This window comes from Mycolicibacterium sphagni (genome assembly GCF_002250655.1).
Classification (GTDB): domain Bacteria; phylum Actinomycetota; class Actinomycetes; order Mycobacteriales; family Mycobacteriaceae; genus Mycobacterium; species Mycobacterium sphagni.
Window position 1 is genome coordinate 1 of sequence record NZ_NOZR01000035.1, and the last position, 57,671, is coordinate 57,671.

51 protein-coding genes (1 of these 51 running past the window's edge) are annotated in these 57,671 nt (G+C 66.9%); 35 read left to right on the forward strand and 16 right to left on the reverse strand.

From position 1 onward, the window contains the following. A partial coding sequence (locus CG716_RS27125) for a LysM peptidoglycan-binding domain-containing protein (RefSeq protein WP_133067032.1) occupies nucleotides 1-175 on the forward strand: 175 nt, incomplete at its 5' end. Between the two features lie 368 nt (nucleotides 176-543). Beyond that, the gene (locus tag CG716_RS31185; RefSeq protein ID WP_094484244.1) at nucleotides 544-3,564 is read left to right on the forward strand and encodes a hypothetical protein; all 3,021 of its coding nucleotides are present in this window, start codon (nucleotides 544-546) and stop codon (nucleotides 3,562-3,564) included. An 88-nt stretch (nucleotides 3,565-3,652) separates the two neighbouring features. Here the strand turns inward: CG716_RS31185 and CG716_RS31395 are convergent, their stop codons facing one another. Both CG716_RS31395 and CG716_RS31400 read right to left on the reverse strand, forming a co-directional pair. After that, the gene (locus CG716_RS31395) at nucleotides 3,653-3,847 is read right to left on the reverse strand and encodes a hypothetical protein (protein ID WP_420093232.1); all 195 of its coding nucleotides are present in this window, start codon (nucleotides 3,845-3,847) and stop codon (nucleotides 3,653-3,655) included. Nucleotides 3,848-3,850: 3 nt separating this feature from the next. Further along, nucleotides 3,851-4,126 (reverse strand): alpha/beta fold hydrolase, encoded by a 276-nt coding sequence (locus tag CG716_RS31400; protein ID WP_420093233.1) that lies wholly within the window; start codon nucleotides 4,124-4,126, stop codon nucleotides 3,851-3,853. A gap of 309 nt (nucleotides 4,127-4,435) precedes the next feature. On the opposite strand from CG716_RS31400, the gene CG716_RS27140 reads away from it, so the two are divergent. Both CG716_RS27140 and CG716_RS27145 read left to right on the forward strand, forming a co-directional pair. Then, nucleotides 4,436-4,882, forward strand: a complete 447-nt coding sequence (locus CG716_RS27140) for a universal stress protein (protein WP_094484245.1) — start codon at nucleotides 4,436-4,438, stop codon at nucleotides 4,880-4,882. 30 nt (nucleotides 4,883-4,912) lie between these two features. After that, the gene (locus tag CG716_RS27145) at nucleotides 4,913-5,923 is read left to right on the forward strand and encodes a magnesium transporter CorA family protein (protein ID WP_094484246.1); all 1,011 of its coding nucleotides are present in this window, start codon (nucleotides 4,913-4,915) and stop codon (nucleotides 5,921-5,923) included. A 129-nt stretch (nucleotides 5,924-6,052) separates the two neighbouring features. Here CG716_RS27145 and CG716_RS27150 read toward each other — a convergent pair whose 3' ends face one another. Beyond that, nucleotides 6,053-6,499: a MarR family winged helix-turn-helix transcriptional regulator gene (locus tag CG716_RS27150; protein ID WP_094484247.1), complete on the reverse strand. Its 447-nt coding sequence runs from the start codon at nucleotides 6,497-6,499 to the stop codon at nucleotides 6,053-6,055. A gap of 266 nt (nucleotides 6,500-6,765) precedes the next feature. Here CG716_RS27150 and CG716_RS27155 point away from each other — a divergent pair, with 266 nt between their 5' ends. From CG716_RS27155 to CG716_RS27170, 4 genes are all read left to right on the forward strand, one after another. Next, nucleotides 6,766-7,182 carry an MmpS family transport accessory protein gene (locus CG716_RS27155; protein ID WP_094484283.1) on the forward strand — a complete coding sequence of 139 codons (417 nt, stop codon included), beginning with the start codon at nucleotides 6,766-6,768 and terminating at the stop codon, nucleotides 7,180-7,182. A 35-nt stretch (nucleotides 7,183-7,217) separates the two neighbouring features. Next, on the forward strand, nucleotides 7,218-10,025 hold the full coding sequence (locus tag CG716_RS27160; RefSeq protein WP_165774323.1) for an MMPL/RND family transporter: 2,808 nt from the start codon (nucleotides 7,218-7,220) through the stop codon (nucleotides 10,023-10,025). Next, the gene (locus CG716_RS27165) at nucleotides 10,022-10,522 is read left to right on the forward strand and encodes a hypothetical protein (RefSeq protein ID WP_234818063.1); all 501 of its coding nucleotides are present in this window, start codon (nucleotides 10,022-10,024) and stop codon (nucleotides 10,520-10,522) included. The genes CG716_RS27160 and CG716_RS27165 overlap by 4 nt, the downstream gene beginning before the upstream one ends. Nucleotides 10,523-10,716: 194 nt before the next feature. Next, complete coding sequence (locus CG716_RS27170) at nucleotides 10,717-11,385, forward strand: hypothetical protein (protein ID WP_094484249.1); 669 nt, start codon at nucleotides 10,717-10,719, stop codon at nucleotides 11,383-11,385. 15 nt (nucleotides 11,386-11,400) lie between these two features. Here CG716_RS27170 and CG716_RS27175 read toward each other — a convergent pair whose 3' ends face one another. Continuing rightward, entirely contained in the window at nucleotides 11,401-12,078 is a 678-nt protein-coding gene (locus tag CG716_RS27175; RefSeq protein ID WP_094484285.1) for an MBL fold metallo-hydrolase, read from the reverse strand. A gap of 118 nt (nucleotides 12,079-12,196) precedes the next feature. On the opposite strand from CG716_RS27175, the gene uvrA reads away from it, so the two are divergent. Continuing rightward, nucleotides 12,197-15,100, forward strand: coding sequence for an excinuclease ABC subunit UvrA (uvrA, locus tag CG716_RS27180; RefSeq protein ID WP_094484286.1), 2,904 nt, complete (start codon nucleotides 12,197-12,199; stop codon nucleotides 15,098-15,100). On the opposite strand, the gene CG716_RS27185 is transcribed toward uvrA, so the two are convergent. The 5 genes from CG716_RS27185 to CG716_RS27205 form a co-directional block, all read right to left on the reverse strand. Next, nucleotides 15,097-15,828 (reverse strand): SDR family oxidoreductase, encoded by a 732-nt coding sequence (locus CG716_RS27185; RefSeq protein ID WP_094484250.1) that lies wholly within the window; start codon nucleotides 15,826-15,828, stop codon nucleotides 15,097-15,099. The two genes, uvrA and CG716_RS27185, sit on opposite strands and share 4 nt — an antisense overlap. Next, on the reverse strand, nucleotides 15,825-16,037 hold the full coding sequence (locus CG716_RS27190) for a hypothetical protein (RefSeq protein WP_094484251.1): 213 nt from the start codon (nucleotides 16,035-16,037) through the stop codon (nucleotides 15,825-15,827). Before CG716_RS27190 ends, CG716_RS27185 begins: the two co-directional genes overlap by 4 nt. A 5-nt stretch (nucleotides 16,038-16,042) precedes the next feature. Further along, entirely contained in the window at nucleotides 16,043-17,413 is a 1,371-nt protein-coding gene (locus CG716_RS27195; protein ID WP_165774326.1) for an alpha/beta hydrolase, read from the reverse strand. Between the two features lie 87 nt (nucleotides 17,414-17,500). Then, nucleotides 17,501-20,791: a bifunctional lysylphosphatidylglycerol synthetase/lysine--tRNA ligase LysX gene (gene lysX / locus CG716_RS27200; protein ID WP_094484253.1), complete on the reverse strand. Its 3,291-nt coding sequence runs from the start codon at nucleotides 20,789-20,791 to the stop codon at nucleotides 17,501-17,503. Between the two features lie 45 nt (nucleotides 20,792-20,836). Beyond that, on the reverse strand, nucleotides 20,837-21,199 hold the full coding sequence (locus tag CG716_RS27205; RefSeq protein ID WP_094484254.1) for a DUF1844 domain-containing protein: 363 nt from the start codon (nucleotides 21,197-21,199) through the stop codon (nucleotides 20,837-20,839). A gap of 300 nt (nucleotides 21,200-21,499) precedes the next feature. Between CG716_RS27205 and infC the strand changes: the two genes are divergently transcribed. Genes infC through CG716_RS27245 form a run of 8 tightly spaced genes read left to right on the forward strand, consistent with a single transcriptional unit; the run spans nucleotide 21,500 to nucleotide 29,009 of the window. After that, complete coding sequence (gene infC / locus CG716_RS27210; RefSeq protein WP_094484255.1) at nucleotides 21,500-22,102, forward strand: translation initiation factor IF-3; 603 nt, start codon at nucleotides 21,500-21,502, stop codon at nucleotides 22,100-22,102. Between the two features lie 13 nt (nucleotides 22,103-22,115). After that, nucleotides 22,116-22,310, forward strand: coding sequence for a 50S ribosomal protein L35 (gene rpmI, locus CG716_RS27215; protein ID WP_005149094.1), 195 nt, complete (start codon nucleotides 22,116-22,118; stop codon nucleotides 22,308-22,310). A gap of 48 nt (nucleotides 22,311-22,358) precedes the next feature. Then, nucleotides 22,359-22,748, forward strand: coding sequence for a 50S ribosomal protein L20 (gene rplT, locus CG716_RS27220; RefSeq protein ID WP_005149096.1), 390 nt, complete (start codon nucleotides 22,359-22,361; stop codon nucleotides 22,746-22,748). A 29-nt stretch (nucleotides 22,749-22,777) separates the two neighbouring features. Next, entirely contained in the window at nucleotides 22,778-23,524 is a 747-nt protein-coding gene (locus tag CG716_RS27225) for a TrmH family RNA methyltransferase (protein WP_094484256.1), read from the forward strand. Between the two features lie 30 nt (nucleotides 23,525-23,554). Further along, nucleotides 23,555-25,156 (forward strand): GMC family oxidoreductase, encoded by a 1,602-nt coding sequence (locus CG716_RS27230; RefSeq protein WP_094484257.1) that lies wholly within the window; start codon nucleotides 23,555-23,557, stop codon nucleotides 25,154-25,156. Nucleotides 25,157-25,195: 39 nt separating this feature from the next. Next, the gene (locus CG716_RS27235) at nucleotides 25,196-27,484 is read left to right on the forward strand and encodes a xanthine dehydrogenase family protein molybdopterin-binding subunit (protein ID WP_234818064.1); all 2,289 of its coding nucleotides are present in this window, start codon (nucleotides 25,196-25,198) and stop codon (nucleotides 27,482-27,484) included. Further along, nucleotides 27,484-28,023 (forward strand): (2Fe-2S)-binding protein, encoded by a 540-nt coding sequence (locus tag CG716_RS27240; protein ID WP_094484258.1) that lies wholly within the window; start codon nucleotides 27,484-27,486, stop codon nucleotides 28,021-28,023. The genes CG716_RS27235 and CG716_RS27240 overlap by 1 nt, the downstream gene beginning before the upstream one ends. Further along, nucleotides 28,020-29,009: an FAD binding domain-containing protein gene (locus CG716_RS27245; RefSeq protein ID WP_094484259.1), complete on the forward strand. Its 990-nt coding sequence runs from the start codon at nucleotides 28,020-28,022 to the stop codon at nucleotides 29,007-29,009. Before CG716_RS27240 ends, CG716_RS27245 begins: the two co-directional genes overlap by 4 nt. On the opposite strand, the gene CG716_RS27250 is transcribed toward CG716_RS27245, so the two are convergent. Continuing rightward, nucleotides 28,999-30,246: an acyl-CoA dehydrogenase family protein gene (locus CG716_RS27250; RefSeq protein ID WP_094484260.1), complete on the reverse strand. Its 1,248-nt coding sequence runs from the start codon at nucleotides 30,244-30,246 to the stop codon at nucleotides 28,999-29,001. The two genes, CG716_RS27245 and CG716_RS27250, sit on opposite strands and share 11 nt — an antisense overlap. Nucleotides 30,247-30,258: 12 nt before the next feature. After that, nucleotides 30,259-31,287, reverse strand: coding sequence for an oxygenase MpaB family protein (locus CG716_RS27255; RefSeq protein WP_094484261.1), 1,029 nt, complete (start codon nucleotides 31,285-31,287; stop codon nucleotides 30,259-30,261). 133 nt (nucleotides 31,288-31,420) lie between these two features. On the opposite strand from CG716_RS27255, the gene CG716_RS27260 reads away from it, so the two are divergent. Both CG716_RS27260 and CG716_RS27265 read left to right on the forward strand, forming a co-directional pair. Further along, nucleotides 31,421-32,311, forward strand: a complete 891-nt coding sequence (locus CG716_RS27260) for an adenylate/guanylate cyclase domain-containing protein (protein ID WP_094484262.1) — start codon at nucleotides 31,421-31,423, stop codon at nucleotides 32,309-32,311. 29 nt (nucleotides 32,312-32,340) lie between these two features. Then, nucleotides 32,341-33,120 (forward strand): rhomboid-like protein, encoded by a 780-nt coding sequence (locus CG716_RS27265; protein ID WP_094484263.1) that lies wholly within the window; start codon nucleotides 32,341-32,343, stop codon nucleotides 33,118-33,120. A 1-nt stretch (nucleotide 33,121) separates the two neighbouring features. Here CG716_RS27265 and CG716_RS27270 read toward each other — a convergent pair whose 3' ends face one another. Beyond that, nucleotides 33,122-34,702: an FMN-binding glutamate synthase family protein gene (locus tag CG716_RS27270; protein WP_094484264.1), complete on the reverse strand. Its 1,581-nt coding sequence runs from the start codon at nucleotides 34,700-34,702 to the stop codon at nucleotides 33,122-33,124. Between the two features lie 145 nt (nucleotides 34,703-34,847). Here CG716_RS27270 and pheS point away from each other — a divergent pair, with 145 nt between their 5' ends. From pheS to CG716_RS27325, 11 genes are all read left to right on the forward strand, one after another. After that, the gene (gene pheS / locus CG716_RS27275; protein WP_094484265.1) at nucleotides 34,848-35,891 is read left to right on the forward strand and encodes a phenylalanine--tRNA ligase subunit alpha; all 1,044 of its coding nucleotides are present in this window, start codon (nucleotides 34,848-34,850) and stop codon (nucleotides 35,889-35,891) included. Further along, a complete protein-coding gene (gene pheT, locus CG716_RS27280) occupies nucleotides 35,891-38,386 on the forward strand; it encodes a phenylalanine--tRNA ligase subunit beta (protein WP_094484266.1) in 2,496 nt (831 codons plus the stop codon). The genes pheS and pheT overlap by 1 nt, the downstream gene beginning before the upstream one ends. Nucleotides 38,387-38,498: 112 nt before the next feature. Further along, complete coding sequence (gene argC, locus CG716_RS27285) at nucleotides 38,499-39,533, forward strand: N-acetyl-gamma-glutamyl-phosphate reductase (protein ID WP_094484267.1); 1,035 nt, start codon at nucleotides 38,499-38,501, stop codon at nucleotides 39,531-39,533. After that, on the forward strand, nucleotides 39,530-40,753 hold the full coding sequence (gene argJ / locus CG716_RS27290) for a bifunctional glutamate N-acetyltransferase/amino-acid acetyltransferase ArgJ (RefSeq protein WP_234818065.1): 1,224 nt from the start codon (nucleotides 39,530-39,532) through the stop codon (nucleotides 40,751-40,753). Before argC ends, argJ begins: the two co-directional genes overlap by 4 nt. After that, nucleotides 40,750-41,622 (forward strand): acetylglutamate kinase, encoded by an 873-nt coding sequence (argB, locus tag CG716_RS27295; protein ID WP_094484268.1) that lies wholly within the window; start codon nucleotides 40,750-40,752, stop codon nucleotides 41,620-41,622. Before argJ ends, argB begins: the two co-directional genes overlap by 4 nt. Next, on the forward strand, nucleotides 41,619-42,785 hold the full coding sequence (locus CG716_RS27300) for an acetylornithine transaminase (protein WP_094484269.1): 1,167 nt from the start codon (nucleotides 41,619-41,621) through the stop codon (nucleotides 42,783-42,785). The genes argB and CG716_RS27300 overlap by 4 nt, the downstream gene beginning before the upstream one ends. Further along, on the forward strand, nucleotides 42,782-43,711 hold the full coding sequence (gene argF, locus CG716_RS27305; RefSeq protein WP_094484270.1) for an ornithine carbamoyltransferase: 930 nt from the start codon (nucleotides 42,782-42,784) through the stop codon (nucleotides 43,709-43,711). Before CG716_RS27300 ends, argF begins: the two co-directional genes overlap by 4 nt. Before the next feature lie 16 nt (nucleotides 43,712-43,727). Continuing rightward, on the forward strand, nucleotides 43,728-44,213 hold the full coding sequence (locus tag CG716_RS27310; protein ID WP_094484271.1) for an arginine repressor: 486 nt from the start codon (nucleotides 43,728-43,730) through the stop codon (nucleotides 44,211-44,213). A gap of 24 nt (nucleotides 44,214-44,237) precedes the next feature. After that, nucleotides 44,238-45,446: an argininosuccinate synthase gene (locus CG716_RS27315; protein ID WP_094484272.1), complete on the forward strand. Its 1,209-nt coding sequence runs from the start codon at nucleotides 44,238-44,240 to the stop codon at nucleotides 45,444-45,446. Further along, nucleotides 45,443-46,852, forward strand: a complete 1,410-nt coding sequence (gene argH, locus CG716_RS27320; protein ID WP_094484273.1) for an argininosuccinate lyase — start codon at nucleotides 45,443-45,445, stop codon at nucleotides 46,850-46,852. Before CG716_RS27315 ends, argH begins: the two co-directional genes overlap by 4 nt. Beyond that, on the forward strand, nucleotides 46,849-48,087 hold the full coding sequence (locus CG716_RS27325; protein WP_165774324.1) for an MFS transporter: 1,239 nt from the start codon (nucleotides 46,849-46,851) through the stop codon (nucleotides 48,085-48,087). The genes argH and CG716_RS27325 overlap by 4 nt, the downstream gene beginning before the upstream one ends. Here the strand turns inward: CG716_RS27325 and CG716_RS27330 are convergent. Further along, nucleotides 48,084-49,859, reverse strand: coding sequence for an ABC-F family ATP-binding cassette domain-containing protein (locus CG716_RS27330; protein WP_094484275.1), 1,776 nt, complete (start codon nucleotides 49,857-49,859; stop codon nucleotides 48,084-48,086). The two genes, CG716_RS27325 and CG716_RS27330, sit on opposite strands and share 4 nt — an antisense overlap. 116 nt (nucleotides 49,860-49,975) lie before the next feature. On the opposite strand from CG716_RS27330, the gene CG716_RS27335 reads away from it, so the two are divergent. From CG716_RS27335 to CG716_RS27345, 3 genes are all read left to right on the forward strand, one after another. Next, nucleotides 49,976-52,957 (forward strand): acyl-CoA synthetase, encoded by a 2,982-nt coding sequence (locus CG716_RS27335; protein WP_094484276.1) that lies wholly within the window; start codon nucleotides 49,976-49,978, stop codon nucleotides 52,955-52,957. A gap of 71 nt (nucleotides 52,958-53,028) precedes the next feature. After that, on the forward strand, nucleotides 53,029-53,562 hold the full coding sequence (locus CG716_RS27340) for a hypothetical protein (RefSeq protein ID WP_094484277.1): 534 nt from the start codon (nucleotides 53,029-53,031) through the stop codon (nucleotides 53,560-53,562). Nucleotides 53,563-53,564: 2 nt separating this feature from the next. Further along, entirely contained in the window at nucleotides 53,565-53,762 is a 198-nt protein-coding gene (locus CG716_RS27345) for a Trm112 family protein (protein WP_094484278.1), read from the forward strand. Here the strand turns inward: CG716_RS27345 and CG716_RS27350 are convergent. From CG716_RS27350 to CG716_RS27360, 3 genes are read right to left on the reverse strand one after another with little or no spacing between them, the layout of a single operon-like run. Further along, nucleotides 53,759-54,370 (reverse strand): TetR/AcrR family transcriptional regulator, encoded by a 612-nt coding sequence (locus CG716_RS27350; protein ID WP_094484279.1) that lies wholly within the window; start codon nucleotides 54,368-54,370, stop codon nucleotides 53,759-53,761. The genes CG716_RS27345 and CG716_RS27350 overlap by 4 nt on opposite strands. Beyond that, nucleotides 54,367-55,182 carry an ABC transporter permease gene (locus CG716_RS27355; RefSeq protein WP_165774325.1) on the reverse strand — a complete coding sequence of 272 codons (816 nt, stop codon included), beginning with the start codon at nucleotides 55,180-55,182 and terminating at the stop codon, nucleotides 54,367-54,369. Before CG716_RS27355 ends, CG716_RS27350 begins: the two co-directional genes overlap by 4 nt. Beyond that, nucleotides 55,119-55,880, reverse strand: a complete 762-nt coding sequence (locus CG716_RS27360) for an ABC transporter ATP-binding protein (protein WP_094484280.1) — start codon at nucleotides 55,878-55,880, stop codon at nucleotides 55,119-55,121. Before CG716_RS27360 ends, CG716_RS27355 begins: the two co-directional genes overlap by 64 nt. Before the next feature lie 60 nt (nucleotides 55,881-55,940). Here CG716_RS27360 and CG716_RS27365 point away from each other — a divergent pair, with 60 nt between their 5' ends. After that, complete coding sequence (locus CG716_RS27365) at nucleotides 55,941-56,552, forward strand: DNA-3-methyladenine glycosylase (RefSeq protein WP_094484281.1); 612 nt, start codon at nucleotides 55,941-55,943, stop codon at nucleotides 56,550-56,552. Nucleotides 56,553-56,579: 27 nt separating this feature from the next. After that, on the forward strand, nucleotides 56,580-57,671 hold the 5' portion of the coding sequence (tyrS, locus tag CG716_RS27370) for a tyrosine--tRNA ligase (RefSeq protein WP_094484282.1). It continues 180 nt past the right edge of the window; 1,092 of the gene's 1,272 nt are visible here — the first part of the coding sequence; it begins with the start codon at nucleotides 56,580-56,582; the stop codon falls past the right edge of the window.

The window sequence follows — 57,671 nt, forward strand, 5'->3', positions numbered from 1 at the left end:
GGTGTCGCCGCCCCCGCCTGAGGCACGGACCTACACCGTCGTGGCCGGCGACACCCTGTCAGCGATCGCGGAACGCTTCTATGGCGACGGAAACAGGTACCAGCAGATCGCCGACGCAAGTGGAATCGCCAATCCGGACTTGATCCAGCCGGGACAGGTGCTGACGATTCCGTAGCCTCGCTGACGTGTGCCCGAGCTGCGGTATGGCCGGGCACACGGTGGGAAGTCATTTTCTCGGCGCACGGTGCCGCCGGGTCTGATTCCTGCCTGCGTTTGGGCACCCCGGAGAGCCTGTGGCAACCTCGTCACCCGCTCGTAGATCGGGTTGTGACGCGCTGCCCGGCACTTCGCACTTCAACGCATATTTGCGAGTGGAAATTGTCACTGGTGTAACTGCTTCAACACCGCTTCGCAACAGTTCGGTAACCCCCAGAATGGTTCGACTGCTCCCTTACTTACACGTCTGTAGTTTGCCCTTCAGGCCTCTCACAGAAACGGGGAAAAATGTCGCGGACCACGTCTCGCGTGGCGGCAATTACCGCCATGGCGACTGCGGGGTTTTTCTGGACCGCTCCGCTGTTCAGTCCCCGTGCGGCTGCCGACTATGGCACCCCGGGCATTCCGTGCATGGGCATCACGCATCAGCTCCTCACCACGCCGCCCGACCTGTCCCAGGGCATCCCCGGAACGTCGAACTCGCTTTTCACCAACAACCCGCCCACCGTGGGTGGCCCGGTGCCGCCCGCGACGGTTCCCGGAACCGTTCGCATCCCGCCTGCAAGTGCTCCCGGATCGCCTGGAATGCCAGGTACCGGCGGTACGCACGTCCCGCCGGCGTCGGTTCCCGGCACTCCCGGCACGACCACCGCCCGGAGCATTCCGACTCCGCCTGCTGCAGTTCCCGGCGTTCCCGGTGGTGGCGGTGGTGGCGGCCTGCCGACGCCGCCCGCCGCAGTTCCTGGTGCTCCCGGTGGTGGCGGTGGTGGCGGCCTGCCGACGCCGCCCGCCGGTGTTCCCGGTACGCCGCCCGGTGGCGGTGGCGGTGGCATTCCGACCCCGCCCGGTGGCGTGCCCAGCGCTCCCGTCGACGATGCCGCAGGCGTGCCCGCCGCACCCGTCGGCGCCCCGGTGATCGACGCCGCCGGCGCGCCGCCCGCCGCCGCCGGCGATGCGGGCGCTGCCGTTGCTCCGGGCGCAGCCGGTCTGCCTGGCGGTGCAGGTGCAGGTGCAGGTGCCGGCTCGGGCGGAGGCGCCGGTGCGGGTGTTCCCGCTGCTCCGCTGGCCGACGCGGCTGCCGGCTTGCCCGCCGCTGGCGATGCGGGTGCACCGATCGCGGACGCGAGCGGCCTGGTCCCGCCGCCTGGGGCCGCCATTCCCGCGGCCCCGCTGGCTGACGCTTCCGGTGGCGTTCCCGCTCCGCCGGCCGTCGTTCCTGCCGCGCCGATCCCCGGTGGCGGTGCAGTTCCTCCCGGCCCGCCCGCTGCGGTGCCCCCGCTGCCCGGCGGTGGTGGCGGTGGTGGTCTGCCGACGCCGCCGGCTGGTGTGCCCGGTGGCCCCGGTGGCGGTGGTGGTGGTGGTCTGCCGACGCCGCCGGCTGGTGTGCCCGGTGGCCCCGGTGGCGGTGGTGGTGGTGGTCTGCCGACTCCGCCCGCCGCCGTACCCGGCGGAAACACCAACGAGTCCGTCGTGACCCCGCCCGCTCCTGGGGCTTCAGTTCCCGGTGGCGAAGTGCCCGGCGGTGGCGGCACTCCGCCGGCCCCGCCCGCCGCAGTTCCCGGTGGCGACGTGAACACCTCGGTGTCGACGCCGCCCGCGGCGGTTCCCGGCGGACCGGGTGGCGGCAACAACCTGTCGCTCAACACGCCAGGGATCCCGCCTGCCGCGACGCCGGGCAACGTGCTCAACGATTCGTCGGGAACTCTTCCCCCTCCCGGCGCATCGATTCCGGGCGTCCCGACGCCCGGCGGGATGATCAACGTCCCGGGCACACCCGGCGTCACCCTGCCGGGCGTTCCCGGCGCGGCCTCCATCCCGGGCGTCTCCACGCCGCCGGCTGCGGTGCCGGGCACCCCGGGAGCTCCGGTGAACGTCAACGTGCCGGGCACCCCGGCCGCGTTTCCCGGCACCCCTGGCACCCCCGGTGCGGCGACCCCGCCGACTCCCGACACGGTGATCCCCGGCACGCCGGGAACCCCAGGCGTCGAGAACCTTTCGACCCCGCCCGCAGCCGTTCCCGGTGCGCCGGGTGAGGGTGGCGGCGGCGGTGTCCCCACGCCGCCGGCCGCCGTCCCCGGCACCCCTGGCGGCAATGTCGTCGAGACCGGCTCGACGCCGCCCGCTGGCGTTCCGGGTGCCCCCGGTGAGGGTGGCGGTGGTGGTCTGCCGACGCCTCCGGGTGCGGTTCCGGGTGCGCCGGGTGAGGGTGGCGGTGGTGGTCTGCCGACGCCTCCAGGCGCAGTCCCCGGCGTACCGGTCGGTGAGGGCGGCGGTCTCCCCGGTGCCGGCGGTGTTCCAGCCGCGCCCATCGCCGACAACGCGGGCGGTGTGCCCGCAGCCCCGATCAGCGACAACGCCGGTGCGGTCCCGGCGGCTCCGATCACCGACAATGCTGGTGCCGCAGGCCCTGCGGCCGCGGCGCTGTCCGACAGTGCCGGTGTCGCGGGTGGGGCATCGGCCGGCGCTCCCGCCGCAGCTGCTGCCGGCGCTGTTGGCGCACCTGTTGCTGACGCCTCCGGTGTGCTGGCACCGTCGGCCGGCGTTCCTGCCGAAGCGATCGCCGCCGCCGCTGCGGGTCTGCCCGCAGACGCCGGCGCTGCAGTCCCCGCGGCCGCTGTCGGCGGTGGTGGCACGGGCATTCCGACGCCTCCGGGTGCGGTTCCCGGTGGTCCCGGTGGTGGTGGCGGTGGTGGTCTGCCGACGCCTCCGGGTGCGGTTCCCGGTGGTCCCGGTGGTGGCGGTGGCGGTGGTCTGCCGACGCCTCCGGGTGCGGTTCCCGGTGGTCCGGGTGGTGGTGGCGGTGGTGGTCTGCCGACGCCTCCGGGTGCGGTTCCCGGAGCCCCGTTCACCAACAACGTGGTGACCCCGGGCACGCCGCCCGCCGCGGTTCCAGGCGGCCCGGGTGGCGGTGGTGGCAGTGGAATTCCGACTCCTCCCGCGGCAACCCCTGGCACGGTCGGCAACAACCAGCTCGCGACGCCGCCTACCCCGCCACGGGTACTGCCCGGTGGGCCCGGTGGCTACGTGGGGCCGACGCCCGGCGGACTGGGGACGCTGATTCCGTCGGCGCCGCTGTCCGATTCCGCCGGCACCCTGCCAACCCCGCCTGCGGGGCTGCTGCCGGCGCTCTCGCAAGGTGTGGCCACGCTGCTCTCGCCGCCGCAGATCACGATCCCCGGCATCCCGGGCTTCGGAATCCCGTTGCCGTCGACGATCTCGGCGCCGCGTGACCTGCTGTGCACGGGCACCGGGTGGTCGGCACACGCGTCGGGTTCGGAGTCGGGAGCACCCGCCGGTGCCCTCCTCGGAACGGATCTGCCGCCGGCGAGCCGGTGGTTCGGCAACTAGACCGGACTACCTCGCCACGTTGGCGAAGATGTCGGGGTAGTACAGGCGGGCCAGGAAGTGCCCGCCGGGCCGCTCGTGCAGCGTCGCATCAGGAATGCGACGGGCGAGCAAGCGCGGCCAGCGCCATGGCACTGAAGCAGGGCTTCACCAGCCACGGCACTCGCTGCGACAGCCGGGTGAAGGCACCAGGCTCGGTCAGCGGCAGCGCTCCAGCGATGATCGCTACCCGGGTCACCCGGCGGGGGAGCGCCCAGGCGAGCGCGGCGGCGTACTGACCGCCCATCGATCATTCCATCGCCGAAAACTGCTCGACCCCAAGATTATTCAATATCTCCGAGATGTCACCGGCCCAGTCCAGGATGGTGCGTCCCGGCTGCGGATCGGATTCACCGATTCCCGGTCGGTCCGGTGAGATCAACCGGACACCGGCTTCGCGTGCCGCGGTATCGGCAGCTGCCACATCGAGTCGACATGCCAGTCCGCCATGGGCGTTGACGATGACGGTGCTGTCGGGCGCGCCGTACTGCGCGTACCCCACCGCTCGGCCGTCGCCCAGCCGCATGGTGAGATTCTCGCGGCCAAGGGCAGATCGCTTGCTGCCCAAACCTGGCTAATTCATGGGGTTTTGAATTCAGGTGATTGGTCATCATTGATGTGTGGCGGGGCTGACAATCGCGAATCCGATGCGATGTGGATTTGTAATTGCCGAAGCTGTCAGAAGGCTCACGCCGTGGCTGGGCGCGCTGTTTTCCCCGCTAGAGTGGCTTCGCGCGGCGGTCAGGAATTGCCGCGTGGCGTGAATCGCACCCTTGCATGGTGTTGAGGCGTTAGTGTTCCAAGCGGCGTTGAAATTGGAGACTGGAGGGTACGAATGGGCGGTTACAAGACCGTGGTCGTCGGCACGGACGGCTCGGATTCATCGCTGCGTGCAGTCGACCGGGCGGGCTACCTCGCCTCCGAGCCCGGTTCCAAGGTCATCGTGGCGACCGCCTACTTCCCGGCTTCAGAGGACACCCGCGCGGCCGATCTCCTGAAGGATGAGGGCTACAAGATGGCGGGCAATGCCCCCATCTACGCGATCCTGCGTGAGGCCCGCGACCGCGCCAAGGCTGCCGGTGCCGCCGAGGTCGAAGAGCGCGCGGTCGTCGGAGCTCCGGTCGACGCCCTGGTCGAACTGGCCGAAGAGGTCGGCGCCGATCTGCTGATCGTCGGCAACGTCGGCCTGAGCACGATCGCCGGCCGCCTGCTGGGTTCGGTGCCTGCCAACGTGGCTCGCCGGTCCAAGACCGACGTGCTGATCGTGCACACCACCGGCTAGTCGCCTACGGGCTGGGCGCACACTGGACTGATGTCCCACTGCCGAACCCGTTTGTGGGTCAATGGCGAACTGAAGGCCGAGGACTTTCCCCTCCAAGAGGTCTCGGACCACCTCGCCGAGGACGGGTCCTTGGTTTGGGTCGACATGTGCAACCCGGATCACGATGTGCTGTGCCAGCTGGCCGACGAACTCGGCTTTGATCAGCACGCCATCGAAGACACCGTTGCCCATGCCGAGCGCACCAAGGCCACGCGGTACGCGTCGCACACATTCCTAACCGTGTACGCCACCGCGCTGGCCCCACCGCTGGCCAATGATCTCGAGTCGCGGCTCCTGCTGGCGCGGGTGTCGATCTTCGTGTTGCCCGCCGGAGTTGTCACCGTGCGGCACGAAATCGACCCGCAGCGACCGGTTTTCGACATCGATGAGGTGGTTCGCCGGTGGGACGATAATGCCGACCTGCTGAAGATGGGTCCGCCGGCTCTGTTGCACGGACTTCTCGACGTGATCGTCGACGGTCAGTTCGACACCATCCAGCAACTCGACGACGCGATCGAAGCTCTCGAGGACGGGCTCTTCGACGACCGCGCGGTGTCCCGCACGATCCAGCGTTCGACCTATCGCCTGCGTAAGGAGCTTGTGGAGCTGCGCAGGGTCGTGTTGCCCATGCGCGAGGTGATCAACACCATCATGCGCCGCCGTGCCGAGCGCGCCGACTCCGTCGAGCTCGACGGCTGGTACTCCGACCTGTACGACCATGTCATCCGGGCGGCGGAATGGACCGAGTCGTTGCGCGACATGATCACCACGGTGTTCGAGACGAACCTGTCGCTGCAGGACGCCCGACTGAACACGATCATGAAGAAGCTCACCGGCTGGGCGGCCATCATCGCGGTGCCGACCGCGGTCACCGGTTGGTATGGCCAGAACGTGCCGTATCCGGGATTTCAGAGCGTGGTCGGGTTGGTGTCCAGCGCGTTGATCATCGTGCTGGTGTCAGGACTGCTCTACGTCGTGTTCAAACGCAAAGGCTGGCTGTGAGTTTCAGGCGTATGGCTCCGCAGCCCGGACAGTCAACGCCCAGAGGGGCTTTCGTCGGGCAGATAGGAACAAAAGCCGCCGGGTGCGCCGCGCATGCCACCCAGGGTTTGCCAACCGGCTGGTTGACAGCTAGCCCGCCGTTTCACGCATCTGGCTGAGGACTCGGACAACCACCTTCGCCGCCAGCCACAGTGCGACTTGATCGTCCTCGGACACCGTAGGCATCCACTCCGCGATGCGCCGGGTCCGCGCAGACGCGCGTGCAGCCCAGTTTCGTTGGCCCGCTTCCCCAAGCATGACGAGCGATGCCCGACCGTCGTCGGGATCGCTCCACCTCTCCAGTAGTCCTTGACGCTCCAAGCGCTGAACCAACTGCGTCATGCCCGACTGGCTGGCGCTCTCGGCAGCGGCCAGTGCTGTCAAGCGCATCGGACCCTCGCGATGCAAGCGATTGAGCACCAACAGTGCGCTCGCACTGAGCTCGTCGCGGTCGATCAGATATCGCCACATGGTGTCCGTGGCGAGCGAGATCATCTCGGATATCGACTCGACACCGTCCGTGGCAGCTGATTCCATGCCCGCTTTATATCACTGAAGTAATACAAAGGGAATAAACGAGAGCGCCGCAGTGTTCACAACGAACCGGTGTGAAAGCTGCGCTGATTACCGAAAGGGCTGACAGCAACCGCGCAGGAACCATAGAGGCGATGCACTGGTGCACCCGGTTGTGGTTGAACAATCTATTCTGCATGGGATATAAATCCCCAAGGTCTGAGTACCGGGTTCCGGAAGGCGATCGAATGGGACAAGCTGTGGAGGGCCGGCGTTGGACGGGACGGGCGATCCTGGCCAGAGCCTGGCTACCCCTCGTGGTAGTCGTAGCACTCAGCGTCGGTGCGCTGTGCATGTACAAGGTTCACCAGTCGACGGCTCCAGGCCCAGTGCTGGCGGTCAACCCGCCGCAGGCGCCCGAGGAGTTCACGCCCAAGCGGCTCACCTACGAGTTGTTCGGGGATGTCGGCAGCGGCGGCATGTTGGACTACATCGATATCGACGGCCATCCCCACAAGGTCGATCTCACCGAACTTCCGTGGTCGCATACCGAAACCACAACGCTCACTGTGGTCTCGGGCAGCATCTCGGTGCAGGTGCACGGCGGACACGTCGGTTGCCGGATGTTGGTCAATGACGTTGTGCGGGATGAACAATCGGCGACTCGGGACGATGCCGACGTCACCTGCCGGGTGAAATCCGCGTGAGTGCACACCAGGCAAAGCGCCCATTCTTTCCCAGAATGGTGCGCCTGCTGGCAATCCCGATCATCATCTTCTGGGCCCTACTGGCAGTCGCGACCAACACCTTCGTCCCAAAGGTCGAGGACGTCGCCACCGAACTCGCCGGGCCCGAGATCCCGACCTATGCGCCTTCGCAATTCGCCCTGCTGCACATCGGCGCCAAATTCCAGGAGTCCAACTCCACGAGTCTGACCATGGTCGTGCTGGAGGCTGACCGCCCGCTCGACGATCAGGACCATCGGTACTACGAAGGCCTGGTACAGCGCCTCAGGCAAGACACCCAGCACGTCCAGTACGTCATGGATCTCTGGGGCAAGCCGATCACCGCGGCCGGTGCGCAGAGCATCGATGGCAAGGCCACTTACGTGCTGCTGCGCCTGGCGGGCAACGTCGGGCAGATCCAGGCCAACGAGTCCGTGGATGCCGTGCGGGACATCGTCAAAAACGACAGTCCGCCGCAGGGTCTGAAGGTCTACGTCAGCGGTTCGGCGCCGATGGCGTCGGACACACTGTCGATCGCGAACTCGAGCCTGAACAACATCACGATCGTCACGATCATCTTGATCCTGGTGATGCTGCTGCTGGTGTATCGCTCACTGACCAACGTGGCTGTGCCGATGTACAGCGTGCTGTTCGAGATTCTCATCGCCAAGGGCGTCGTCTCGACCCTGGGGCACTACGGGTTCATCCCGATGTCGTCGTTCGCGGTGAACATCGTCGTGTCGCTGACGTTGGGCGCGGGTACGGACTACGGCATCTTCCTGCTTGGCCGCTATCACGAAGCCCGACAGTTGGGTGAGAGCCGGGAAGATGCCTATTACACCGCCTACCGGGGGGTGGCCCCGATCATCATCGGCTCGGGCCTCACGATCGCCGGTTCGTGTTTCTGCCTGACGTTCGCGCGTCTGGACTACTTCCACACCATGGGCCCGGCGGTAGCGATCAGCATGCTGTTCACCATCGCGGCGGCACTGACGCTCGCGCCGGCGCTCCTGACGTTGGGCACTCTGTTCGGGCTGTTCGACCCCAAAAAACCGCACCGGGGACGGCTGTACCGGCGGATCGGCGCCAGTGTGGTGCGCTGGCCGGTGCCGATCCTCGCAGCCAGTACCGCGGTGGTGGTGCTCGGGGCGATCTTTGTGCCGAGTTACCGGGTGAGCTACGACGACCGGGCCTACCAGCCGGTCTCAGGCGCGGCCAATCAGGGCTTCACGGCCGCCGACCGGCACTTCCCGCAGAGCAAGCTCTTCACCGAGATGATGATGGTCGAGTCCGACCACGACATGCGCAACTCGGCAGATTTCATCTCCCTGGACCGCGTCGCGAAGGCCTTGATCCGGCTACCCGGCGTGGCCATGGTGCAGAGCATCACCAGACCGCTCGGCCGGCCGCTGGACCACGCGAACATCCCTTACCTGTTCACTGTCCAGGGCGGCGCCGCCGGTCAACAGCTGCCCTTCAACGAACACGCCAACGACAACACTGACCAGCAGGCTCAGATCCAGGCCGACACCGTGGCGACACTGGGCAAGACCATCGACCTGACCCAGAAGCTGGCCGACGACCTGCACACCACCGTGCTCACCCTGGAGAACCTGCAACAGGTCACCGACGAGATCAACGAGGACATCTCGAACCTCGACGACTTCATCCGGCCCCTGAAGAGCTATTTCTATTGGGAGCCACACTGTTACGACATTCCGATCTGCTATTCGTTCCGGTCGCTGTTCGACGGGCTCGACGGCATCGACGCCCTGGACGCACAGATCCACAACGCCGTCACCGACTTCCAGGCCGTCGACGCCCTGATGCCGCAGATGGTCGCCCAGCTGAAGGTCACGCGCGACGAGACCCAAGCACTGCAGACCGTCATCGTCAACAACTACGGCCCGGCGCACCTGCAATCCACGCAGACCGACCAAACGTTCGACGACCAGATCAACGTCGGCAACGATTTCGACGCGTCACGCAGTGACGACTACTTCTACATGCCCCGAGAAGCCTTCGACAACGAAGACGTGAAAACCGGTATGCAGCTGATGATGTCGCCGGACGGCAAGGCCGCGCGCTTCGTCATAACCCACGAGGGCAACGCGATGGCCCCCGAGGGCATCGACCACGTCAACGCCTTTCCCGACGCGGTGAAGGCAGCGCTGAAGGAAACGTCATTGGCCGGCGCGAGGATCTATATCGGCGGTGCGGCGGCGAACAACAAGGACATCAAGGAGTACGCCACCTCGGACCTCAAGATCGTGGCGATCGCCGCCTTCGTGCTGATCTTCCTGATCATGCTGGTGCTGACCCGAAGCCTGATGGCAGCTATCGTGATTCCCGGCACCGTGGCGTTCTCGTTCGCGGGTGCGTTCGGACTGTCGATCCTGTTGTGGCAGCACTTGATCGGACTACACCTGCACTGGCTGGTGTTGCCCATCACGTTCGTCATCCTGGTCGCGGTCGGTTCGGACTACAACCTGCTGCTGATAGCAAGAGTCAAAGAAGAGATCGGAATCGGTTATCAGACAACCGGATTAAACACCGGACTGATACGCGCGCTCGGCAGCACAGGCGGCGTGGTGACGTCGGCCGGTCTGGTGTTCGCCTTCACGATGCTCGCGATGCTCGCCAGCGACTTGAAGACGATCGCCCAGGTGGGCTCCACCGTGTGTATCGGCCTACTGCTGGACACCTTGATCGTGCGGTCGTTCATTGTGCCGTCGCTGATTCGGCTTCTGGGGCCATGGTTCTGGTGGCCGACGCTGGTGCGGTCGCGCCCGCTGCCGCCGAAATTCCTGGAGGTGACGCGATGAGTTTCAGCACCCACACTTCGGGCCTGGGGCTCTGGGGCTTCTTGATGTTCGTCGCGTTGGGATTCGAAGTGGTGTTCGCCAGTTGTGCGTTCGTCTACACCAGACGGCTCATGCGCCTGGGAAGCCTTCCGCTCAGCGATGAACTGAACAGCTATCAGAGGGCACTGCGCAAGCTGCGCAAGGGCGAACCCATGTCGCAGGACGAATGGAACCTCGCCGAGCGCATCATCGACATCCGCAGGTCACCGCTGGCCTACTCGGTGCCGCTGTCGTTCATGACAATGGGCATCTTCTACGTATTCGGCAGCCTGGAGTACCTGCACGGTCACACCCCGTCGGAGCGCACCTTCCTCGGCGCGATCCCGATGTTCACTGCCACCAATCTGATCATTCAGATGCGCAAGAGCGCACGGCTGAAGAAGCGATTGGGCAAGGCGACGATCGTGGAGCCGGACGCCGAAACCGGGCCCCTGCAATTCTCTTCTGCGTCGAGCTAGACGGCCGTCACCAGCCGCGCTCGCACCACGCAGCGAGGTGCGGACGCTCGACTCCCAGGTCTTGCCGACCCCGCCGGGGAACAGGCAGTCGCCGGTCATCGGCTTATCCGTGCTGGGTATTTACTCGGTGAGGGTTATGCGCTCGCCGTAATATGTGGGCCTCGCAAGGAGCAAGACGGATATCGGGGGCTTGGATGAGGATGTCTCAGACGACGGCCAGCGGCGTGCTGGCAGCTACGGCGCTGGTCGTGTCGGTGGCCGGTTGCGGTAGTACGTCATCGTCATCGACGACCAAGTCGGCATCGGCCACCTCGACTACGACAGCCGAGTTCACCACCAGTGGGACGACCTCAGCTCCGAGTTCTTCAGCGCTCGCACAGCCGACCGACTACACCGGGCTGCTAATCCAGGTGACAGATATCGACGCGCCGATACCTTTCACCGCGGGGCCGCCGACAACCAATCCCAATGGCCAACCGGGTGCGGCGATAACCTTCAGCAGCCAACCTCACCCCGAAGATCAAAATGGCCTCACGGTCCTTGAGGTCTCTATCCGCGACACCATCCAAGTCCTGCCAGATCCGGCCGCCGCCGCGGACGCGCTGAACTCGGCAAGGGCAGGACAGGAGAGCGTCGTCAAAGACCCCAAAACGGACGCGACCAATGTCGGCAGCGGCGGAATCATGTTGTCGGGGAAGTCACCAGACGGTTCAAAGGGCGTGGCGGTCTTGCTGTTCGCCGAAGGCCGAGCTTTCGTAACTCTGGAGTTTGACGGCCCGGCGGACTCGCTGCCGCCGCCGGACTTCGTCACCGACGTCGGTCAGAAGCAAGCCGCCGCCATCAAGAAGGGCCTCGGCAGCTGACCGCCTTGCCCTGACTCACCAGCCGCGCTCACGCCATTCGGCTAGGTGCGGCCGTTCGGCGCCGAGGTTCGTGTCGTCGCCGTGTCCGGGATAGACGACGGTGTCGTCGCCATACGCGCCGAACACCCGGCTGTCGACGTCGCCGAGCAGTTGCTCGAAAGCGCCGGGCTCCCAGGTCTTGCCGACCCCGCCCGGGAACAGGCAGTCGCCGGTGAACAGATGCGTGGCGGTCCGGTCTTCGGTGGGCCTGAGCGCCAATGCCACCGAGCCGGGGGTGTGGCCGCGCAGGTGGATGACGTCGAAGATCAGGTCGCCGACGACGATGGTGTCGCCACCGGCCAGGAAGCGGTCCGGCGTGACGGACAGGGGCTCGGCGTCGAGCTGGTGGGCCGCGGTCGGTACCCCGGTCGCCGCGGCCAGGGCTTCCAGCGCCTGCCAATGGTCGAAATGCTGATGGCTGGTCACGATGAGCGTCAGCTTCGGCGCTTGCTCACGTACCAGGTCGACGAGCAGCTCCGGGTCGTTGGCGGCGTCGATCAACAGGCTCTCGCCGGTCCGGGAACACGTGACCAGGTAGGTGTTGTTGTCCATCGGGCCCACCGACATCTTGATGATGGTGGCGCCGGGCAGGGTCCGGCGGGCCGCGGCCTGCGGTTCGACGTGTCCGGTGTAGGTGTCGTCGACGACTGTCATGGTCGCCACGTTACTTGTCGGTGGGTCGACATAGCATGGGGATCAATGAGCCGCGTACGAGATGGAATGTCCTCTCGGCGGCTTCTTCGTGCCCACAAAACTGCAGGAAGGGGCGCTCGTGGCTGATCGCCTGATCGTCAAAGGCGCGCGCGAGCACAACTTGCGCAGCGTCGACTTGGACCTGCCCCGGGACAGCCTGATCGTGTTCACGGGACTGTCCGGGTCGGGCAAGTCGTCGCTGGCGTTCGACACGATCTTCGCCGAGGGGCAGCGCCGCTACGTCGAGTCGCTGTCGGCCTACGCCCGCCAGTTCCTCGGGCAGATGGACAAGCCGGACGTCGACTTCATCGAGGGTCTCTCGCCGGCGGTGTCCATCGACCAGAAGTCCACCAACCGCAACCCGCGCTCGACCGTCGGCACTATCACGGAGGTCTACGACTACCTGCGCCTGCTCTACGCTCGCGCCGGCACCCCGCACTGCCCGGTCTGCGGTGAGCGGATCGCCCGGCAGACCCCGCAGCAGATCGTCGACCAGGTGTTGGCCATGGACGAGGGCATCCGGTTCCAAGTTCTGGCCCCGGTCGTGCGCACCCGCAAGGGTGAGTTCGTCGACTTGTTCGACAAGCTGAACAGCCAGGGCTACAGCCGGGTCCGGGTAGACGGTGTGGTGCACGCGCTCACCGACCCGCCCAAGCTGAAGAAGCAGGAGAAGCACGATATCGAGGTGGTGGTCGACCGGCTGACCGTCAAGGCCAGTGCCAAGCAGCGGCTGACCGACTCGGTCGAGACGGCGCTGAACCTGGCCGACGGCATCGTGGTGCTGGAGTTCGTCGACCGCGAGGACGACCACCCGCACCGTGAGCAGCGGTTCTCCGAGAAGCTCGCCTGCCCCAACGGCCATCCGCTGGCCGTCGATGACCTCGAGCCGCGGTCGTTCTCGTTCAACTCGCCCTACGGCGCGTGCCCGGAGTGCAGCGGCCTTGGCATCCGCAAGGAGGTCGACCCGGATCTGGTGGTGCCCGATCCGGACCTCACGCTGGCCGAAGGCGCGGTGGCGCCCTGGGCGATGGGCCACACCGCCGAATACTTCACCCGGATGATGGCGGGCCTGGGCGAGTCGATGGGCTTCGACGTCGACACCCCGTGGCGCAAGCTTCCGGCCAAGGCGCGCAAGGCAATTCTGGAAGGCTGCGACGAGCAGGTCCACGTCCGCTACAAGAACCGATACGGCCGGACCCGTTCGTACTATGCCGAATTCGAAGGTGTGATGGCTTTCCTGCACCGGCGTATGGAGCAGACCGAGTCCGAGCAGATGAAAGAGCGCTACGACGGGTTCATGCGCGACGTGCCGTGCCCGGTCTGTAACGGCACGCGGCTGAAGCCGGAGATCCTCGCGGTCACGCTGGCAGCGGGGGAGCACGGCGCGAAGTCGATCGCCGAGGTGTCCGCCCTGTCGATCGCGGACTGCTCGAAGTTTCTCAACGATCTGACCCTCGGCGCCCGTGAGTCGGCCATCGCCGGGCAGGTACTCAAGGAGGTGCAGTCCCGGCTGGGCTTCCTGCTCGACGTGGGGCTGGACTATCTGTCGCTGTCGCGCGCAGCGGGCACGCTCTCTGGTGGTGAGGCCCAGCGCATCCGGCTGGCCACCCAGATCGGGTCGGGTCTGGTCGGCGTGCTCTACGTGCTCGACGAGCCCTCGATCGGACTTCATCAGCGCGATAACCGTCGTCTGATCGAAACCCTCACTCGCCTAAGGGATTTGGGCAACACGTTGATCGTCGTCGAACACGACGAGGACACCATCGCGCACTCGGACTGGGTGGTCGACATCGGTCCGGCGGCCGGCGAGCACGGCGGCCGGGTGGTCCACAGCGGGCCGTATGCCGATCTGCTGCGCAATCCGGATTCCATCACCGGGGCCTACCTGTCGGGCAAGCAGAGCATCGACGTGCCGGCTGTCCGGCGTCCGGTCGATCGGCGCAAGCAGCTCACGGTGATCGGCGCCCGGGAACACAACCTGCGCGATATCGACGTCGCGTTTCCGCTCGGGGTGCTGACGTCGGTGACGGGGGTATCGGGCTCGGGTAAGTCCACGCTCGTCAACGACATCCTGGCGTCGGTGCTGGCCAACAAGCTCAACGGTGCCCGCCAGGTCCCGGGGCGGCACACCCGGATCAACGGCCTTGAGCATGTCGACAAACTGGTCCGGGTCGACCAGTCGCCGATCGGGCGTACACCGCGGTCGAACCCGGCCACCTACACCGGAGTGTTCGACAAGATCCGCACCCTGTTCGCGGCCACCACCGAGGCCAAGGTGCGCGGCTATCAGCCCGGCCGATTCTCGTTCAACGTCAAAGGCGGCCGCTGCGAGGCATGTTCGGGCGACGGCACCATCAAGATCGAGATGAACTTCCTGCCGGACGTGTATGTCCCCTGCGAGGTGTGCCACGGTGCGCGCTACAACCGGGAAACCCTCGAGGTGCACTACAAGGGCAAGACCATTTCCGAGGTGCTGGACCTGTCCATCGAGGACGCTGCCGAATTCTTCGAGCCGATCTCCTCCATCCACCGGTATCTGCGGACACTCGTCGACGTCGGACTGGGCTACGTGCGGCTGGGTCAGCCGGCGCCCACGCTGTCCGGCGGTGAGGCGCAGCGCGTCAAACTGGCGGCCGAACTGCAGAAGCGCTCGACCGGGCGCACCGTCTACATTCTCGACGAGCCGACAACCGGTCTGCATTTCGAGGACATCCGCAAGCTGCTCAAGGTCATCAACGGCCTGGTGGACAAAGGCAATTCGGTGATCGTCATCGAGCACAACCTGGATGTCATCAAGACCTCGGACTGGATCGTCGACATGGGCCCCGAGGGCGGTTCGGGTGGCGGCACCGTGGTCGCGCAGGGCACGCCGGAGGATGTGGCGGCGGTACCGGAGAGCTACACCGGCAAGTTCCTGTCCGACGTGCTGGGCGCGGTGCCCGCGCCGCCCAAGCGGACGACACGGCGGCGTAAGGTCAGCTAGCCCTGCACCGTCGGCCGGATGGTGATGTCACCGATCTCGACATCACGAGGCTGCTCGATGGCGAAAGCGATTGCCCTGGCGACTGCTTCGGGCGGCAGGCCGAAACTCTCCATCGCCGCGCGAGTCTGACGGCGGGCCTCGGGGTCTTCGATCGACGAGTCCAGCTCGGTGTTGACGTAGCCCGGTGAGATGGACATGGTCCGGATGACGCCGTCGGTGGATTCCTGACGTAACGCCTCCAGGAGGGTGCGCACGGCGTTCTTGGTGGCTGCGTAGACGCCCATGTTCGGAATGATCTTGATACCGGCAGTCGACACGACCGTGACGAAATCGCCCTGGCCCTGGCGGCGAAAAACCGGCAGGGCCGCGGCGATGCCGTGCAGCACACCCCGAAGGTTGACGTCGATCATCGTCGACCAGCCGTCCACGTCGAGTTCGGTGGTCGGCCCGATCTTGCTGATACCGGCATTGCCGACGAATACATCGAGCCGGCCGAACGCCTGCACGGCGGTATCGACCAGCCGCTCGACGTCAGCGCGCTGCGTCACGTCGGTAGGGACGGTCACTGCCGTGCCGCCCGCGGATCGAATCTCGTCTGCCAGCGCGCGCAGTCGATCCTCGCGGCGCGCACCAAGAACGACAGCCGCGCCGCGGCCGGCCAGCAGCCGCGCGGTCGCGGCGCCGATACCGCTGCTGGCGCCGGTGATCGCGACGATGGGTCTACTCAGGGCTGGTCCGGCTTGTGCATAGAGGCGCGGATCTCCTCGAGGCGCTCAGTTGCCGCCTTCTGCCGGGCCTCGTACTGGTCCTCGATGGTGCGGCCCTCGGGCGTGTCCGCCGCCAATTCGGCTGAACCGAGCGCGGTTCCGAATCGGGTCTCGATCTTCTCCTGCACCGACTCGAACGTCGGCACCCCGGAGTCAGGTTCGTCGGGCATAGGGCTCACCGTACTCCCGGCGGCCTCCCTGCGGCTGCGATCGTGACGGGGCCTGGCTGGGGAACCGGCGGCCCTGGTAGGTCCACCGACGGGACACCCGGTGTCTCGATCTTGCCGGCCAGCCAGGGCAGCGCGGCGGCGAAGGCGCGTGCCGCGAACGGCCAGTCGTGCTTACCAGGCTGGGCAACGACCGAACAGTCGATGCCGTTGGCGGCGCCGAGCCCGCAGAGCGCGTTGGCTGCGGCGTTCGGATCGCTGGGGGTCGCGGCGACTCGCAGGGGTGTGCGTGAAGCCGACGGATTACCCGAAACCGCGAACCAGGCTGAAACACCCTGGTATCGACCGTGTTTGGCTATCACCTCGGCGGGGTTGAAGTCGGCATACGCGGCAGCGTTACCGCCGAACAGCCGGGAGATCGTCTGGGTCTTGGTGCCGGAGTTGGGGGCGAAGTCGCCGGCGATGTCCTCGAAAGCGCTGAACTTGTCGGGATGCATGGTGGTGAGGTCGACGGCGCAGGTGCCGCCCATCGACCAGCCGACGATGCCCCAGTTGGCCCGGTCGGTGCTGACCCCGAAGTTCGAGACCATGAACGGCACAACATCTTTGATCAGGTGGTCGGCGGAATTGCCGCGCGGGCCGTTGACGCATTCGGTGTCATTGTTGAACGCCCCGCCGGAGTCGACGAACACGAACACCGGGGCATTGCCGTGATGGGCAGCCGCGAAATCGTCGATGGTCTTGACGGCGTTACCGGCCCGCAGCCAGTCGGTGGGTGTGTTGAACTCGCCGCCGATCATCATCACGGTGGGCAGCTTCGGCGGCGGATTCGTGGCGAAGTAGGCCGGGGGCAGATACACGAGTTCCCCGCGATGCGGGAAATGCGAAGCGTCTGCCGGAATGGTCACCGGCACGATCGAGCCGGTGGCGGGGATCACGTGCTGGGCCACCATCCGGGTGACGGTTGCGCGGTCGGTCTGGTCCGGCAGCTGGCCCGCGGTCATTTGGTTCCAAGCGGTGTCGACCGTGGGGAAGTACCCGACCCATAGGTTGAGCATCAACGCCGTCGAGAGCGCGCACAGCGGCACCGCAAGCACCGACATCCCGCGGCGCCACCACCGGGCGCCGCGCCAGCCGACGACCGCCACCACGGCGGCCACGCCCGTCACGGCGGTCCACACCCACAGTTGGTGCGGGGCCGGGTCGCCGGCCAAGCCGTCATCGGAGATGCTCCACTGGGCGTACCAGGCGACGGCAATGCCGACGATGGCGGCGAGCGGCAGCCACAGCAGGCGCCAGCGTCTGTTCCGCCAGCCCACAGCCAACACCAGAACGAGCCCGGCCACGATCTGCACCGCCATTGGCAACCATCCGTGCATCAACGAAATGTGTTGGTGATCGGCGGTTGTCACGCATTCATGGTGACGAAGCTTCCTTGGCGATGGCTGTGAGGAGACGTCTTCTGGCTAACGCGGTTTCGCGAGCGGGAAGGGTAAGGTCTCGCGGATGCTGCGCCCGGTGATCAGCATGACGACCCGGTCCACGCCGACGCCCAGACCGCCGGTCGGCGGCATGGCGTACTCCATCGCCTGTAAGAAATCCTCGTCGAGTTCCATCGCCTCGGGGTCGCCACCCGCGGCCAGCAGGGACTGTTCCTGCAGCCGACGGCGCTGCTCGACCGGATCGGTCAACTCGCTGTAGGCAGTGCCGAGCTCGACACCCCAGGCCACCAGGTCCCAGCGCTCCGCCACCCCCGGCTTACTGCGGTGCGGGCGGGTCAGCGGCGACACCGAGGTCGGGAAATCGGTGTAGAACGTCGGCGCCTCGGTGCTGTCTTCCACCAGCCGTTCGTACAGCTCCAATACCACCGCGCCGGCGTCCCAGTGCGACAGGTAGGGAACGTGCGCCGCATGGCACAGCCGGCGCAGCGTGGTGAGGTCGGTTTTGGCGTCGATTTGTTCGCCCAACGCCTCGGAGACCGCGTCGTGCACGGTCTTGACCGTCCAGGTGCCGGAGATGTCCACCGGCTCCAGCTGATCGGGAGCGCCGTCGCGGGGGCGCATCACGACCGCGGAGCCGTTGGCGGCCACTGCCGCGTTCTGGATCAGCTCGCGGCACCCGTCGATCCACACCTCGTAGTCGGCGTGGGCCTGATAGGCCTCGAGCAGGGTGAACTCCGGATTGTGGCTGAAGTCGACGCCCTCGTTGCGAAATGCCCGGCCCAGCTCGAAGACTCGCTCAACACCACCGACGCACAACCGCTTGAGGTACAGCTCGGGGGCGATGCGCAGATAGAGGTCAAGGTCGTACGCGTTGATGTGGGTCTTGAACGGGCGGGCATTGGCGCCGCCGTGGATCTGCTGCAGGATCGGAGTTTCGACCTCCAGGAATCCCTTGGTGAACAACGTGTCCCGGATCGAATGCAGGATGCTGCTTCTGGCGCGGATGAGGTCGCGGGCCTCGGGGTTGATCGCGAGGTCGACATAGCGGGCCCGGACGCGGGCCTCCGGGTCCTGCAGTCCTTTCCACTTGTCTGGCAAGGGGCGCAGGCATTTTCCGAGCATGCGCCACTGCTGGACCAGCACCGAGCGGGTGCCGTTCTTGCTGTAGCCCATGTGGCCGGTCACCTCGACCAGGTCGCCGAGGTCGACGGTGGCGAAGTCCTCGGCGATGCCTTCGAGGGCGGACATGTCCAGCAACAACTGCACGTCACCGGACCAGTCTCGAAGGTGGGCGAACACCACGCCGCCGTAGTCGCGGGCGCGCAGGATCCGGCCGGCGACGCTCAGCGTGACGGCATCGTCGGCGGCCAGCGCCTGTGCCACCGTATGGGTGGGCGGCTGGCCCACCGGGTACGCGTCGATACCCTTGTGCTGCAGGGCTTTCAGCTTGGCCATCCGAACCCGCACCTGGTCAGGCAGCCGCTGTCCGCGGTCGCCTTTCGTATCGGTCGGTTCGGCGGGATCCGGTGCACTGCCGTCGGCGTGCAGGCGCCCGGTAGCGGCCAGGTTTTCGGGGACAGCGGAGTAGTGGCCGGTGTGTTGCTTGCTGCGCCGGGTGAACGGCAACACCAGGAAGCCCTCGGCGATGACGGATGCGATGCCGACCCGGGGGATCAGGCGTGCGTCGTCGTAGCAGGCGTACCGCGGGACCCACTCCGGCTGGTACTTCATGTTGGACCGGTACAGCGTTTCCAGCTGCCACCATTTCGAGAAGAACACCAGCAGCGCCCGCCACAGGCGGGCGATCGGTCCCGCACCCAACTGGGCACCTTGCTCGAAGGCCGCGCGGAACATCGCGAAGTTCAGCGAGACACGGCTGACCCCAATGTCTTCGGCGTTCTGCAGCAATTCGGAGACCATCAGCTCGATGGTTCCGTTCGGGGATTGCGGCGAACGGCGCATCAAGTCCAGCGATAACCCGCTGTTGCCCCACGGCACCAGCGAGAGCATCGCGACGACCTGATCGTCGCCTTGTACAGCCTCGACCAGCAGGCAGTCACCGTCGGCGCTGTCGCCGAGCCGGCCCAAGGCCATCGAGAAGCCGCGCTCGGTCTCGGTGTCGCGCCAGGCGTCAGCACGCCTGATCACCGCGGCCATCTCGTCCTGCGAGAAGTCGCGGTGCCGCCGCATTCGTACCGTCAGCCCGGCCCGTCGCGCGCGGGTGACCGCCTGGCGGACGGCGCGCATGTCCGGACCGGACAGGTGGAACTGGTCGGGGTACAGAATCGCCTCGTCGCCGAGCTGCAGCGCGTTGAGGCCTGCCTCGCGGTATGCCTGCGCACCGGTGGAGCTGGCGCCCATCACGCCGGGTGCCCAGCCGTAGTCCTGGCACAGCGACAGCCACGCGGAGATCGCCTGCTGCCAGGCCCGCGGATCGCCGATCGGGTCACCACTGGCCAGGCAGACGCCGACCTCGAGGCGGTAGGTCACCGCGGCGCGGGCGTTGGGGGCGAACACCACTGATTTGTCGCGCCGGGTGGCGAAGTACCCCAGCGAGTCGTTCTTGCCGTAGGCCTGCAGCAGGCCGCGGATGGCGGACTCGTCTTCTCCGGTCAGCGCGTTCTCGGCGCGCTGGGACTGGAACAGCACCACCGCGGCCACCATCAACGCCACCGCGCCGAACAGACCGAGCAGGGCGTTCACGAACGTGTGCGGGTGCCCGGTGAAGGATTCGGCGCCGGCACCGGCGAAAGCGCTGACCCGGTTCAGGGCATACCAGAAGCGATCTTCGCGCGCGAGCGTGCCAGGGAAGAATTCGAGCAGGCTCCAGCCGATCAGCGTGCCTGCGGTCAATCCGGCCACCAGTGCGGCGGCGGCCTTGAGCAGGGCACCGCGACGGACCCTGGCCCAGAACTCCTTGTAGGCCAGCACCAGCGCGCCGGCCGCGGCCACATGGAACACCAGGCCGATCACTTCGCCGGCGTCCACGGCGGCCGTCTCGTCGCCGGTCACCAGGTCGGCGATGTTCCAGACCGAGGCGGCCACCATGTAGAAGACGAGGATCCACCAGGCGACGCGCTTGCGAGCTGCGAGCGCGGCAGCCAGGAGCGCCAGAACGAACGCCCAGGCGAAGCTGGTGTCGGGGAAGTTGAAGAGGTAGCTGTTGATGAACTCCCGGGGGATCCGGATGATGTGCCGGACGATGGTGGACACGCTCGACAGCAGCGACAGCGTCGCGATGATGCCGATGATCCAGCCAGCTGCTGCGGGCACCCAGCGGAACCGTGACGTTGGCCGACGCGTAGTGACGGTCATAGGCCGCGAGGATATTCCTTCGATATGCGAATTGTCTGTGGTGCGCTACCAAACAGGGCCGGTGTATTTTTCGCCCGGCCCGCTGCCGGGTTCGTCGGGGGCGGCGCTGGCTTCCCGGAAGGCCAACTGCAGACTCTTCAATCCGTCGCGGACCGGGCCGGCATGCGGGCCGAGATATTCGACCGAGGCGGTCACCAATCCAGCCAGCGCGGTGATCAGTCGGCGGGCCTCGTCGAGGTCGCGGTGTTCGCTGGTGTCCGGGTCGGGGGAGGACAGCCCGATTTTCTCGGCGGCGGCGCTCATCAGCATGACCGCGGCACGGGTGATCACCTCGACGGCGGGAATGTCCGCCAGGTCGCGGGCGCGCGGGTCACTCGTGGCAGATGGCTGTGCATGTGGATCCGTCATGCCTGCTAGACTGGCACGCACGACCGTCCCGGCGTACGCCAGGGACAGCAAGTGGAGTCCCACTCCCACCGCTCGCCACGGAGATTTCCGCAGGTGTAGCGGTCCGGTCACGGATACCGACACGGTATCCGTTCTGCGGTTTCGCAGACGGCGACAGCCGTGATCGGTCGGCATCGGGCCCTGCTTTATGCAGGGCCCTTCTGTTCGATTGAGCAGAGTGCTGATGGCCTTGGCTCCCCTGTTGCTCCCGGTGGCTGACACCGCGATGGTCCGCAGAGGAAAACGAACCAGGGAGGCCCCATCAGCACTGAGACCCGCGTCAACGAGCGCATCCGCGTACCTGAAGTCCGTTTGATCGGACCAGGCGGGGAGCAGGTAGGCATCGTGCGCATCGAAGACGCCCTCCGCGTTGCCGCGGATGCCGATCTCGATCTTGTCGAAGTAGCCCCGAATGCCAGGCCTCCGGTCTGCAAAATCATGGACTACGGCAAGTTCAAGTACGAGACGGCTCTGAAGGAGCGCGAGTCTCGCAAGAACCAGCAACAGACCGTCGTCAAGGAGCAGAAGCTCCGGCCCAAGATCGACGACCACGACTACCAGACCAAAAAGGGTCACGTCATCCGCTTCCTGGAGGCGGGTTCGAAGGTCAAGGTCACGATCATGTTCCGCGGCCGCGAGCAGTCCCGGCCCGAACTCGGGTACCGACTCCTGCAGCGGCTGGGCGCCGACGTCGCCGACTACGGCTTCGTTGAGACGTCCGCCAAGCAGGACGGCCGCAACATGACGATGGTGCTGGCCCCGCACCGCGGCGCGAAGACTCGCGCCAAGGCGGCGCATGACGCCGACGTCCCCGCGGGACGCCCGGCCGAGCCGCAGCCCACCGAAACACCCGAGACCACGTAAGAACTGAGGACCAATGCCCAAGGCCAAGACTCACAGCGGCGCTTCCAAGCGATTCCGCAAAACCGGCACCGGGAAGATCGTTCGGCAGAAGGCGAACCGTCGCCACCTGCTCGAGCACAAGGCCACCAAGCGGACCCGCCGCCTGGACGGACGCACCGTGGTGTCGGCTAACGACACCAAGCGCGTCAACGCGATGCTGAACGGCTAAGCGCCGTAACCCGTTAACTTTTGACCGAACGAGAATAGGAAGACCGCAATGGCACGCGTGAAGCGCGCACTCAATGCCCAGAAGAAGCGGCGCACAGTACTAAAGGCGTCCAAGGGCTACCGCGGCCAGCGCTCGCGGCTTTACCGCAAAGCCAAAGAGCAGCAGCTGCATTCGCTCACCTACGCCTACCGGGACCGTCGGGCCCGCAAGGGTGAGTTCCGCAAGCTGTGGATCTCCCGCATCAACGCGGCAGCCCGCGCCAACGACATCACCTACAACCGGTTGATCCAGGGTCTCAAGGCCGCTGGCATCGAGGTCGACCGCAAGAACCTCGCCGAGATCGCCGTCAGCGATCCGGCCGCGTTCACCGCGCTGGTCGAGGCCGCCAAGGCCGCACTGCCGGAGGATGTCAACGCACCTTCCGGTGAAGCCGCCTGATAACGGCACTCACTGAACGATCCGCCCGGGTGGTGGCTGCAGTTAAACTGCAGCGCCACACCGGGCGTCGTCGTGCTGGGCGCTTTTTGGCCGAAGGGCCGAATCTGGTTGAGGCAGCGGCTCGTCGCGGACTTGTGGTGGAGGTGTTCGCCACCGCGGCAGCTGCGGAGCGCCACGCCGAGTTGCTGGGCGGCCTGACGGTCCATGAGGTGACCGAGCGGGCAGCCAAGGCGCTGTCGGAAACGGTGACGCCGTCGGGGCTGGTGGCAGTGTGCACGACGCCGGACGGCGATCTTTCCGACGTGCTGGCCGGACGGCCGCGGCTGGTGGTAGTCGCCGTCGATCTGTCGGAGCCCGGGAACGCCGGCACGCTGATCCGGCTGGCCGATGCGATGGGCGCAGCCGCGGTGGTTTTCGCCGGCCACAGCGTGGATCCGTACAACGGCAAGTGTCTGCGCTCGTCGGCGGGCAGCATCTTCGCGGTGCCGGTGATGGTCGCTGCGGATACCGACGACGTCGTGTCGGGCCTGCGTGAGGCGGGTCTACAGGTGCTGGCGACGACGCTGGACGGCGAGGTGAGCCTGGACGACGCCGAGTTGGGCGGCCCTACGGCCTGGGTGTTCGGTGGGGAAGCGCAGGGGTTGTCCGCCCAGACTGCGGCGCTGGCCGATCGCCGGGTGACGATCCCCATGGCGGGTGGTGCGGAGAGCCTGAATGTGGCTGCCGCCGCCGCTATTTGCTTGTATCAGAGCGCGCGGGCACACCGGAGGCGCTAATCTCGCGCTGCACCGACGAAGCGGGAGACCATGACCGAATACGACTACATCGTCGCAGGCGCCGGTTCGGCCGGATGCGTACTGGCGAATCGGCTCTCAGAAGACCCGCGCATCACGGTGCTTCTGGTTGAAGCAGGCGGCCCGGATCGCAATCCGATGATCCACGTTCCCAAGGGTTCGGCGGTTCTCCTGGAAAACGAGAAGTACGTGTGGCGCTACGCCACAACGCCCTTCGGCCCCAACAACAAGTCGGAGTTCTGGACCCGCGGCAAGCTTCTCGGCGGGTCGAGCTCGGTCAACGGCATGGTTTACAACCGTGGCCAGCAAGCCGATTATGACGAACTGGAGCGGCGCGGCAACAAGGGCTGGAACTGGGACGAGATCCTGCCGATCTTCAAGGGTTTCGAGGACAACCAGTTTGGCGCATCCCCGACGCGCGGAGTCGGCGGGCCGCTGCACATTTCGGTCGCCGACGAGCTCGACCCGCTGTGCGACGAGATCGTTGCGGCCGGGGCCGCCAGCGGGTTGCGTGCGGTGGAAGACATCAACGAGTCCGATGACGAGCGGATCGGCTACAGCCCCGCCACCATCAAGAGCGGGCGCCGCGTCAGCGCCGCTGATGCGTTTCTCAAGCCGGTGCGACGCCGGAACAACCTGACCGTGGTGACGGGCACCACCGTCGATCGCATCGTCATCGAGAACGGGCGCGCCGTCGGGGTGGAGGTTCGTACCGGAAGCGGTGTGGAGCAACTGCGGGCTCGGCGGGAAGTCATCGTGTCGCTGGGCAGCATGGGCAGCCCGAAGTTGTTGCAGCTCTCCGGGATCGGGCCTCGCGAGGTGTTGGCCGCCGCAGGAGTGCCGGTGCTGTTGGAGCGAGAGAACGTCGGCCGGCGGATGCGCGAGCACCGCTGCATTGTCGTGCGTTTCCGGCTCAACGCCGACCTCGGGTACAACCGAAAGCTGTCGAGCCCTGTCGGGCAGGCCGCCACAGCCGCCCGCTACTTGCTCACCCGGAAGGGCCTGATGGCGACGCCGACTTTCGACGTGCTGGCGTTCGTCAAGACCTCGCCCGATCTCCCGCGGGTAGACGGGCAGCTGCTGCTCGGGCCGTTCACAATCCCGGCCTACAACGAGGGCGAACCAATGACCATCGAACGCCAGCCGGGGCTCTCGGTGCTGGGGTTCGTGCTTCGGCCGACATCCGAAGGCAGCGTGGAGATCACATCGAAGGATCCCGACGCCGCTCTCCGGTTGGAGCCGAACTACCTGACCAGTGATTACGACCGGGAGACCAGCGCCGCCCTGGTCCGCAGAACGCGGGAGATCTTCGCCCAGTCGCCGATCGCCGACCGCATCAGCCACGAGATGTACCCGGGGCCTGATGTGCGCGGCGACGACGAGCTGGCCGATGCTGCGCTCGACGGGGGCTACAGCGGCTATCACGCGATCGGCAGCTGCGCGATGGGGCCCAGCGACGACGACATCGTCGATGATCAGCTGCGGGTGCGGGGGATCGACGGCTTGCGCGTCGTGGACTGCTCGGCCATGCCCACGATGCTGGCCGGCAATCTCAACGGGCCGGTCATGGCGATGGCCTGGCGTGCCGCCGATCTGATCCTGCACGCCGATTAGCCGGCCGACGCCCGCTCCGCCATGATGCACAATGGCCACATGGCCGACGGCACTCGACAGATCGGGCTCGGTCTCACCCGGGTCGAGGGCCGTGACAAGGTGACCGGCCGGGCGCGCTACGCCGCCGACACGGTATTCGACGATCTCGTCTACGCCGTTGTGGTGCAGTCGCAGATCGCACACGGCACGGTGACCGCCGACTCGCTACGGGACAGCAGCGCCCGCGCTGCCGCGGCACCCGGTGTGCTCCACGTGTTGACGCCACTGAATTGCCCTGTACTGCAACGGCTGCCGACTGATCTGACATTTGATTTGCCGTTGGAGCGCCGACCACCCTTGTCGGACCTGACGGTCCAGCACGTCGGCCAGCACATGGCGCTGGTCGTCGCCGACTCGCCGGAAAACGCCACCTACGCCGCGTCGCTGTTCGAGCTGGACTACGAACGGCGGCCACCGCAGCTCAGCGCTGAGGAAGTCCTGACCAGCCCACAACCGCCGGACGAGAAAGACGGCGAGATTCGGCATGGCAGCTACTTGCCGGACCACTTCGTGAAGCTGGACGAGGAGAAGCTGCAGGACCGTCGCGGGGCGCCGACCGAACCAGAGTGCTCGGCGCGCGTCGACGCGATGTACACAACTGCGCTCAACGCGCACTATCCCATTGAGCTGTCGGCGACCATCGCGCAGTGGCACGGTGCGGAACTCACGATCCACGATGCGACGCGGTGGTTGACCGGTGAGCGCGCCGTGCTGGCGGCCTATCTCGACTTGCCCGAATCGGCAGTCCGAGTGGTCTCACCCCTGGTTGGTGGAGCGTTCGGCTCCAAGAGTTTTCTGTGGATGCATGTCGTGTTGTGTGCGGTCGCAGCCCGCGAGATCGGCCGGCCGGTCAAGCTCGTCATGACGCGCAACCAGATGTTCTCCTCGACGGGCCATCGTCCTCGCACTCGCCAGCGCGTGCGACTCGTCGCCCAGGACGATGGCGCGCTGGCGAGCATCGAACACCACACGGTCACCGAAACGTCCACAGTCGCACACTTTTGTGAGCCGGCCGGGCTGTCCAGTAGGTTCCTGTACCAATCGCCGCGATTGGTCGTATCGCATCGCGTTGCACGGATCAATTCGCCCACACCGTGTTTCATGCGTGGCCCCGGGGAGGCGCCGGGTTTGTTCGCGCTGGAGTCGGCGGTGGACGAGCTCGCCGTGGAACTGGGTGTGGATCCGGTGGCGCTGCGTATCCGCAACCACGCATCGCTCGACCAGGCCAGCGGCAAACCGTGGTCGGGCAAGCACCTCCTGGAGTGTTACGACATCGGGGCGCAGCGCTTCGGCTGGGACAAAAGGCCGCTGGCACCACGATCATTGTCGGCCGGAGGGATTCAGGTCGGCTGGGGTATGGCCACCGCAACCTATCCGGGTCGACGGATGCCCGCGGCGTGCAGTGTCACCACTGCCGCCGATGGTTCCGTCAGATTCGCGTCGGCCACTCACGAGATCGGCACAGGCGTACGTACAGCGATGGGCCAGATCGCGGCCGACGCCAGTGGCTTGTCACTCTCGCAGCTGACCTTCGAGTCGGGCGACTCGCTTTTCCCCGACGCCCCCTACAGCGGAGCGTCGCAGACCACTGCAACGGTCGGTTCAGCCGTCTTCGAGGCAGCCTCACAGTGGGCCAAACGCCTGGTCGCGTTGGTCAGCGCTGACGAGCAAACCCCCTTCTATGGCAGCAACCGCGACGAGATAGCCATTACCGGAGGGGAAGTGGTGAGTCGGAACCATCGCGGGACACTCGCCGACGTGATCGCGCACGGCGGCCAGCGGTACCTCGACGAGCTGAGTTTCACGGTGTCGGTCGACGGGGGAGACCAGCGCGATACGGTATCCCAATCGTTCGGCGCACACTTCTGCGAAGTGGAGGTCGACGAGGAGATCGGGCGCGCGGCGGTGACCCGCTGGGTTGCGGTAATGGACTGCGGACGGGTGATCAACCCGGCGCTGGCTCGCAGTCAGGTCATGGGCGGCATCACCTTCGGCGTAGGCATGGCGCTGTTGGAGCAGGTTCCCTATGACGCTCACACCGCGAAGCTGATCGGCGAGTACTACGTTCCGACCCACGCCGACCGACCTGATTTCGACATCACGTTCATCGATGAACCCGACTACGCGCTGGACCCGATCGGCGTCCGGGGAATCGGTGAGATCGGCGCCTGCGGTGTCGCGGCGGCGGTTGCCAACGCGATCTTCCATGCCACTGGTCGTCGGATCCGGGACCTGCCCATCACTATTGAACAACTGTTGACGCCCGACATTGCGACGCAGGAGAGCTGATGGTTCCCGAGCATGCGATCACGTTGCACATCAACGAAACTCCTCACGAGCTGACAGTCGACGTCCGCACCACACTCCTGGATTTGCTACGCGAAGAGCTCGGGTTGACGGGCACCAAGAAGGGTTGTGACCACGGCTTGTGCGGTGCCTGTACGGTGGCCGTCGACGGCGAACGGGTCGTCAGCTGCCTGACCTTGGCCGTCTCGATCGACGGCTCAGCGGTAACGACGGTCGAGGGCCTCTCCGCCGGGGACGACCTCGACCCGGTCCAGCAGGCTTTCCTAGACCACGATGGCTTCCAGTGCGGTTACTGCACATCCGGGCAGGTCTCGTCGGCGCATGCTCTGCTGCGCGAGCACGCCCGCGGGGACCTTTCGGTGGTCTCCTTCGAGGGTGACAGCCGAGCCGCGCTCGATGGATGCACGGTGCTGAACGAGGACGAAATCCGGGAACGCATGGCAGGCAACATCTGTCGGTGCGGCGCGTACGCCAACATCGTCGACGCTATTGTCGCGGCCGCTGAAAGGACTTCTCGGTGAAGACATTCGAGTTTCAGCACGCGGTCACGGTGGACGGCGCCATTTGTTCCGTTCTCGATAGCGGGGGTGCCTTCCTCGCCGGCGGTACCAATCTCGTCGACCTGATGAAAAACGGTGTGGCACAACCACCTGCCCTCGTCGACATCCGCCACCTTGGCCTGACATCGGTGACGGCCACCGCGTCGGGTGGGGTGCGCATCGGGGCCGGCGTCAGCAACAGTGCGCTGGCGAACCACCCGTTGATCCGCACCCAGTACCCGGTGTTGTCGCAAGCTATCCTCAGTGGTGCCACCACGCAACTTCGGAATATGGCGACTGTCGGCGGAAACTTGTTGCAGCGCACCAGGTGTCCCTATTTTATGCAGATCGAATTCGACCAGTGCAACAAGCGGGTACCGGGTTCGGGGTGCGCCGCACTCGAGGGCTTCAACCGCGAGCATGCGCTGTTCGGGGCTAGTGAGCACTGCGTCGCGATCAACCCGTCGGACATGGCCGTCGCGCTGACGATTCTTGATGCCGTCGTGTGTACGCAGGGGCCGGACGGTGTTCGACAGATCCCGATCGCCCAGTTCCACACTCTGCCAGGGGATGCCCCGCAGCATGAGAACTGCCTATTGCCGGCAGAGCTGATCGTCGCCGTCGAGCTGCCGCCGTCGCCGTATGCATCTCATTCGTGGTATCTCAAGCTTCGAGACCGGCGCAGCTACGCCTTCGCGCTGGTGTCCGCGGCGGTGGGCGTCGAGGTGGTCGACGACGTGATCGCGTCGGCATCGGTGGCCCTCGGCGGGGTGGCAGCCAAACCGTGGCGAGTGCCCGCTGCAGAGCAGATTCTGGTCGGCAGCCGGCCGGACGACTCGGTGCTACGGGCGGCGGCGCAGCGGGCGATGGCGGATGCCCGCCCCCTGAGCCAAAACGCGTTCAAGGTCCAGCTCGGACGAGGGGCAGTTCACCGTGCACTCGCCCGAGCCCTGGAACTCACTCGCTGAGCAGCCCCTTGGCCACATGCGTGATCTGCACCTCGTTACTGCCGGCGTAGATCATCAACGACTTCGCGTCGCGGGCAAGCTGTTCCACCCGGTACTCGGTCATGTACCCGTTGCCGCCGAACAACTGGATCGCCTCCATGGCCACATCGGTCGCGGCCTGCGAGCAGTAGTACTTCATCGCCGAGGCCTCGGACAGCGAGATCGGCGTACCCGTCTGCCCGCATTCGATCACGCGGAACAGCATGTTGCGCACATTCATTCGGGCTACCTCCATGTTGGCCAGCTTGAGCTGGATCAACTGGAACTGACCGATCTCCTTGCCCCACAACGTGCGAGTCTTGGCGTAGTCCGTGCACAGCCGTAGACACTCTTCGATCACCCCGAGGGCCATCGACACCACACCGATGCGCTCCGCGGCGAAACTTGACCGGGCGCTGTCGCGGCCGTCGCCGGAGGAATTGTTCTCGGTCTCGCCCAGCAGCCGGTCCCGGCCGAGCCGGACGTTGTTGAAGAACAGCTCACCGGTGCGCGAACTGTGGATTCCCATCTTGCGGAACGGCTTGGCCTGAACGAAGCCTTCCATGCCGCGGTCCAGGACGAACGTCAACACCTTGCGGTCGCGCTTGTCCACCGTGGGGTCACCCTCGTCCAGCTTGGCGTACACCACGACGACGTCGGCGTCGGGCCCGTTGGTGATGAACGTCTTCTGCCCGTTGAGGATGTAGTCGCCTGACCCATCGGCGGCACGCACTACGTAGGACTTCATTCCGCCGAACGCATCCGAGCCTGAGTCCGGCTCGGTGATCGCCCAGGCGCCGATCTTCTCGTAAGTCACCAGCTCGGGCAGCCAGCGCTCCTGCTGGGCCAGCGTGCCACGGCTCTGGATGGTGGGGACCGTCAGCCCCAGGCTGACCCCCATCCCGGTGACCAGACCCATGCTGACCCGGCACAGCTCACTGATCAGCACGAAACCCATTCCGGCCGAGCCGCCGTCGCCGAACATGCCGCCGCCACCGCTGGACTTCTTCTCGGTGCCGGCCCGCATCCGCTCCAACCTCTTGGTCAGCGACTCCCGCGCCATCTCGTCGATACCGAAGGTGGCGAACAGTTTCCGGACGATGGGGTAGGGCTCCAGATCGCCGCTCTCCAGCTCGTCGATGTGCGGGCGCACCTCTTTGTCGACGAACTCGCGAACGGCGTCGCGCACAGCGATATCGACGTCGGACCATTCGATCATGGGTTCTCCGGTTCAGGCGGCGGCGGTACGTCCTCGGGCGGGCCGCAAACCGGCTAGTGAGAACGTCGTGTGGACCAGCGACCCCGCACGGGCGACGAGGCTCTTGTGTCGAGGGACATAGTGCATGGGCATGCCACGACGGTCTTTAGGGGGTGCCATGAAACCCGGTGCCTCGACCAGCGGCGCGTCGGCCGGGATCTGTCCGGCGGCCCGCCGATACGCCGACAACGCCCGCGGATGCAACCGGATTTCATCGGGTACCGCCCAGAACGCCAACTCCACTGCCTTGCCGAACAACCGAAGCGCCACCTCGTCGCCGGGTGTCCAGCGCATCCCGGCCTTCTCCCGGACCGCCGGGTCGAACAGTCCGGCCGCAATCCAGCGCTGCCCGGCCACCATCGGCTTGAACAACTGGTCCCATACCGGCGTCGGCATCAACACGAACTTCGGCTTCGGGATGCGGATGTCGAAGATCTCCAGCGTCGCCTTGTTGATCTCCAGCTCGTCGCGGCAGACCCGGTCCCAGTACTCGCAGAACTCCTCCCACGTGTCGGGGACCGGCTTCATGCTCATCCCGTACATCGCATACCACTGCACGTGCTCGTCGAACAGCTGGCGTTTCTCGGCCTCGGTCAACCCGCCGCAGAAGTATTCGGCCACCTTCAGGATCAGCATGAAGAACGTGGCGTGTGCCCAGTAGAAGGTCTCGGGATTCAGAGCGTGGTAGCGCCGGCCCGCGTTGTCGACGCCTTTGATCCCGCGGTGAAAGCCCTTGATCTGCTCACCGGTTTGGCGGGCGCGCTCGCCGTCGTAGACCACGCCCATGATCGGGTAGACCGACCGCGCGACCCGCTGCAGTGGCTCGCGCAGCAGGATCGAGTGTTCTTCCACTCCGGCGCCCAGCTGCGGATACATGTTCTGCAACGACCCGATCCACACCCCGAGCATGCCGGTGCGCAGGTCGCCGAAGTATTTCCAGGTCAGCGAGTCCGGCCCGAGCGGGGTCGGCGTGGCGGGGCGAGTGGTCGTCGTTGACCTCATCGATTGACGATAAGTCTGACAACACGTGTTGTCCATGTTGGCGACGAAGCTGTGACCACACATTTGGCATAGCGATACGTTGGCCGCGTCACACAGGCCGGCTTCCGTAAATCCGTTCACTAGGCTGGATCTCGTGGACGTCGAGCCGTTCGACGATCAACCAGACCCCCTCGTTGACGTCAACCAACCCGGGCGTGGACCCGCGGCATGGTGGCACAACACCAACCACAACCCGGGCGTCATCGCCCTGGTTCGTCGTGCTCGCCGGATCTTGCCCGGCGACCCCGACTTCGGTGACCCGCTCTCCGCCGATGGCGCAGGCGGCGCCCGGGCCGCCGCGCGGGCGGCCGACCGGCTGCTGCGCGACCGGGAGGCCGCCAGCCGCGAGGTGAGTCTGGCCACCCTTCAGGTGTGGCAAGCCCTCACCGAACGTGTCTCCGGGCGGCCGCGCGACCGCGAGGTGACGCTGGTCTTCACCGATCTCGTCGGCTTCTCCAGTTGGTCGCTGGCGGCAGGTGACGACGCGACACTGCGGCTGCTCCGTCGCGTCGCCCAGGTCGTCGAGCCGCCGCTGCTCGACGCAGGCGGCCACATCGTCAAGCGGATGGGCGACGGCATCATGGCCGTTTTCGCCGACCCGCTGACCGCGGTGCGCGCCACCATGGCTGCCCGCGACGCCGTCCGAACCGTCGATATCGACGGCTACACACCCCGGATGCGTGCCGGTGTCCACACCGGCCGCCCGCAACGTATCGGCGCGGATTGGCTCGGAGTCGACGTCAACATCACTGCCCGGGTGATGGACCGCGCCACTCGTGGCGGCCTGATCGTGTCCGAGAAGACGCTGGAGCTCATCGAGCCCGACGAGCTGGAGTCGCTCGGGGTCACGATCAAACGGATCAGGCGTCAGGTATTCGCTCCGCGGGCTACCGGGGTGCCCACCGACCTGGTTATGTACCGCTTCAAAACCCGCAGGGATCTGCCAGTCGAGGACGACGGGGACGATCTCGAGTTCCAGGCATAGATCTCGAGGTCCAGGCATAGTAGGTAGGGATGGTTATCGCACTGCTGTCGCGGCTGGACCGCGTTCGGGTCACCTTGGGCTACTCCGCCGCGCTTGCGGTCGTGGCGGTCACGCTGGTGGCCCTCGGGCCGCATGTTCGCGACCAGGTCGTCTGGCGTGTGAGCACCAATCTGCACAACCTCGGTGAAGGCCATCTGGGCACGCTGATCGCCAGTGCCTTCGTCACCGAGCGAGGGCCCATCTACGTGTGGCTGCCGGGCCTGTTCGCCATTCTCGGCCTGGCCGAACTGCTGTGGCACAGTCGCCGGATGGTGGTGGCGTTCGTCGTCGCACACGTCGGGGCGACGATGCTGGTCGCCACCGGACTCGTCGCGGCACTCGCGGCCGGGTTGACCTCGTGGTCGATCGCCAACGTCACCGACGTCGGGATGAGCTACGGCGCGGTCGGCGTCCTGGGTGCGCTGACCGCCGCCATACCGCGCCGTTGGCGTGCGACGTGGACCGGCTGGTGGCTGGCCGTGGCATTCGGTGCGGCGATCAGCTCGGCCGGCGACTTCACCAATGTCGGCCACGGCATCGCCCTGATCCTCGGCATGGTGGTGGGCACCCGGTTCGGCCGTCCGGCGCTCTGGACGACCGCGCGGTACGCACTGCTCGCGGTGGCGGCGTCGTTCGGCTACCTGATCATGGCCAACACGATGCCGTCGATCCTGGCGACCTCGACGCTCGGTGTGTTCGGTGCGTTGGTGGCCACCTGGATAGCTCGCCGGCGAGCGGTGCGCCGGGCCCTGGTTTCCACGACGCAATAGCTCAGCGGAACTCCTCGGCGGACGCTTCGATCCAGTCCGACCGCCATGACTCCGGCGGGTCGTCGAGCAGCTCGCCAGGCATCAGCCATTCGTAGATCTCGGCGTAGGTGCGGGTTCGTTGGCCTTCGATGCGGCGGTTGAGCATGGCCGGCTCGAGTTCGTCGAAGCCGTTGAGGCCCATCGACGCAACGATTTGCGCGGCACTGGCCACCGTCGCCCGCTGGAAGTTGACCACCCGCTCGGTCTTGTCCGGCACGTAGAGAGTTCGTGCCCGGCCCTGGTCCTGGGTGGCCACCCCGGTGGGGCACTTGTTGGTGTTGCACTTCATCGCCTGGATGCAGCCGACCGCGAACATCATCGCCCGGGCCGACATGGTGAAGTCTGCGCCCTGGCAGATCCGGGACACGATGTCCACGCCGCTGGCGACCTTGCCCGACGCGCCGACCCGGATGTGGGTGCGCAGCCCCGTCCCGACCAGAGCGTTGTGCACCAGCATCAGCCCCTCGGTCAGCGGCATCCCGACGTGGTCCTCGAATTCCTGTGGCGCCGCACCGGTTCCGCCCTCGGCGCCGTCGACGATGATGAAGTCGGGCGTGATCCCGGTGTGCAGCATCCCTTTGCAAATGGACAGGAATTCGGTGCGCGCCCCGATGCAGAGCTTGAACCCGATCGGCTTGCCGCCGGACAGGCTGCGCAGCGTCGCGATGAAATGCATCATCTCCGTCGGCGTGTGGAACGCGGTGTGCGCCGGCGGCGATACGACCGTCCGGCCGACCGGCACCCCCCGCGTGGCCGCGATCTCCGCGCTGACCTTCGCCCCCGGGAGCACACCTCCGAGCCCGGGCTTGGCGCCTTGGGACAGCTTGATCGAGATTGCTTTCACCGAGGGCAGCACGGCCTTCTCCTCGAACAGGCCGGCGTCGAAGTGCCCTTCGGCGTCGCGGCAGCCGAAATAACCCGAGCCGATCTCCCAGATCAGGTCGCCGCCATGCTTGAGGTGATACGGGCTGATCCCGCCCTCTCCGGTGTCATGGGCGAATCCGCCGCGGGCCGCGCCGCCGTTGAGTGCCTCGATGGCGTTGCCGGACAACGCCCCAAAGCTCATCGCCGAGACGTTGAACAGGGCGATGTCATACGGGGCCGCACATTCCGGGCCCCCCAGCCGCACCCGCGGAGCCACCTCGGAGGCGACGTGCGCTCGCAGCGAATGCCGCAGGAATTCATAGCCCAGCGCGTTGACGTCGCGCTCGGTGCCGAACGGCTCGTCGCTCTTGGTGCCCTTGGCGCGCTCGTACACCATGTCGCGGGTCTCCCGGTCGAACGGGGTGGCCTCGGTGTTCGACTCGATGAAGTACTGCCGGATCTCGGGCCGCAGCAGTTCGGCCAGGAATCGGGCATGCCCGAGTACCGGATAGGACCGCAAGATGGTGTGCCGCGTCTGCAGCAGATCCCAGGTGCCCAGGCCGGCGACCGCCAGCAGCGGCCCCGCGAGCAGCCACCACCACGGGCTGAGCGCCACCGTCAATCCGGTGACGGCCAGTGCCGCCACCCACATGGCCGCGACGACGAGGGCTCTGAGCATGGGACATCCTCGGGTGGGACTGGGCTGGCGCTGCGCTGGCGAGGGGAAATGCCCGCGAGGCGTCATTCTGGCATCACCTATGATCGGCACTTGCGTCACATCCGTGGCGCGAATAACCCCGGCAACTGAAGGAGTGTCTTGCCGCGTGGGTGACCAACCAGTCGACTTGTCGCAGGAATCGTTGACCGCAGCCGTCAGCGCGGCCCGGCATGCCTTCGACCTGGCTGCCGACCTCGACGCGCTGGCGCGCGCCAAGACCGAGCACCTCGGCGACCGCGCCCCGCTGGCGCTGGCCCGCCAGGCGCTGGCCACTCTGCCCAAGCAGGATCGCTCCGAGGCAGGCAAATTGGTCAACGTCGCCCGGGGCGACGCGCAGCACAGCTACGACGAGCGTCTGGCGGTGTTGCGTGCCGAACGCGACGCGGCGGTCCTCGTGGCCGAGGCCATCGACGTCACTCTGCCCTCGACCCGCGAGCCCATCGGGGCGCGACATCCGATCACGATCCTGGCCGAGCACATCGCCGACACGTTCGTCGCGATGGGCTGGGAGCTGGCCGAGGGGCCCGAGGTCGAGACCGAGCAGTTCAACTTCGACGCGCTGAACTTTCCGCCTGACCATCCGGCTCGCAGCGAGTCCGACACCTTCCACATCGCGCCAGAGGGGTCGCGGCAGCTGCTGCGCACCCACACCTCCCCGGTGCAGGTGCGCACGCTGCTGGATCGCGAGCTGCCGGTGTACATCGTGTCCATCGGCCGCACGTTCCGCACCGACGAGCTCGACTCCACCCACACGCCCGTCTTCCATCAGGTGGAGGGTCTGGCGGTGGATCGTGGCCTGACGATGGCCCACCTGCGCGGCACGCTGGACGCGTTCGCCCGTTCAGAGTTCGGGCCGACCGCGCGCACCAGGATGCGGCCGCACTTCTTCCCGTTCACCGAGCCCTCGGCCGAGGTCGACATCTGGTTCCCCAACAAGAAGGGCGGCGCCGGCTGGGTCGAGTGGGGCGGCTGCGGCATGGTCAACCCGAATGTGTTGCGCGCCGCGGGCATCGACCCCGACGAGTACTCGGGCTTCGCGTTCGGCATGGGCTTGGAGCGCACTCTGCAGTTCCGCAACGGCATCCCCGACATGCGCGACATGGTCGAAGGGGACGTGCGGTTCTCACTGCCGTTCGGGGTCGGAGTCTGATGCGCCTTCCCTACAGCTGGCTACGCGAGGTCGTTCAGCGCGGCGCCCCGGGCTGGGACGTGGACCCGCACGACCTGGAACAGGCGCTGATCCGCGTCGGCCACGAAGTCGAGGACATCATCACGCTCGGGCCGGTCAGCGGGCCGCTGACCGTCGGACGGGTCACCTCGATCGAGGAGCTCGCGGAGTTCAAGAAGCCGATCCGGGCCTGCAAGGTCAACGTCGGTGAGGAACTCGACCGCGACATCGTCTGCGGTGCAACGAACTTCGCTGTCGGCGATCTCGTGGTGGTGGCATTGCCCGGCACCACGCTCCCCGGTGACTTCCACATCGCCAGCCGCAAGACCTACGGCCGGCTCTCCGACGGCATGATCTGCTCGGCCGCCGAATTAGGCTTGGGCGCAGATCATTCCGGTATCATCGTGCTGCCCCCGGGCACCGCAGAGCCAGGAGACGACGGTATCGCCGTGCTCGGCCTCGACGACGTCGTATTCGACTTGGCAGTCACCCCGGATCGGGGCTACTGCATGTCGGTGCGTGGCATCGCCCGCGAGATCGCCTGCGCCTACGACCTGGATTTCGTGGACCCCGCCGACGTTGCACCGTTGCCTGCCGAGGGCCCGGCGCTGCCGGTGACCGTCGAATCCGGCACCGGCGTCAGCCGTTTCGCGCTGCGGCCGGTCTCCGGGATCGACCCGAAGGCGCTCTCGCCGTGGTGGCTGCGCCGGCGCCTGATGCTCTCCGGCATCCGGCCGATCTCACCGGCGGTCGACGTCACCAACTACGTGATGCTCGAAATCGGCCATCCGATGCACGCGCACGACCGAAGCCGCATCAACGGTGAATTCGTCGTCCGGTTCGCCCAGCCGGGGGAGACCGTCGTCACGCTGGACGACATCGAACGCAAGCTCGATCCGGGTGATGTGCTCATCGTCGACGATGTCGCGACCGCCGCCATCGGCGGCGTGATGGGTGCCGGGACCACCGAGATCGACGACGACTCCACCGACATCCTGCTGGAGGCCGCGGTCTGGGATCCTGCCGCGGTATCCCGCACGATCCGCCGTCTGCACCTCGTCAGCGAGGCAGGCCGGCGCTACGAACGCTCCGTCGATCCGGCCATCTCGGTGGCCGCCCTGGACCGGTGTGCCGCGCTGCTCGCCCAAATCGCCGGCGGCACTGTCGAACCCGTTCTCACCGACTGGCGCGGCGACCCGCCACGGGACAACTGGTCACCGGCTCCGGTGCGGATGCGATTCGATCTGCCCGACCGGATGGCCGGGGTGGAGTACGAAGCTGGTGCCGCCTTCAAGCGCCTGACCCAGATCGGCGCCGACGTCGCTGAGGACGGTGCCGACCCCGCGATCCTGGTGGTGACACCGCCGAGCTGGCGGCCCGATCTGATACAGCCCGCCGACCTCGTCGAGGAGGTGCTGCGGCTGGAGGGCCTCGACAAGATCCCTTCGGTGCTGCCCACCGCACCCGCCGGCCGTGGGCTGACCGCAGTGCAGAAGCGGCGCCGCGCGGTGGGCAAGTCCCTGGGACTGTCCGGCTACGTCGAGATCCTGCCCACCCCGTTTCTGCCCGCCGGGATCTTCGATCAGTGGGGCCTGTCCGACGACGATTCGCGGCGCGCCACCACCTTGGTGCTCAACCCATTGGAGGCCGACCGGCCGAATCTGGCCACCACACTGCTGCCGGCATTGCTGGAAGCGTTGTCCCGCAACGTCTCCCGCGGTTTCGTCGACGTCGCGCTGTTCTCCATCGCCCAGGTCGTACATCCGACCGAGGAAACCAGAGGCGTCGAGCTGATCCCGACGCATCGCCGGCCGACCGACGACGAGATCGCGGCGCTGGACGCCTCGCTGCCGCGCCAACCTGTCCACGTGGGCGCGGTGCTGACCGGGTTACGGGAGCCACGCGGCCCATGGGGGCTGGGCCGTCCGGTCGAGGCTGCCGACGCTTTCGAGGCGGTGCGGATCATCGCCCGCGCCTGTGGTGTCGATGTGACACTGCGAGCCGCGCAGTACCTGCCGTGGCACCCGGGGCGCTGCGCCGAGGTGGTCGTCGACGGGCGCGTCGTCGGGCATGCCGGCCAGCTGCATCCCGCGGTGATCGAGCGTTCCGGCTTGCCGAAGGGCACCTGTGCCGTCGAGCTGTGTCTGGACGCCGTGCCGATCGCCGAGACGCTGCCCGCCCCGAAGGTGTCCCCCTTCCCGGCGGTGTTCCAGGACGTCAGCCTGGTGGTCGCGGCCGACGTCGCCGCCCAGGCCGTGGTGGACGCGGTGCGCGACGGCGCCGGGGACCTACTTGAGGATGTGGCGCTGTTCGACGTGTACGTCGGGCCGCAGATCGGCGAGGATCGCAAGTCGCTGACCTTGGCGCTGCGGTTCCGGGCGACGGACCGGACGTTGACTGAGGACGAGGCCAGCGCCGCGCGAGACGCCGCCGTTGCCGCGGCGGCCGAGCGCCTCGGCGCCGTACTCCGCGGTTGATGGACGCCCAAACCAACAGGCGGCCGAACTTTGGCGAGTGGATCGCTGCACGTCGTCGACCCCGACGGTAATTAGTTTGCATTGTGTTGCATAACCATGCAAATATCGGGACATGACTTCGGTGGCGATTGCCGGCGCCAGCGGCTATGCCGGCGGTGAGATCCTGCGTTTGTTGCTCGGGCATCCGGCCTACGCGGACGGCCGTCTGACCATCGGCGCGCTCACCGCCGCCGCCAGCGCGGGCACTCACCTGTCCGAGCACCACCCGCATCTGCTGCCGCTGGCCGATCGGGTGCTGGAACCCACCGACCTCGCCGTCCTGGCCGGTCATGACGTGGTTTTTCTGGCCCTGCCGCACGGCCACTCCGCGGCGCTGGCCGAGCAGCTCGGCGACGGCACTCTGGTCATCGACTGCGGCGCCGACTTCCGGCTCACCGACGCCGGCGACTGGGAGCGCTTCTACGGCTCGCCCTACGCCGGCAGCTGGCCGTACGGGCTGCCCGAGCTGCCCGGCGGCCGGGACCGGCTGCGTGAGGCCACCCGCATCGCGGTGCCCGGCTGCTATCCGACGGCAGCGCTGCTGGCCCTGCTGCCCGCGGTCGCCGAGGATCTCGTCGAACCCCATGTCACCGTCGTGGCGGTCAGCGGCACCTCCGGTGCCGGCCGCTCCGCCAAGGTCGACCTGCTGGGCTCCGAGGTCATCGGCTCGGCGCGGGCCTACAACATCGCGGGCGCGCACCGGCACACCCCGGAGATCGCCCAGGGGTTGCGCGCGGTGACCGACCGCACCGTCACCGTGTCGTTCACCCCGGTGCTGATCCCCACCTCCCGGGGCATCCTGGCTACCTGCACGGCCCGTACGCAGGCGCCGCTGTCCCAGATTCGCGCGGCCTACGAAAAGGCTTATGACGCCGAACCGTTCATTCACCTGCTGCCCGAAGGGCAGCTGCCTCGCACGGGCGCGGTGATCGGCAGTAACGCCGCACAACTCGCGGTGGCCGTCGACGCCGACGCCGGTGTGCTGGTTGCGGTGTGCGCCATCGACAACCTGGTGAAGGGCACGGCCGGTGCCGCGGTCCAGTCAATGAACCTTGCGCTGGGCTGGGCGGAGACCGAAGGACTGTCGATTGTGGGGGTGGCGCCGTGACGCTCATTGAAGGGACCAAACTGGTTCGGAATCAAGGGGTTACGGCACCGTCCGGCTTCCGCGCAACGGGCATCGCCGCCGGTATCAAGGCATCCGGCGCGCTCGACCTGGCGCTGGTGTTCAACGAAGGTCCCGATTATGCGGCCGCCGGGGTGTTCACCCGTAACCAGGTCAAGGCCGCCCCGGTGCTCTGGAGCCAGCAGGTGTTGTCCACCGGCCGGCTGCGTGCGGTGCTGCTGAATTCCGGTGGCGCCAACGCCTGCACGGGAGCTGGTGGTTTCCAGGACACCCACGCCACCGCCGAAGCGGTCGCCGCGGCGCTGTCTGAGTGGGGCACCGAGACCGGACCCGTCGAGGTCGCTGTCTGCTCGACAGGTCTGATCGGTGACCGGCTACCGATGAACAAGGTCCTTGCCGGCGTCACCGAGATCGTCCATGAGCTCGGGGGCGGACTCACCGGCGGTGAGGAAGCCGCACGCGCCATCATGACCACCGACACTGTGCCCAAACAGGTTGCCCTGCACCATTCGATCGAGTCGGGGGAGAACTGGACCGTCGGCGGTATGGCCAAGGGTGCCGGGATGCTTGCGCCCTCGCTGGCCACCATGCTCGTCGTACTGACCACCGACGCCGTGGCCGACGCCGCCGCCCTGGACACCGCGCTGCGCCGCGCCACCGCCAAGACCTTCGACCGGCTCGACGTCGACGGCAGCTGCTCAACCAACGACACCGTTCTGCTGCTCGCCTCGGGTGCCAGCGAGATCGCACCCAGCCAAGAGGATCTGGACGAGGCCGTGCTGCGGGTCTGCGACGACCTCTGCGCACAGCTGCAGGCCGACGCCGAAGGTGTCACCAAGCGCGTCGCGATCACCGTCACCGGTGCGCCGAGCGACGACGACGCCGTCATCGCGGCCCGGATAGTCGCCCGCGACAGCCTGGTCAAGACCGCGCTGTTCGGCTCCGACCCGAATTGGGGCCGGGTGCTGGCCGCGGTGGGCATGGTGCCCTTCGAGATCAACGCGCAGCGGATCACCGTGTCGTTCAACGGCTTCCCGGTCTGCGTCGACGGCGCCGGCGCGCCCGGCGCCCGCGAGATCGACCTCGCCGGCGCCGATATCGACGTCACTGTCGACCTGAGGCTCGGCGACGGACAGGCCACCATCCGCACCACCGACCTCTCCCACGCCTACGTCGAAGAAAACTCGGCCTACAGTTCATGACCACGACCATCAACACCAAGGCCGCAGTGCTCGCCGAAGCGCTGCCGTGGCTCAAGCAGCTCAACGGCAAGATCGTCGTGGTCAAGTACGGCGGCAACGCGATGACCGACGACCGGCTCAAGGCCGCGTTCGCCGACGACATGGTGTTCCTGCGCAATGCGGGCATCCATCCCGTCGTCGTGCACGGCGGCGGCCCGCAGATCAGCGCGATGCTCAAAAAGCTGGGTATCCCAGGTGAATTCAAGGGCGGCTTCCGGGTCACCACTCCCGAGGTGCTCGACGTCGCACGGATGGTGCTGTTCGGTCAGGTCGGTCGTGAACTGGTGAACCTCATCAACGCCCACGGCCCCTACGCCGTCGGGATCACCGGGGAGGACGCGCAGCTGTTCACCGCGGTGCGCCGTGGTGTCACCGTCGACGGGGTGCTGACCGACATCGGTCTGGTCGGCGACGTTGAGCACGTCAACACCGCCGCCGTCCTGGATCTGATTGCCGCCGGGCGTATTCCGGTGATCTCGACGATCGCCCCTGACGGCGACGGTGTGGTGCACAACATCAACGCCGACACCGCCGCGGCCGCGGTCGCCAGAGCGCTGGGTGCTGAGAAGCTGCTGATGCTCACCGATGTCGAAGGTCTGTACACCCGCTGGCCTGACCGGAATTCGCTGGTCAGCCAGATTGACACGGACACGCTGACCGAGCTGCTGCCTAACCTGGAAACCGGCATGATCCCTAAGATCGAGGCGTGCCTGCGTGCTGTCGAAGGCGGGGTCCCCAGCGCGCATGTGATCGATGGCCGCGTCGAACATTGTGTGCTGGTGGAGTTGTTCACCGATGAAGGCACCGGCACGAAGGTGGTTCACTCATGACTCTTCTGGAGCGCTGGTCCGACATCATGATGGACAACTACGGCACTCCGCCGCTGGCTCTGGCCAGCGGTGACGGCGCCGTCGTGACCGACGAGAACGGCAAGACCTACCTAGACCTGCTCGGCGGTATCGCGGTCAACATCCTCGGCCACCGGCACCCGGCGATCATCGAGGCCGTCACCACCCAGCTGAACACCCTGGGCCATACCTCGAACCTGTACGCCACCGAACCCGGTATCGCGCTGGCCGAGGCGCTCGTCGACCAGCTCGACACCCCGGCGCGGGTCTTCTTCTGCAACTCCGGTACCGAGGCCAACGAGGTCGCCTTTAAGATCACCCGGCTGACCGGGCGCACGAAACTCGTTGCCGCCCAAAACGCATTCCACGGCCGCACCATGGGGTCGCTGGCGCTGACCGGGCAGCCCACCAAGCAGGCGCCGTTCGAACCGCTACCGGGCGACGTCACCCACGTGCCGTACGGCGACGTCGATGCGCTCGATGCAGCGGTCAGCGACCAGACCGCCGCGGTGTTCCTCGAACCGATCATGGGTGAGGGTGGCGTCGTGGTGCCGCCGGAGGGCTACCTGGCCGCCGCGCGCGAGATCACCAGCCGCCACGGCGCCCTGCTGGTCCTCGACGAGGTCCAGACCGGCGTCGGGCGCACCGGCGCGTTCTTCGCCCATCAGCACGACGGCATAACTCCCGACATCGTGACGCTGGCAAAGGGTCTCGGCGGGGGACTGCCGATCGGGGCGTGCCTGGCCCTCGGCGACACCGCAGACCTGTTGACCCCTGGGCTGCACGGCAGCACTTTCGGCGGCAATCCGGTGTGCACAGCGGCGGCGCTGGCAGTGCTCAAGGTGCTGGCCCAAGAGGATCTGGTCAACCGCGCCGACCTGCTCGGCAAGACACTGAGCCACGGCATCGAATCGTTGGGCCATCCGCTGGTCGATCACGTCAGGGGCCGGGGCCTGCTGCGCGGCGTGGTCTTGACCGCTCCGCAGGGCAAGGCCGTCGAAACCGCCGCCCGCGATGCCGGATTCCTGGTCAATGCCGCTGCCCCGGATGTGGTCCGGCTGGCCCCGCCGCTGATCATCACCGAAGTGCAGATCGACGACTTCCTGACCGCATTACCGGCAATCCTTGACGAGGCGGCCCAATGAGCACACTGAGGCACTTCCTGCGCGACGACGACCTGGCTCCCCAGGAGCAGGCCGAAATCCTCGAGCTGGCAGCCACACTCAAGAAGGACCCGATGGGCCGTCGTCCGCTGGAGGGGCCACGCGGGGTGGCGGTGATCTTCGACAAGAACTCCACCCGCACCCGGTTCTCCTTCGAGGTGGGTATCGCCCAGCTCGGCGGTCACGCTGTCGTCGTCGACGGTCGCGCCACCCAGCTCGGCCGGGAGGAGACGCTCGAAGACACCGGCCGGGTGCTGTCGCGCTACGTCGACGCGATCGTCTGGCGCACCTTCGCCCAGCAACGGCTCAACGCGATGGCCTCGGCGGCAACGGTTCCCGTGGTCAATGCGTTGTCCGACGAGTTCCATCCGTGCCAGGTGCTCGCCGACCTGCAGACGCTGGCCGAGCGCAAGGGCTCTCTGAATGGGCTGCGGATGACTTACTTCGGTGACGGCGCCAACAACATGGCGCACTCGCTGATGCTCGGCGGGGTCACCGCCGGCATCCACGTCACGATCGCCGCGCCAGCCGGTTTCGAACCTCACCCGCTTTTCGTGGCCGCCGCCGAGCGCCGGGCCCGGGAGACCGGCGCTACGGTCACCCTCACCTCCGATGCAGTGGCCGGGGCAAAGGGGGCGGACGTGCTGGTCACCGACACCTGGACGTCGATGGGGCAGGAGAACGACGGCCTGGATCGGGTTTTACCGTTCCGGCCGTTCCAGCTCAACGCCGGCCTGCTGTCCCACGCTGATTCGGAAGCTATTGTGCTGCATTGCCTTCCGGCGCACCGTGGCCACGAGATCACCGATGAGGTGATCGACGGCCCGCACAGTGTGGTGTGGGACGAGGCCGAGAACCGGCTGCATGCACAGAAGGCACTCCTGGTGTGGCTGTTGGAGCACCGATGAGCCAGCAGGAGCACCGATGACCAGCGAGGTCAGCACCACCCGGGCCGGGCGGCAAGCCCGGATCGTGGCGCTGCTGTCCTCACGTTCGGTACACAGCCAGAGCGAACTCGCCGCGCTCCTGGCCGGCGAGGGCATCGACGTGACCCAGGCGACCCTGTCACGCGACCTCGAAGAACTCGGGGCGGTCAAGCTGCGCGGTGCTGACGGCGGGGTGGGCGTCTACGTCGTGCCCGAGGACGGCAGCCCGGTACGTGGGGTGTCTGGCGGCACCGAGCGCGTATCGCGCCTGCTCGCCGACCTTCTGGTGTCCACCGACGCCAGCGGTAACCTGGCCGTACTGCGCACCCCGCCCGGAGCGGCGCACTATCTGGCCAGTGCCATCGACCGCGCGGCGCTGCCGGACGTGGTGGGCACGATCGCCGGCGACGACACCATCTTTGTGGTGGCCCGCGAGCCGATGACCGGCGCGCAACTGGCCACCATGTTCGAGACCATCCACTAGAGACCAAAGACAAAGGAGCACTTCATGTCCGAACGCGTCATCTTGGCGTATTCCGGCGGCCTGGACACCTCGGTGGCGATCAGCTGGATCGGCAAGGAGACCGGCAAAGAGGTGGTGGCCGTCGCCATCGATCTCGGCCAGGGTGGCGAGGACATGGACGTCGTTCGCCAGCGCGCCCTGGATTGCGGCGCCGTCGAAGCGGTGGTGGTGGACGCTCGCGACGAGTTCGCCGAGCAGTACTGCCTGCCGGCCATCCAGTCCAACGCCCTCTACATGGACCGCTACCCGCTGGTGTCGGCACTGAGCCGACCGCTGATCGTCAAGCACCTGGTGGCCGCCGCCCGCGAACACCGCGGCGGCATCGTCGCGCACGGCTGCACCGGCAAGGGTAACGACCAGGTTCGCTTCGAGGTCGGATTCGCCTCACTGGCACCCGATCTGGAGGTGCTCGCTCCGGTCCGTGACTACGCCTGGACCCGCGAGAAGGCGATCGCGTTCGCCGAGGAGAACGCCATCCCGATCAACGTCACCAAGCGCTCACCGTTCTCCATCGACCAGAATGTGTGGGGCCGCGCGGTGGAAACTGGTTTCCTGGAACATCTTTGGAACGCGCCGACCAAGGACGTCTACGACTACACCGAGGACCCGACGCTCAACTGGAACACCCCCGACGAGGTGATCGTCGGCTTCGAGCGCGGCGTGCCGGTCTCCATCGACGGCAATCCGGTCACGGTGCTGGAGGCCATCGTCGAACTCAACCGGCGCGCCGGTGCCCAGGGCGTCGGCCGCCTCGACGTCGTCGAGGACCGGCTGGTCGGCATCAAGAGCCGCGAGATCTACGAAGCCCCAGGCGCAATGGTGTTGATCACCGCGCACACCGAGCTCGAGCACGTGACGCTGGAACGCGAGCTGGGCCGGTTCAAGCGGGGGACCGACCGCAAGTGGGGCGAGCTGGTCTACGACGGGCTGTGGTTCTCGCCGCTGAAGCGGTCGCTGGAGGCCTTCGTCGCCAACACCCAAGAGCACGTCACCGGCGAGATCCGGATGGTGTTGCACGGTGGGCACATCGCCGTCAACGGTCGGCGCAGCCCGACGTCGCTGTACGACTTCAACCTCGCGACCTACGACGAAGGGGATACCTTCGACCAGTCGTCGGCCAAGGGCTTCGTGCACGTGCACGGCCTGTCGTCCAAGATCGCGGCGCGCCGGGACTTGGCAGGCAATCAGACGTGACCACCAACGAGGGCTCGCTGTGGGGTGGGCGTTTCGCCGACGGGCCTGCGCCCGCGCTGGCGGCGCTGAGCAAGTCCACGCATTTCGACTGGGTGCTCGCGCCCTATGACGTCGCCGCTTCCAAGGCACACGCCAAGGTGCTCCACCGGGCAGGCCTGCTGACCGACGAGCAGCGGGACGGGCTGCTGGCCGGCCTGGACAGCTTGGGCCAGGACGTGGCCGACGGCAGCTTCGCACCGCTGGTCAGCGATGAGGACGTGCACGGCGCGCTGGAGCGCGGCCTGATCGACCGGGTCGGAGCTGACCTCGGCGGCCGGCTGCGAGCCGGGCGGTCCCGCAACGACCAGGTGGCCACACTGTTACGAATGTGGCTGCGCGACGCCATGCGCCGGGTCGCCGACGGCGTGCTGCAGGTGGTGTCGGCGCTGGCCACCCAGGCTGCCGCGCACCCGACGGCGATCATGCCTGGTAAGACGCACCTGCAGGCTGCTCAGCCTGTCCTGCTGGCGCACCATCTGCTGGCGCATGCGCACCCGCTGTTGCGTGACGTCGACCGCATCGCCGACTTCGACGACCGCACCGCGGTGTCGCCGTACGGTGCGGGCGCGCTCGCCGGCTCGTCGCTGGGCCTGGATCCGGACGCCATCGCCGAAGAGCTCGGATTCGCTGCGGCGGCGGACAATTCGATCGACGCGACCGCCTCCCGCGACTTCGCCGCCGAGGCCGCCTTCGTGCTGGCGATGATCGCCGTGGACTTGTCCCGGCTTGCGGAGGACATCATCCTCTGGAGCACAACCGAATTCGGCTATGCCAGATTGCACGACGCCTGGTCGACCGGCAGTTCCATCATGCCTCAGAAGAAGAACCCCGACATCGCCGAGTTGGCTCGCGGCAAGTCCGGGCGTCTGATCGGCAACCTCACGGGTCTGCTGGCCACCCTCAAGGCCCAGCCGCTGGCCTACAACCGGGACCTGCAGGAGGACAAGGAGCCGGTGTTCGACTCCGTCGCCCAGCTGGAACTGGTGCTGCCGGCAATGGCGGGTCTCGTCGGCACCCTGGTCTTCGATACCGAACGGATGGCCGCACTCGCGCCGGCCGGTTACACCCTGGCTACCGACGTCGCCGAATGGCTGGTGCGCCGGGGCGTGCCGTTCCGGGTCGCCCATGAAGCCGCCGGCAAAGCGGTGCGGACCGCCGAAGGCCGCAGTGTCGGACTCGACGAATTGACCGACGAGGAGTTGGCGCAGATCAGCGATCAGCTGACTCCCGACGTCCGCGAGGTGCTCACCGTCGACGGGTCGGTCTCGTCCCGCGACGCCCGCGGCGGCACCGCGCCGGTGCAGGTGGCCAACCAACTGAAGGTCGTGCGGGACACCGCGGACAGATTGCGCTTGCGTCTGCGGTGAGCAACCGGGGGTCAGGCGGGGGATACAAGCTGTTTCGTCAGCGCCAGTTCCGTGAATTGTGGGCGGCCAACCTGCTTTCCAGCATCGGTCTGGTCATGCTGTTGCTCGGTTCGGCGTGGGTGATGCTGTCGTTGACCACGAACCCCCTCATGGTGAGTATGGTGCAGACGGCTACCAGCCTGCCGTTCCTCCTGCTCGCTTTACCGGCCGGGATCATGTCGGACCTCTACGGTCACCGGCGCCTTCTGCTCGGTGCGCACACCTGGATGCTGCTCGCGGTGGCGGGTCTGGCGGCACTCACGTTCAGCGGGTACCTCAACGCCTGGTCATTGTTGGTGGCTTTGTCGATCATCGGAATCGGACTGGTCTTCCAGCAGTCGGCATGGAAACCCTTTCTGCACGACCTACTTCCGTCGGATCAGCTGGTCTCGGCGATCTCGTTCAACTCCCTGAGCAACAAGCTCGCCCAGGTCGTCGGCCCACTGACCGGTGGACTGCTGGTCGGATTCAAAGGCGCGATGCTGGTGTTGGGAACCAGGGCGCTATCTCACCTGGTGATGATCGCCGTCGTCCGGCGAGTGCCCAGGCCAGCGGCCGGAAAGCGCAGCGACGCAAGGTCTTCCCGAGAAGCGCTGGCCTCCTTCTCCGACGGATGGCGTGTGCTTCGGGCATCGCGCCAGCTGTACGGCCCGCTGATCCGATTGGCCGTGTTCATGATGCCGTGCACCGGCATGGTGGCGTTACTCCCGCTGGAGGCCAAGGAGAACATCCAGACCGAGGTCATCGGATACGGCGGCCTGCTGACCTCGCTCGCACTGGGGACGGTCTCGGCGGTGTCGCTGATGCCGTGGCTGCAGGGTCGGGCACGCATGGGCACGTTGAGTTCGACTGCGCTGGGCGGTTTTTCGCTCGCTGTGCTCGGCATCAGCCAATGGGACAGCATGCTGCTCGACGCCTCGTTCCTGCTGGTTGCCGGATTCTGCTGGGGCATCCTCACTGTGGCGCACCAATGGGCGATCCAGACGGCGTCACCGGCCGACATGCGTGGTCTGATGACATCCTTCTACTCGCTGGTCCTGCAGGGCTCGCTGGCTACGGGTAGTTTCCTGTTCGGCCTGATCGCAACTCAGGTCGGGGTGAGCCACACCATCCTGATCTGCGGCATCGTCGCGGCGTGCGGGCTGCTGCTCGTCCGCGTGTTTCCCATGCCGGACGCCGTCGCGCACGCGACCTAGTCGACCAGTTCGGAGAGCTCCAGCCAGCGGTTCTCCTTCTCGGCCACCTCGGACTCCAGCTCGCGCAGCTCCTTGGTCAACCGTCCGAGGCCGACGTGGTCGGACTGGTCGTGCTCGGCCAGCTCGACATGCTTGGCGTTCACCCGGTCGGAGAGCTTGGCCAGCGCCCGGTCCAGGGAGGCGATTTCCTTTTCCACACTGCGCAATTCGGCGCCGGAGAGTGCCGGGGAGTCAGGCTCGCGGGCCGGCCCCGACGTGCCACTGAGATCTCGGCGTGCCTTGATCCGCAGATACTCGTCAATGCCGCCCGGCAGATGACGCAGATGTCCGTCGAGGATCGCGTACTGCTGGTCGGTCACCCGCTCGAGCAGATACCGGTCATGCGAGACCACGATCAGCGTGCCCGGCCACGAGTCGAGCAGATCCTCAGTGGCCGAGAGCATGTCGATGTCCACGTCGTTGGTCGGCTCGTCGAGCACCAGCACATTGGGTTCCTCGAGCAGCGTCAGCATCAGCTGCAACCGCCGGCGCTGGCCGCCGGACAGTTCACCCACCCGTGACGACAACTGTTCGCGGCGAAAACCCAAGCGTTCCAACAACTGTGTCGGCGTGATGTCCTTGCCGTCCACCTGATAGTCCGTCTTGAGGCGGCCGACGACCTCGCGGACCATGTCGCCGGCGATGTCGGTGAGCTGGCTGGACTGCTGGTCGAGCATGGCCAGCTGCACCGTCTTGCCGCGCTTGACCCGACCGGAATCGGGGGCCACGGTCGCGGCGATCAACCCCAGCAGTGTCGACTTGCCTGCGCCGTTGGCCCCCACGATGCCAGTGCGCTCGCCGGGTGCGATGCGCCATTCCACTTCGCGCAGAACCGGTTTCCCGTCGAACGAAACCGACACGTCGAGCAGGTCGATGACATCCTTGCCCAGTCGGGCGGTGGCCAGCTTCGCCAGCTCCACCCCGTTGCGGATCGGCGGCACGTCCTCGATCAGCTGGTTGGCCGCGTCGATGCGGAACTTCGGCTTGGAGGTGCGGGCCGGCGCCCCACGCCGCAGCCAGGCGAGTTCCTTGCGCATCAGGTTCTGGCGCTTGGCCTCGGCCGCCGCCGCCACGCGGTCGCGCTCGACCCGCTGCAGCACGTAGGCGGCATAACCGCCGTCGAACGGTTCGACGACCCCGTCGTGAACCTCCCACGTGGTGGTGGCGACCTCGTCGAGGAACCAGCGGTCGTGGGTGACGATCAGCAGTCCGCCCACGGTGCGCGCCCAGCGTGTCTTGAGGTGCTCGGCCAGCCAGGTGATGCCTTCGATGTCGAGGTGGTTGGTCGGCTCATCGAGGGCGATCACATCCCAGTCGCCGATCAGTAGTGCCGCCAACTGGACTCGGCGCCGCTGGCCACCGGAGAGTTGGGCCACCGGAGTCTGCCAGTCGATATCGGCGACCAGACCGGCCACGACGTCCCGGATGCGAGGGTTACCCGCCCACTCGTGCTCGGGAATGTCGCCGACGAGCAGCGAGCCGACGGCGGCCTCCGGGGCCATGGTGTCGGCCTGATCCAATTCGGCGACGCGAAGGCCGCCGCGCTGGGTCACACGGCCTGAGTCGGGGGTGAGGCGCCCGGTGAGCATGCCCAGCAGGCTGGACTTGCCGTCGCCGTTGCGCCCGACGATGCCGATGCGCGCACCGTCGTTCACGCCGACGGTCACGGATTCGAAGACCACCTGAGTCGGATATTCGAGATGGAGCGCTTCGGCGCCGAGCAGGTGTGCCACTGGAAAGACCCTACGGGTGGCGCACCAAACCAGCGGGACGCGGATCGCCGTTATGCCATGATGTGCTGGCTGTCGGGGCCTCAAGCAGCAGCGACGTGGGACAGGGGAGTAGACCCGTGGATCTGAACTTGTCGGCGTTCACCAGGCCTGTGGAACGTCTGATGGCGACGGCGCAGAACGGTTTCGAGGTGCTGCGCTGGGGTGGGTTGGAGACGGGCGCGGTGCCCTCGCCCTATCAGATCGTCGAGAACAAACCGATGTACAAACTCCGGCGCTACTTCCCGCCGGACAACAGGCCGGGGCAGCGGCCCGCCGGCCCGCCGGTGCTGATGGTGCACCCGATGATGATGTCGGCGAACATGTGGGACGTCACCCGCGAGGACGGCGCCGTCGGCATCCTGCATGAGGGCGGGATCGACCCGTGGGTCATCGACTTCGGCTCGCCCGACGAGGTCGAGGGCGGCATGGAGCGCACCCTGACCGACCACATCGTCGGGCTCAGCGAGGCCATCGACACCGTCAAGGAAGAGACCGGCCAGAGCGTGCACCTGGCCGGCTACTCGCAGGGCGGCATGTTCTGCTACCAGACCGCGGCCTACCGGCGCACCAAGGACATCGCCAGCATCGTCGCGTTCGGTTCGCCGGTCGACACCCTGGCGGCCCTGCCGATGGGGATCCCACCCAACCTCGGCGCGGTTGCTGCCGACTTCATGGCCGACCACGTCTTCAACCGCATCGACATCCCCGGCTGGCTGGCCCGCACCGGATTTCAGATGCTGGACCCGCTCAAGACCGCCAAGGCGCGGCTGGACTTCCTGTTCCAGCTGCACGACCGTGACGCACTGCTGCCACGCGAGCAGCAGCGGCGCTTCCTGGACTCCGAGGGCTGGATCGCCTGGTCCGGCCCCGCGGTCTCCGAGCTGCTCAAGCAGTTCATCGCGCACAACCGGATGATGTCGGGCGGGTTCGCCATCAACGGCCAGCTGGTGACGCTGTCCGACATCACCTGCCCGGTGTTGGCGTTCGTCGGCGAGGTCGACGACATCGGTCAGCCCGCGTCAGTCCGCGGTATCAAACGCGCCGCACCCGGTGCCGAGGTTTACGAGGTGATGATCCGGGCCGGACACTTCGGCCTGGTCGTGGGATCCAAGGCGGCGACGTCGACCTGGCCGACGGTGGCGGATTGGGTGCGCTGGCAGTCCGGGCAGGACTCCCGGCCGGCCAATATCGCCCCCATGCAGGACAACACCGCCGAGCCCGACGACACCGGGGTCGCGCTGTCCGCGCGGCTGGTGCACGGCGTGGCCGAGGTGTCGGGCCTGGCGCTGTCGGCGGCCCGCGGGGCGGCTGATGCGGTGGTCAACGCCAACAAGTCGATGCGCACCCTGGCGGTTGAGACCGCGCGCACGCTGCCGCGGCTGACCCGGCTCGGCCAGATCAACGACCACACCCGGATCTCGCTGGGCCGCATCATCGACGAGCAGGCGGCGGGCGCCCCCAACGGCGAGTTCCTGCTGTTCGACGGCCGAGTGCACACCTACGAAGCGGTCAACCGACGGATCAACAACGTGGTGCGCGGCCTGATCGGGGTCGGCGTCCGCCAAGGAGGACGGGTCGGCGTCCTGATGGACACCCGGCCCTCGGCGCTGGTGGCCATCGCCGCGCTATCCCGACTGGGTGCCGTCGCCGTATTGATGCCGCCCGACGCCGACCTCGACGAGGCCATCCGGCTGGGCGGCGTCACCGAGGTCATCACCGACCCGGGCAACCTCGAGGCCGCGCTCAAGCTGCCCGTCCAGGCATTGGTGCTCGGCGGCGGCGAGAGTCGCGACCTCAACCTGCCTGGCGACAGCAACGTCATCGACATGGAGAAGATCGACCCGGACGCCGTCGAGCTGCCGGGCTGGTACCGGCCCAACCCCGGCTTCGCCCGTGACCTGGCGTTCGTCGCGTTCAATTCGGTCGGCGGGGTGCTGGTGCCCAAGCAGATGACCAACTACCGGTGGGCTTTGTCGGCGTTCGGCACCGCGTCGGCCGCTGCCCTCGGTCGCGGCGACACCGTCTACTGCCTAACCCCGCTGCACCACCAGTCCGGGCTGCTGGTCAGCCTCGGTGGCGCGGTTGTCGGCGGCACCCGCATCGCCCTGTCGCGCGGGCTGCAACCCGAGCGCTTCCTGGCCGAAATCCGCCAGTACGGCGTCACCGTGGTGTCCTACACCTGGACGATGCTGCGCGACGTCGTGGATGGCACTGACGACCCGTCCCTCTCTCTGCGCGGCAACCATCCGGTCCGGTTGTTCATCGGCTCGGGTATGCCGCCCGGGCTGTGGCTGCGAACCGTTGATGCGTTCGCACCCGCCAACATCGTGGAGTTCTTCGCCACCACCGATGGTCAGGCCGTGCTGGCCAACGTGTCCGGCGCCAAAGTGGGCAGCAAGGGCCGTCCCCTACCCGGCGGCGGCCACGTCGAATTGGCCGCCTACGACCCGGTCGACGACCTGATCCTGGAGGACGACCGCGGGTTCGTCGTGGTTGCCGAACCGCATGAGGTCGGTGTGCTGCTGGCCCGGCCATGGGGACCCATCGACCCGACCGCGTCCGTCAAGCGCGGCGTCTTCGCCCCGGGCGACACCTGGATCTCTACCGAATACGTGTTCCGCCGTGACGCCGACGGCGACTTCTGGCTGCTGGGGAATCGCCCGCTGCTGATCCGTACCGCCCGCGGAGTGGTGTTCCCGGAGTCGGTCACCGATGCGGTCACCTGGATCACCGCAGTCGACCTCGCCGCGACGTACGGGGTCGAGGTGCCAGGCGGCACCATCGCCGTCACCGCGATCACGCTGCGCCCCGGCATGACGGTCACGTCCGCCGATCTCACCGACGCGTTCGCGGCAATGCCGTTCGGGCCGCCTCCTGACGTGGTCCACGTGGTGCCGGAAATCCCGCTCAGCGCCACCTATCGGCCGACGGCATCGGCGTTGCGCGCCGAAGGGGTGCCCAAGGCGACGCGTAACGCCTGGCATTTGGAGCCCGATACGGGGAAGTACAGGCGCTTCACGGCTGCGGCACGTGCTCATCTCAGTGGTACCCAAGACTGAGCTTCTGCCCAGGTCGCGAAGCGCTGTTAGGCTCGCCGAGAGTCCCAGGTGCCAACGCGTCGGAGGAATGCATGCCCACCCAGACCGTTTCACGTCACTGGCGTCGCGCCGTTCGCGGCACGGCGATCGGTGCCCTGGCCGCTGGGGTCCTGGTGGCAGTCGGTACCCAGCCGGCGCTGGCCGATCCGACGACTGCACCGGCCACCCCGGACTCCGGCTCCGGAGTTCCGCAGTTCCAGACCGCCGACCAGCTGCTGGCTTTCATCGACCAGAACTATGACCAGGGCGCCGGCGGTGGTCAGCTGTCGAATCTGATCAAGTCAGTGATGAAGCTGCGGGCCCAGGGCATCAAGCCGTCGCGCGCGAACATCGCCGAGATTCAGAATGCCCTGCAGTACCGGCCGAATCAGAAACCGCTGATCGACGCGCTCCAAGACACGCTCAGCTATCAGAACAGGATCTTCGCGCAGATGCAGATCCTGCAGCAGGCGCAGCAGCGGCAGCAGAACAACGCCGTGATGGGCGCCGGTCAGATGCCCAGCGACGGCGCTCCGACCATCGGCGGTAACACCGCGCCGGTGATGCCCGCACCTGCGAGCCCGTAGCCGTGCTCGACGAGAAACTGCTCAACATCCTGGTGTGTCCCGCTGATCGCGGGCCGCTGCTTTTCGTCGACGACCTTCTCTACAACCCCCGACTGCACAAGGCCTACCGCATCGAGGACGGCATCCCGGTGTTGCTGGTCGACGAGGCCACCGACGTCGGTCCTGAGGAGCATGAGCGCCTGATGGCGCGCGCGGACTAGACCGCGGGCAGCTCCCCGGTGAGGTAGCGCTGCAGGTTCGGTGCGATCGTCTCGGCGATGCGGTCCGGTGACAGTGACGCGAAGGGCTCGATGCCGATGATGTACCGCGCTATCACCACACCCACCAGTTGCGACGCGACGAACTGGACGCGTAGTCGCCCACTGCCCGGCGGGTTGTCCACGCGGGGGGCGACTTCGGCGGTGATGATCTCCTCCAAGAACGACCGGATCAGGCTGACATCGGACCCGCTCAGCAGCGACCGGATCGTGGCGATGAGGCCAGCGCCCATCTCCGAATCCCACAGCGGCAGCAGGATCGCCGGCAGGACGTGGCCGAGTCCTTCGACCGGGGTGTCGCGCAACGGAATCAGGATGCTCATCGGGTCGATCGGGAGTTTGATCGCTGCGGCGAACAGTTGCTGCTTGGTGCCGAAGTAATGGTGCACCAGAGCCGAGTCGACGCCGGAGGCGGCGGCGATCGCGCGGATTGACGTCTTGTCGATACCGTTGCGGGCGAACAACTCTCGGGCATTGGCCAAGATCCGGTTCCGGGTGTCGGAGGTGCCGCGAGGGCGGCCTGGCCGTTTGGCCTGTGGCGTCGCGGTCACGGAGTGCGCCGCCGCAGGGTGGCTGCGGCCAGCGCCATTGCCGCGACCGCGAAGGCCAGGACCACGACGATGTCCCGGATGGCGGTCTCGTTCAGGCCTGTGTGGGCGTTGACCTCCCGCAGGGCTTCCAGCGCATAGCTGGCCGGCATCGCGTTGCTGATCCACTGAAGCCAGGTCGGCATCTGATTACGCGGCACGATGATCCCGGCCAGCAGCAACTGCGGGACGATGAACACCGGCATGAACTGCACGGCCTGAAACTCGGTGCGGGCGAACGCACTTGCCAGCAGGCCGAGGCCCACGCCCAGCACGGCGTTGATGACGGCGATGACGAACACCCAGAACGGGCTGCCTTTGGTGTCGAAGCCCAGCACCCAGAACGCGACGACGCAGGCCAGGATCGCCTGCGCGGCGGCGGCGACGGAGAACGCCGTGCCATAGGCGGCCAGCAGGTCCAGCCGGCGCAACGGTGTGGTGAGGATTCGCTCCAGCGTGCCCGAGGACCGTTCGCGCTGCATGGTGATCGACGTGATGAGGAACATCACGAACAACGGGAACAGCCCGAGCAGGATCAGGCACGCGGTCTGAAACGGTGACCCCGCGCCGGGGGACGACCGAACGTTGTCGAACATGAAGTACATCAGCGTGATCACCGCGCTGGGGACCACGAGAATCATCGCGACACTTCGGCGATCGGCACGCAGCTGGCGAAGAATGCGGGCCGTGGTCGCCAGGTAGGCGCGCGGACTCAGCTTGCTGGTGCGGTGCTGCGCCTGATGATGGACAGGAATGCTTCCTCCAGTGATGTGCATCCGGTGTCGTCTCGCAGTGAAGCCGGGGTGGTGTGGGCCAGCAGCCGGCCCTCGCGCATGAGCAGCAGGTCGTTGCAATGGTCGGCTTCGTCCATCACATGACTGGACACCAGTAAGGTGGTGCCCCGGCGGGCGAGCTTGTCGAACTGGGCCCAGAGGTCCACTCGCAACACCGGGTCCAGGCCGACGGTCGGTTCGTCGAGTACCAGTAGGTCGGGCCGGCTGACCAGGGCGCAGGCCAGCGACACCCGGGTGCGTTGGCCGCCGGACAGATTGCCGCAATACGCTCCGGCGTGATCGAGCAGGCCGACGTCGGCGACCGCCCGGTCGGCCGCTTGCGGGGCGGCGCCGTAGAGAGCCGCGAAATAGCGGACGTTGTCCATCACCCGAAGGTCGTTGTAGATCGTGGGGGCTTGGGTGACGTAGCCGACGCGGTGGCGCAGCGCGGGGGAGCCGGCCGGATGCCCGAGAACGGTCACGGTTCCGGACCCCACGATCTGAGTGCCGACGATGCTGCGCATCAATGTGGTCTTGCCGCAGCCTGAGGGGCCGAGCAGTCCGGTGATCGTGCCGCGCGGGATCGTGACGGAGAAGTCGTGCAGCGCGACGCGTTTACCCCGCACCACTTTCAGGTTCTTGGCCTGGACGGCAGCCTCGACGCCGTCTCGCAGTAATTCATCACTCGATGAACTCATCACATGATGAATAATCCACGCGCGGCACCCACGCGGTCAATGCCTGGGGCAGAATTTCTTACGATGGACGTCGACCTGCTGGACACCGACCCCGTATCGGCGGCGCGCCTGATGCTCGGCGGGGTGATCTGCTGTCGAGGCGTCAGCGCACTGATCGTCGAGGTCGAGGCGTACGGCGGGCCGCCGAACGGGCCGTGGCCGGATCGCGCGGCGCACTCGTTCCGGGGCCCGGGCATGCGCAACAAAGTGATGTTCGGGCCGCCCGGCCGGCTCTACACCTACCTCAGCCACGGCATCCATGTGTGCGCCAACGTGGTGTGCGGGCCGGATGGCACAGCCGCGGCGGTCCTCATCCGGGCAGCCGCGATCGAGTCGGGGCTGGATCTCGCGCATGAGCGGCGCGGCCCGCTGGTGCATCCCAAGACGCTGGCGCGCGGGCCCGGCAACCTCTGTTCAGCGATGGGCATCGTGATGGACGACAACGGAGTCGACGTGTTCGACCCGGACTCGCCGGTCACCATGCAGCTCGGCGGAGGAGTGCCGGAAAGCAGCGGGCCACGGGTCGGGGTGTCCCAGGCGGCCGATCGGCCGTGGCGGTTGTGGCTCACCGGACGTCCGGAAGTTTCGGCCTACCGTCGCAGCCCGCGCGCGCCACTCCCGGGCGCGAGCGACTGACCGCACCCCATGCGGGAAGATCATCGGATGGGCACGACGATTCTCGATGAGCTGGGCTGGCGCGAACTGATCGCCCAGTCGACCGATATCGACGCGCTCGCCGCGGCGGCCGCGCAGCCGCCGATGACGGTCTACTGCGGATTCGACCCGACCGCGCCGAGCCTGCACGCGGGAAATCTGGTGCCGTTGCTCACACTTCGGCGATTCCAGCGGGCCGGGCATCGCCCGATCGTGTTGGCCGGCGGTGCGACTGGCATGATCGGTGACCCCCGCGACACCGGCGAGCGGACGATGAACACCACCGACACCGTCGCCCAGTGGGCCGAGCGGATCCGCGGTCAGCTGGAGCGGTTCGTCGACTTCGACGATTCCGCGAGCGGCGCAGTCGTGGAGAACAACCTGAGTTGGACCTCGCAGTTGAGCGCAATCGACTTCTTGCGCGACGTCGGCAAGCACTTCTCGGTCAACGTGATGCTCGACCGCGACACGATCCGGCGCCGGCTGGACGGGGACGGTATCTCCTACACCGAGTTCAGTTACATGCTGCTGCAGGCCAACGACTACGTGGAGCTGCACAAGCGGTATGGCTGTGCACTGCAGATCGGCGGCTCGGATCAGTGGGGCAACATCATCGCCGGGGTGCGGCTGGTCCGTCAGACGGTAGGGGCTTCGGTCCACGCGTTGACGGTGCCGCTGGTCACCGCGGCCGACGGGACGAAATTCGGTAAGTCCACTGGCGGGGGAAGCCTATGGCTGGACCCGGAGATGACCAGTCCCTATGCCTGGTACCAGTACTTCGTCAACACGGCCGACGCCGACGTCATCAAGTACTTGCGCTGGTTCACGTTCTTGTCGGCCGGCGAACTCGCCGAGCTGGAGGAAGCGACGACATTGCGACCGCATGAGCGGGCGGCACAGCGCCGGTTGGCCCAGGAACTGACCACATTGGTGCACGGACAGAACGCGACGGAGGCAGTCGAGCACGCCTCGCAGGCGTTGTTCGGCCGCGGTGAACTGTCGCGGCTCGACGAGCCCACCTTGGCCGCAGCGTTGCGCGAGACATCGGTGGCCGAGCTGGGACCAGGTTCGCCGGACGGCATTGTCGACCTGTTGGTGGCC

Excerpts from the sequence above, each read along its gene's own strand:
- CG716_RS31185 (WP_094484244.1), top strand. The coding sequence starts at position 544 with ATGGCGACTGCGGGGTTTTTCTGGACCGCTCCGCTGTTCAGTCCCCGT.
- CG716_RS31395 (WP_420093232.1), bottom strand. The coding sequence starts at position 3,847 with ATGGGCGGTCAGTACGCCGCCGCGCTCGCCTGGGCGCTCCCCCGCCGG.
- CG716_RS31400 (WP_420093233.1), bottom strand. The coding sequence starts at position 4,126 with ATGCGGCTGGGCGACGGCCGAGCGGTGGGGTACGCGCAGTACGGCGCG.
- CG716_RS27140 (WP_094484245.1), top strand. The coding sequence starts at position 4,436 with ATGGGCGGTTACAAGACCGTGGTCGTCGGCACGGACGGCTCGGATTCA.
- CG716_RS27145 (WP_094484246.1), top strand. The coding sequence starts at position 4,913 with ATGTCCCACTGCCGAACCCGTTTGTGGGTCAATGGCGAACTGAAGGCC.
- CG716_RS27150 (WP_094484247.1), bottom strand. The coding sequence starts at position 6,499 with ATGGAATCAGCTGCCACGGACGGTGTCGAGTCGATATCCGAGATGATC.
- CG716_RS27160 (WP_165774323.1), top strand. The coding sequence starts at position 7,218 with ATGGTGCGCCTGCTGGCAATCCCGATCATCATCTTCTGGGCCCTACTG.
- CG716_RS27165 (WP_234818063.1), top strand. The coding sequence starts at position 10,022 with ATGAGTTTCAGCACCCACACTTCGGGCCTGGGGCTCTGGGGCTTCTTG.
- CG716_RS27170 (WP_094484249.1), top strand. The coding sequence starts at position 10,717 with ATGAGGATGTCTCAGACGACGGCCAGCGGCGTGCTGGCAGCTACGGCG.
- CG716_RS27175 (WP_094484285.1), bottom strand. The coding sequence starts at position 12,078 with ATGACAGTCGTCGACGACACCTACACCGGACACGTCGAACCGCAGGCC.
- CG716_RS27190 (WP_094484251.1), bottom strand. The coding sequence starts at position 16,037 with ATGCCCGACGAACCTGACTCCGGGGTGCCGACGTTCGAGTCGGTGCAG.
- CG716_RS27195 (WP_165774326.1), bottom strand. The coding sequence starts at position 17,413 with ATGCACGGATGGTTGCCAATGGCGGTGCAGATCGTGGCCGGGCTCGTT.
- lysX (WP_094484253.1), bottom strand. The coding sequence starts at position 20,791 with ATGACCGTCACTACGCGTCGGCCAACGTCACGGTTCCGCTGGGTGCCC.
- CG716_RS27205 (WP_094484254.1), bottom strand. The coding sequence starts at position 21,199 with ATGACGGATCCACATGCACAGCCATCTGCCACGAGTGACCCGCGCGCC.
- rpmI (WP_005149094.1), top strand. The coding sequence starts at position 22,116 with ATGCCCAAGGCCAAGACTCACAGCGGCGCTTCCAAGCGATTCCGCAAA.
- rplT (WP_005149096.1), top strand. The coding sequence starts at position 22,359 with ATGGCACGCGTGAAGCGCGCACTCAATGCCCAGAAGAAGCGGCGCACA.
- CG716_RS27230 (WP_094484257.1), top strand. The coding sequence starts at position 23,555 with ATGACCGAATACGACTACATCGTCGCAGGCGCCGGTTCGGCCGGATGC.
- CG716_RS27235 (WP_234818064.1), top strand. The coding sequence starts at position 25,196 with ATGGCCGACGGCACTCGACAGATCGGGCTCGGTCTCACCCGGGTCGAG.
- CG716_RS27240 (WP_094484258.1), top strand. The coding sequence starts at position 27,484 with ATGGTTCCCGAGCATGCGATCACGTTGCACATCAACGAAACTCCTCAC.
- CG716_RS27250 (WP_094484260.1), bottom strand. The coding sequence starts at position 30,246 with ATGATCGAATGGTCCGACGTCGATATCGCTGTGCGCGACGCCGTTCGC.
- CG716_RS27255 (WP_094484261.1), bottom strand. The coding sequence starts at position 31,287 with ATGAGGTCAACGACGACCACTCGCCCCGCCACGCCGACCCCGCTCGGG.
- CG716_RS27265 (WP_094484263.1), top strand. The coding sequence starts at position 32,341 with ATGGTTATCGCACTGCTGTCGCGGCTGGACCGCGTTCGGGTCACCTTG.
- CG716_RS27270 (WP_094484264.1), bottom strand. The coding sequence starts at position 34,702 with ATGCTCAGAGCCCTCGTCGTCGCGGCCATGTGGGTGGCGGCACTGGCC.
- pheT (WP_094484266.1), top strand. The coding sequence starts at position 35,891 with ATGCGCCTTCCCTACAGCTGGCTACGCGAGGTCGTTCAGCGCGGCGCC.
- argC (WP_094484267.1), top strand. The coding sequence starts at position 38,499 with ATGACTTCGGTGGCGATTGCCGGCGCCAGCGGCTATGCCGGCGGTGAG.
- argB (WP_094484268.1), top strand. The coding sequence starts at position 40,750 with ATGACCACGACCATCAACACCAAGGCCGCAGTGCTCGCCGAAGCGCTG.
- CG716_RS27300 (WP_094484269.1), top strand. The coding sequence starts at position 41,619 with ATGACTCTTCTGGAGCGCTGGTCCGACATCATGATGGACAACTACGGC.
- argF (WP_094484270.1), top strand. The coding sequence starts at position 42,782 with ATGAGCACACTGAGGCACTTCCTGCGCGACGACGACCTGGCTCCCCAG.
- CG716_RS27310 (WP_094484271.1), top strand. The coding sequence starts at position 43,728 with ATGACCAGCGAGGTCAGCACCACCCGGGCCGGGCGGCAAGCCCGGATC.
- CG716_RS27315 (WP_094484272.1), top strand. The coding sequence starts at position 44,238 with ATGTCCGAACGCGTCATCTTGGCGTATTCCGGCGGCCTGGACACCTCG.
- CG716_RS27340 (WP_094484277.1), top strand. The coding sequence starts at position 53,029 with ATGCCCACCCAGACCGTTTCACGTCACTGGCGTCGCGCCGTTCGCGGC.
- CG716_RS27355 (WP_165774325.1), bottom strand. The coding sequence starts at position 55,182 with ATGCACATCACTGGAGGAAGCATTCCTGTCCATCATCAGGCGCAGCAC.
- CG716_RS27365 (WP_094484281.1), top strand. The coding sequence starts at position 55,941 with ATGGACGTCGACCTGCTGGACACCGACCCCGTATCGGCGGCGCGCCTG.